Consider the following 57,671-nt stretch of genomic DNA (forward strand, 5'->3'; position numbering starts at 1 on the left):
AAAACGATACGACTATCGGCGCTACCGTCACCGTTACTGTCAAAGGTCAGAACAAAGTCATTGCCTTCCAGTACCGGGGTTGCTGCCGTCGCATCAAAATTCAGGGTTGCTGTTTGACCACGCTCCAAAGAAACGGTCTTGGTTTCACCACCGGCTGGCGCTGTAATTTCAATTGTAGAAGCTGCTTGACCAACAAGAAGGTCTTGGCCTTCTTCACCTAAAACGGTTTTGTTGCCTGTAGTTGTAAAACCTTCAGTCATAATATTAGGACCCCTTATCCTCGTTTTTAGCAAAACAGACTGGCAGCATTTATTCCGGTCAATCTGTTAAAAACAAAAAAATTATTAAAATTTATTGCCGCTAACTATACAGACTAGGAAAGTAATCGCAATTACGATTCATAAAAAAACTACATCAATATGTATGATTTATTGGCACAAGAAAACTTTTTGACTTATACACCTCATGATTCCATCACGATTATCTTACCAAGTATCTGATTCGCAATCATACCAGCGAACTTGCCATTACTGACAGTAAGACGCATGATCACCCAAATAATAACCTTTACCTTTGGGGATGTATAAACTGTGCACACAATCGACTACTACTATTCAACGCGTTCAAACTTCACTTATCTAGGTGCTGCCCGCCTGAATGCCCTGGCTCAAAAATATGACTGCAAAATTATACATCGCCCCATCGTGCTCTCTGTAACAATGCCAGCAATAGGTGGACTTCCCTTTGATAACCGCCCCACGATGCTAAGGAATTATGCCATGAACGACGCATTGCGGTGGGCAAAATATCTTGGTATTCCCCTACAGCGTGAACCTATCCATCACGATGGCCCCGTAGAATTACCTTCTGGAATTGTCATTGCCGCCCAGCGTGCAAAAGAGCGTGGGGAAAAAGGTGATCTGGATTTACTAAGCCTCAAGGTCGTAGAAGCTCTTTGGCGATATGATCGCGACATCGCGGATAAAGAAGTTATTACAGAGCTTTGCGAAAACGCGGGCTTTGGTAACGTGACAAGCCTTATCAATGAAGCACTTTCACCCGCAGTTCAGGCCGAACTGGAACGCAACTGTAGGGAAGCCATCATGCGCGGTGTCATTGGTGCACCAACTTATTTTGTCGATGGAGAGAGTTTCTACGGACAGGACCGTTTGGATTTTGTTGAACGTGCTTTATCTACGCAGCTCAAAACCGTGGAAAACTAGAAGAGGAAAAAATGCATATAGCGCCAGAGGATTCCTCGTAAAAAGATGCTTTGTAAAAGCCACCCAAAGCAATGAAATTTCGCATTGATTTCGACAGAGCACAGCTGGGTCTGCCGACAGGCTACAGTCACGCGGTTACGATTTAATCAGGCGTTTCTAATCTCCGGCTCCAGTCTTCAACTTCCAGACGGGATAAACGCTTTTGTACCAGTACATGCCAATTCTCAGCCAACTCTTTCAGTAACGCGAGTGCCTGTAAATCTCTCTTATTAAGAGTATCAACATAGAGAATTTTTTGAATACGCGCTAAAGTCCATTCTGGATTAGGACGCTCAATCAAGGTTAGTAGGTCTCCTTGCTGAACAGACCCTTCGTCCAGAACACGGTAATACCATCCGGTTCGCCCCGATTTTTGGACAGCAGCAGCCATTTTGGGATAAGAAAACCGCACATTAAGCTTCCAACATGGTTGACGCCCCTGCGAGATCTGAACCGTCGCTGTACCAAGCTTAAAAATATCCCCAATACAGACATCCTGCTCCTGCAATCCAGTAGTGGAAATATTCTCCCCAAACCCACCAACATTTAAAGAATTAGGATTAATATCCGGGCATTGATCAAGCCACGCCTGATAATGATCTCGCGCATAATGATGAAGTGCTTTTTCTGGCCCACCGTGATGTCTTGGGTCTGCTTGCTCATCATCGGCAAAACCAAGGCTGGTGATCTCCAGCTTGCCCGAGACAGGTATTTTTCCAATCGCACTGGGTTGCCCCTTCGGACCAAAAGGAACGGATTTCCCCGTCAAAATATTTTCGACAATAAAATTCGAATTGGCCATAGGCTTAGGTCTCAACTTTGAAAGTCAGCATTATAAGGCGGGTTAGAACTTAGCTAAAAGCACCCTATTAAAACAAAGTCATACAAAGGCCTGAAATCAATTCCAGGCTTTTGTAATAACAACGTTACGTCAACATCATTTTTAGTACTTTTGGGTCAAGCATTTTTGGCTGGTTCAGTATCGGTAAACCGAACAGGTTTCCCTTGAGGATCGCCAATCAACTCACCGTCTTTCATAACCACTGATCCACGGATAATGGTTGCCATTGGCCACCCCTTAACCGTTACGCCTTCAAAAGGCGACCAGCCACATTTGTATGCTAGCCAATCTTTGGTAATGGTTTCTTCCTTGTTCATATCAACAATCGTGAAATCAGCATCAAAACCACAGGCAATGCGTCCTTTACCCGCAATATTATAGATGCGGGCCGGACCAGATGCTGTCAGATCAACCAACCGTTCTAACGACAGGTTACCCTTGTTCACATGATCCAGCATCAAAGGCATCAGTGTCTGCACACCGGGCATACCGGACGGTGATGCAGGATACGGTTTTTGTTTTTCTTCCAGTGTATGCGGGGCATGGTCTGACCCAAGCACATCAACAATACCTGTGCGAATACCTTCCCACAGGCCTAGACGGTGTTCTTCATCCCGAATTGGCGGGTTCATCTGAGCAAAGGTACCAAGCCTTTCATAACACTCGGGTGCGCTGAGCGTCAGATGCTGCGGGGTGGTTTCAACCGTCACCAGATCTTTGTTTGCCGCAAGGATCGGCATTTCATCTTTACTGGTGATGTGTAGCACATGAACACGACGACCAGTCTGACGCGCAAGGCGACAGATGCGGGTTGTTGCCAGAACAGCCGCTTCCGGATCTCTCCAGATCGGGTGCATGGTCGGCTCGGCACCATCACGCACCAGCGCAAAACGCTCTCTTAAACGGTTTTCATCTTCGGCATGGACCGGACAGCGGCGGGTTCCGTTTTTCAGGACCTCAACCAACAGGCCTTCGTCTTCGACCAGAAGACTTCCCGTAGAGGAACCCATAAAAATCTTGATCCCGGCACAACCCGGAAGCTTTTCCAGCTCAGCAAGCTCATCCACATTCTCTTCGGCAGCCCCGATAAAGAAAGCATGATCCGTCCAAGCTCTGTTTTCACAACGGGCCAACTTGTCCGCAAGCTCCACAGGCCCAAGCGTATTGGGATTTGTATTTGGCATTTCAAAAATAGCAACGATACCACCCAATGCCGCAGCAGCCGTACCACAAGCCAAATCTTCTTTATGTTCAAGCCCAGGCTCGCGAAAGTGAACCTGGGTATCAATGGCACCAGGCAAAACATGTTGTCCAGTCGCGTCATATTCTTCCTTTGACGTCGCACCATCAAGATTACCGAGAGCAACAATGCGCCCACCCTTCACACCGACATCAATTTTCTCGGTCCCGTTGGGCGTGACAACATCACCGCCCTTAATGATCAGGTCGTAGCTTTTGCTCATGAAGCAATCCTTTTTTCTTGCGCTAATAGTTTGTCAAAGAGGCTTATGTAATTTTGCACACAAGCCTCTTCGGTATAATCTTTTTCATAGGTCTCAAAGCCTGCTGCTGTCAGGCGCTCGGCCAGACCTTTTTCATCCATCATCTGCGTGATAGCCGCTGCCATTCCTTTATAATCATCAACAGGTACCATAAGTGCATCACGATTGTCAGTGGCCATTTCTTCCGGTCCGGCTGTACGCGTTGTCACTAGGGGTGTCTTTGTAGCCCACGCTTCGATCATCACAGACCCAAAGGGCTCAAACCGCGAAGGGAAAACACATATATCAGCAGCAGCCAACAATGCACCACGGTCATTGCGCCACCCTAAAAAGCGAACCCGATCAGACACCCCAAGTTCTTTTGCAAGCGTTTCCAGTTCTTCTCGCAAGGGACCTTCACCAGCTATCCACACATAAGGGCGGGTTTCAATTTCCACAGCCCGCAGCAAGATATCAAAGGCCTTGTTTTCATGCAGCCGTCCCAAAGCCAACAACACAGTCGCATCATCAGGTGTGTTCAGGTCCGATCTGCTTACGGGTAAAGCATCAGCTTCTACCGAGGCAAAATTAGGGACATGATGAGATCGTTCAGCGGGCCATCCTACAGAGGTTAGATAGTCCACAATATCTTTCGTGTTACCAATCAAATGGTCACAATGCTTATAATTCTTGAGCTTGTAATAACCACCCAACCGGGCAATATGTAAAAAATCACCCTTGGGACAAAGGGACGTAGCCCGGTTCATAAAAGTCATAACCACATCTGGCTTGAATTCTTTGATTTTCTGCTTTAGCCCTTTTTTCGTTTTGAAATCAAAAAGCTTACCAAAGGGAAGAACCTGTGTCTCAATGCCGGCAGCTTTAAACAAATTAATACGATTATCGTTCTGTCTGAGAACAGCATGAGTTTCAATACCAGCACGATGAAAAGCAAGCGCCATATGAGTATAAAAGGTTTCTGCACCACCTTCCCCCCCGGCACCCAATACCAATAGGACCTTCACCTTGTTATCACTCCTTGCCACAATCTGCACATAAACCTGCCAGACCACTGATCAAAACATGTGTGCGTTCGTATTAAAAATAATCTCTATAGAAACTAAGGTTAAACTGCCTCCTGTTTAAAGGAATTCCCCCTAAAAACAAACTGTATCCCGGCAATAAATCAGAAATAATATATCGGACTATTAAAAAAGAATTTTTGTGACCAAATTGCGGCTTGGCCAAAAATATATATAACCAAACAACAATTTCAGCTAAGCTATTACACTATAAGGTTTTCATAATGTTATTTTCCGATTACACCCTTTATTCTAAATATATGTTATGGTTGATAGAATAATTTTTACCTCTGAAGAGAACTCGCGGCATAAAAACGGGCAAAGCCCTGCTGTTACGATAATATTTATACAAACCTGATTAACAGTGTGTTTGAACAAACAAACTTACATGGTAGAAGCGTGACTATTGAACGCCCTGAAATAACAACCGAAGACCCCGACCTTGTTGCTAATGACGACATGACAAGCGTCGGAGAAACAGTGCCAAAACCAGGAAGCCCCAAGCGTGTTTTGGTAATAAAGCTCTCTGCATTTGGTGATTTCATTCTCTCAATAAGGTCATTTCAAGCCATCAGGTCGCATCACCCTGATGCAGACATAACACTGCTCACAACAAAACCCTATGTCGCATTAGCCAAAGCCAGTGGCTGTTTTAATTCTGTATTGATGGACAGTAAGCCCAGAATATATGAAATCCCGTCTATTTTAAGACTTCGCAAAACCTTGCGTTCTTTCAAATTTGATCGTGTTTATGACCTGCAACGAAACGAACGAACGGGATTTTATTACAAGCTTTTCCCAACTAAAAAACCCGAATGGGTCGGCAACGTTCGGGGCTGTTCACACTATTACGAAAAGCCTGACAACGGTGTTTTCCACATCGCCGTTCGTGAAAAAGAACAGCTTAAAACGGCTGGCATTACAGATGTAAGACTACCTGATTTATCTTTCATCAAAGCTGATATCGAAGACTTGGCTCTGCCAAGATCCTACGCCTTACTTGTGCCCGGTGGTGCCCCACACCGACCAGAAAAACGATGGCCTGTAGCACGTTATGCCGAGTTGGCAGATCACATGACGCATTTAGGAATCACACCAGTTCTTATCGGAACGGAAGCAGAGCGCATAGAATGTGACCAGATTAAAGAGACTTGTTCTGCAACCCTTAATCTCTGTGGAAAAACCAGCCTTGAACAAATCGGCGTCATCGCCAGAAAAGCTCAATTTTCAGTCGGCAATGATACTGGCCCCATGCATCTGATTTCTGCTTCTGGCTGTCCCGTTATTGTTCTCTTCTCACATGCCTCGGATCCAGACAAAATTTCTCCCATCGGTCCCAATGTGCAGATAATTCAGGAAGATGACTTACAAGACCTTAAACTCGAAAAAGTAGCAGCTGCCCTTCCCGCGGCAAACACTGACTAAACTTATACAACGTCCAAAGACACCAACTGAATAAAATAATTCCCCAAATCACGACACTTAAAAGGACCATCATTGTGGCGTCAACAATTATGACTTTAAGCGATCAGCTTCGTATCGAGCTTTGATATGGGAAACCATGGGATAAAGCGCCGCAAAAGTTGCAATAAGAAAACCGTAGCCCCCTTCACGATACCCCTTTCGGCTAATAAAGCAGCGCCAAAACCGACTTACGATACGACGTGCATTATGAGGCATTGTTCCAATGTCACCATTATCCAGTAAATCTTTTGCTCTGGCCGTTGTATAGGAATCAAAACGCCGGATCATGTCAGATATGTTGTCATCGACATAGTGTACCAATCTGTTTTGTAACTTAATGCCCCGGCGCGCACCTTCTTTCCAGTGCAACTTAGGATGAACCCTATCACTTCCCCAGCGCTTAACGCCTTTTCGACATAAACAAGAAGCTGAAGCTTTGCCAAACTGTGCCCCCCATCCATACCTTACAAGATTACCACCGACATAATTATCCACAGGGATTAAAAAATAATCGGCATCGTTCTTTTGTATGGTAGATCTAATTTCTGTGGCCAATTCAGGGGTAATATGCTCATCCGCATCAATTTCGAGAACCCACTGCCCGCGGCATGTATCATTACCCATATTTCGCCGGTCACCTTCTATCGGCCAACCACCTTCAACAATACGATCTGTGTATTCCAGAACAATATCTTTTGATCCATCAGTACAGCGGTCAAGAACGACAACAATTTCGTCGCAGAACTTAACCCGTTCGAGACAATCACGAATACGCGCCTCTTCGTTATGAATAACCAGCAACGCAGATAATTGAATATCAACTTTATTATTTAGCGAAGAAGAAGCGACTGAAGACATCTATTTTCCGTTACTTAACTTGATTAAATCTCAAGAGTTATCCGCATTACCCTTACCACGGTTGTATAATTCAGCAGCGGCATTGACAACCATATCCAACGTTAACGTTTTCATATAACTTTCGACACCGTGGCTATAATCAAAATCGGGATGGTGCGTCATCTCGTAATATCCTTCAGGCGTTCGAATACACGCACAATCTGCCCCCCAGGGATGATAACGCCATTCAGGACTGGGGCCGAATAATCCCAGTGTTTTAACCCCTGCCGCCGCCGCAAGGTGCATAAGTCCGGAATCATTACCAACAAAAAGATCACTACGTTTCAAGCAAGCCGCAGCCGTCACCAAGTCATAGCCAATCAAGTCGACAACCCTCTCTGGCGGTAAAGCCGTCAACACAGATTTAATCTGTTCACGCTCGTGAGGTGCCGCCAAGACCATTAGCCGTGCGTCCGGAAGTACCCCTTCTGCACCTGTGAGGGCATCAATCAATTCAATGAAATTTTCCACAGGCCACTGTTTACCACTCCAGTTAGCAGCGGGACCTACGGCCAGAATTTTTGATCCATCAGGAACCAACTCTACAGCTTTTTGATTATGGCTGTCGTCAGTCCAAACCACAGGGGACGGTGGTTCAACACTATTCAGGACTTTAGAGAGCTCAACAATACGATGAACCTTGTCATCCTTGGCAGAGTTAACCAACCTGCGGCCGGTCCACAGGAAATAACTAATGCCAGTTCCCCGCATGTCCACGACAACGTCCCAACGCTTTTTCGCACAACGCGCCCATAGCTTTAACCAATGAGCATGGTATTTCTGTTTTTTAAACGCGATGATTTCTTCCAGTCCGGGCACAGCCTCGTACAAAGAGGCAGACGCTTGCCCAACGGCAACGGTCACCTTTGCCCCCGGATATTGATCCAACATCGCCTGTAAAACACCATTAGACAAAACGGCATCGCCAATCCGGTTAGACGTAATAAAAAGAATTCTCAACGCAGTCGTTCCAACAGTGAGTGAGTAAATCAAGTGTAGATGATTTATAGCAAGCTTACTCTTTCATCAACACTTCTAACACCTTATATATCATACTACATGACTCAAGTTAGGTGACGATCCTGACAAAACGTTCAGATGTTGTCTTCATCAGACAACTATTTACAGAGATTGAAGAAAAAATGAGTAACACTGCCGCGACAATACTTGAACACCGCACCGTCCTGAAACTGGATGGTGAAGACCTTGTCCCTTTTCTACAAGCAGTTGTTACTCAGGATATAAGCTTGGTAACGCCAGAAAAGTCGGTGTGGTCAGCGTTATTGACGCCACAGGGGAAATTTTTGCACGAATTTTTTGTGACAACATCCCCAGAAGGCGGGCTTCTGCTCGATTGTGAAAAAGATAGGGCGCCCGATCTGTTACGACGCCTCAAGATTTATAAGATGCGTTCAAAAGCTACACTTGAGCCAACAGACGATCAATATACGGTCCTTGCGCTACAAGGTTCTGATTTATCTGAGACGCTAGGACTTTCAAAAAACAAAGGCGCCAGTAAAGAAATTTTAGGTGGCTGTGTTTACATCGATCCTCGTCATCAAGCCATGGGCGCAAGAGCCTGTATTCCGACAGAAAACCTTTCAAAGTTTATAGAAAAATACGACCTTATAAAAAGCACTCTTGAGACGTATGACCAGACAAGGGTTACCCTTGGCGTTCCCGATGGTAGCCGCGACCTTGAAATCGAGAAATCAATCTTATTGGAAAACGGCTTTAATGAACTCGGTGCCATCGATTGGGACAAAGGGTGCTATATCGGGCAAGAGCTCACAGCCCGAACCAAATATCGTGCCCTTATAAAAAAACGCCTTGTACCTGTAAAGTTAACGGGCCCTATACCCGAGATAGGGACAGATATTACAATTGCGGGCAAAAATGTCGGTATCCTCAGGTCTGTCTACGGTAATCAGGGCTTGGCGACCCTAAAAATCGATGCTTTTGGCTCTGATCAGCTACTTTGCGACGCAGCAAATGTAACACCCCAGCTTCCGGAATGGATAGAAATCGACGCATGAGTAAGCTTGATCAAAAATTCAAGCAAAATACCCTAACCGATAATGAAGCCTCTTCTCTAATTGACTTGGTAAAGTCATGTTATGAAGAATACGCAGATCGTGGCGTTATATTTGATATCCGAGAAGAGTCAGATCTTTTAAAGCCTGCGTCTTACTTTAAGCTTCATAACGGTCAGATTTTTGGAGTTAGCACCTCAATAGAGCCTGATAGATTAATAGCAGTTTGCGGGTTCACACAATCAGATCCTGATTATTTAAAAACGCATTCTATGGAGTTAAAGAAACTTTATGTTTGCCCTGACTATCGAGGATGTGGCCTTGCACAACATCTTGTGAAAGAAGTTATTAAGGAAGCCAATATAAGAAAGGTCTCTGAACTCTTTCTTTGGACTGACACACGATTTACAAAAGCACATCAATTGTACAACAAGCTTGGCTTCATAAAGCAAAAAACGACCCGGAAATTATCAGATAAAAGTAATACAGAAGAATTCTGCTACCGCTTAGCTATCTACTGAACAAAGTTGTTTCAATGCCCTGAAGCGCTTGAAACTAAGTTAAGTATCAACACGCCACCAATGATCATGCCAATACCAAGCATGCCAGCAAGATCCATTTTTTCGCCATAGATCACCATGCCAAGACCCGCAGTTAGAACAATTCCTGCCCCAGACCATACTGCATAGGTAACCCCGATTGAAAGTTGCCGAGTGACAATAGACAACAGATATACTGCAATTAAATAACCAACAACAGAAACAGTTGTTGGCCAAGGCTTTGTGAAACCATCAGCAGCTTTTAATGAAAGTGTGGCAACGACTTCACTTGCAATGGCAATTGCCAAAAACCAGTAAACAGACATAAATTTCGCCTTGAGAAAAGAAAGAACGGCATAGGAATATAGAGAAGCAAAGAGCCCTCTGTATAGAACGGCACGGTAACTTAGATCACAAAACGGGATATAGAACTAGCTTGTTTGCGGCACTTCGATCCAGTTTTCCAAAAACGTTCTCAGCTTCATTATATCCGGCCACCCTGCGACAACATCGATTTTCATTTGCTCTGCCCGCTCCAGATCATGATCAGGTAAAGAACGATAACTGAAAATCGCTGTCTTACTTGCAGGCGCCCCCAAATCCTTTAACCAGTCAAGTTTGTAAAGCATGGTGCTTGAAGGTCCAGAAGGGTGAGATCGTGGATTAAAGTAACCCGTTTTACATTCAACGAGATAAAGCCGATTATTACAAAGAAATGCGATATCGATTTCGTTTCGCGAACCAGTTGGCGATTCAATATTCAGACCACAGGCAATGTCCCCGATCTGGACGGGATAGTTCTGTTCTGCCCAGTCTCGTTTCAGTTGATTGACAACACCATACCCGTATAATTCGAACCACCCTCCCCTAAGGAACCTTGCGGCCTCTAGCCCTCTGAAGACCAAGTGCTGCTTTTTCCATTCCACCAGTCCAGTCTCGCAGAAGTAATCAACCATTTGCTCAAAATCCGGGTTCTTCATCAACTTATGTGAAACAGGGCCAGCCCGATAATAGCCCTCGTTTCCTTTTGCCCGGCTCATATATCCATTAAACGCCCCAATGACCGACGAAAATTTCTTCACATTTTCCGCCATTTTACGACCAAGCACCATCTGACGTTTATCCAACGTATGCCGTATTGGTTTTGGCGCGACTACTTTAAAACCATTCCCAGACAGTACGTCTTCAAGTAAGGCATTATCGGGGATATCAACTGTATTCCCCACCTCACCATTTAGCCATACAATCCGGTCGTTACGCGCGTCCACCAAAAATGCAGGTAAGTGATTGCGCATAAATACGGACACCGCGGCCAAACTTAATGCTTTTCCCCCACCAGATGCGTTCAGAACCGTTGATCGTTTTTCTTCTGGCGAGAGCGTTTCAAAAACAACTGAAATTTGTCCAATAAGATATGACATATCAACGGGGTCAATGCCGTCATCGATCGTGTGTATATCCACAACAAGTCCATGCCCCACCAACGTTTCCTTAAGGTATCTCGCTTGATCAAGATGACGATTATCACACAATAACAAAACCCGTTTTGGTGGGAAAAAATCATTATCTGCGATGTCGGCAAGGGCCGGATTTAGGTTTGGTAAGCTGGTATCAGACACCAAACAGATGTGCACAGGCCCTGTTTGAGTAACCGTCATACGCTTAGAGCAAAATCGAGTTTTGTCCCCATTACACCCAACAAATCAAAGGGCGAAACGCCATCCAGCTGTTCCGGAAGGAGATCATTTTTTTGAATAAACTCTATTCCCTTAATCCCAAAATTATCCCTCAAGCCTTCAAACAACCATTCCTGCGCTTGTTTTTTGCGCCTTATTGAAAGTTCCCCCGTCTCAGTCATCCATTTATAGTGTTCATCCAGAAGAAATAACAACGCCTGTACATCATCCGCATTGGTAGATGATAGAGATAAAATCTTTACGTCCCACTGATCTTTGCGTTTTACAGCCAGCGATAAAGCACCACGCAAATCGGCCTTGGCTCTTTCTGCGACCTTTCCCAAATCAGCTTTGGTCACCAATGCAATATCAGGAATCTCTGCAATACCAGCTTTCATAAACTGTAGCGAATCACCCGATCCCGGCTGAACGCAAAACACAATTGTGTCCGCAACACTTGAAACATCGGTTTCAGACTGACCAACCCCGACAGTCTCTATCAAAACGATATCAAATACAGCACGCATTAAAACCATTGCAGCAACGGTATGGTCAGACAAACCGCCCAACCGTTGTCGCGCAGCCATTGATCGGACAAAGACGCCCTGATCATCCGGATCGGTAGAAAAGCGTACCCGATCCCCGAGGAAAGCCCCCCCGGACTGTTTAGAGGACGGATCAATCGCAATCACCCCGACGGTCCGATTGGTCTGACGATAGCGGGTAATCATTTCAGACAATAAAGTCGATTTCCCCACGCCCGGCGGCCCTGTCACGCCGATGACCTGAGCACGGGGTTGACCATAACATTCACTTAAAAGAGGCAACATCGTTTCATATGACTGTTCCAGTCCCGAAAGAGCACGAGAGAAAGCCAGCTTACCGCCGTCCTGCAAAGTTGTCAGATCCGGTATCACACACTCTTTCATGATCCAATTTGCCCTTTAGTCCTGATCCACAAAATACAATGCTAGCAAAACCACTTTGGGTGAGCATTAAATAACGACGCCCTTTGCTTATTTCATTATAAATTCCTAGAATAAAAAAACACCCCGAAAGAAAAATGACCAAGAAGGCTAGGGATGATAGACGAACAAGGGATACAATATGGTGACGAAAGTAATCTTGCCGAAAAGGTTGCAAGCTTGCTTCAAGTGGATATCGCTTCCGTAAACAGTGAAGAGAACAGTCCTCAAAAGCCACTCTTCAGTGCAAAAGATTTCTCTGTTTTCGACCACCTGCATTCCAGAGGCCGCGCCTCAACGCAGGAATTGAGTGAATATCTATCCGCACATCCCGGATCGAAACTTTTGGATATTGGTTGTGGCATCGGTGGCCCGGCCCGTTTCATTGCCGAAAGATTTGTTTGCAAGGTTCATGGCATTGATCTGACAAAAGATTTTTGCGAAACAGCCGTCTTGCTAAACCGCTTGTGTGGGCTTGATAGCCGCATCCAGATCACTCACGGTAATGCATGCCACATGCCCTATGATGACAATTATTTTGATACGGTCTGGACACAACACACATCCATGAATGTTGCTGATAAACAAGCCTTCTATTTAGAAATAAAACGCGTTCTCAAACCCGGTGGCACCTTTCTGTTTCACGATATATTTTCCAACGATAATCCAGAAACAGATGAAGACCGACAAATATATATGCCTGTTCCTTGGGCAAGCCAACCCGAACATAACCACCTCGTTGCCGGAGAAGTCATTCGGGACATCTTAAAGGATCTAGGGTTTCACCGGGAAATCTGGACGGATGTTACCGCAGAAACACACCTGTGGTTCCATAACTACAACGCTGCAACCAATGATCAAAACAAACTTTCAAAGGCGCTAAACCCGACACTCTTTATTGGTAAAAATTTCCCCGAACGCGCCAAAAATTTGAAAAAGAACCTGGCGTTAAATAAAATCTCTGTCATTCAGGGCGTCTTCAGAAAAGGGTGATTGACCCTTTGTATCACTTAAAACAACAGTAAAAGTACAACATCAAGATCTGGCATTTCTGCCACTGAATATTCTACAAGTTAAAAACCCACAATTTAAAACAAAGAAAAGGCATAAAAATGCTAACACCTTTCCATATTGCAGTTCCCGTTCGCGACATTGCCGAAGCCAGAGAATTTTATGGTTCAAAAATGGGATTTTCCGAAGGTCGTAGTAGCGACAAATGGATAGATTACAATATGTTCGGTCATCAGTTCGTTGTTCATTTGGACGAAACATTGGGTAAAGACGGATCAGTTGGGCAAATTCGCAATGCCGTTGATGGTCACGGTGTCCCCGTTCCCCACTGTGGTGTTGTCCTACAGATGCAAGACTGGCAAGCCCTCGCAGACCGTATGCGCGATATCATCGATGATTTTATTATCGAACCTTACATTCGTTTTGCAGGTGAAGCCGGAGAACAAGGCACTATGTTTTTTACGGACCCTTCGGGTAATGCACTGGAATTCAAGGGTTTCAAAAATATTGAAAAGGAACTTTTCGCAACCTGAGAATCTTATCTCAAAGCGAAACTTTATGTTTCTTCATCACATACAAAAAGGGCCGCACAAATGCGGCCCTTTCTTCTTTGCTTTCGAACGGAACCTATCGGGGAATAGAAATATCCGAAAGCGCAGAATGAACTCTAAATCTAAAAATAATAGCTTAGACGAACTTGCAGATGATCATCCCGGCGAACGTCATATTGAAGTTCTTTATCCGTTAGGCCATCTGTAATCCGTAACTCGGCTTCAATTGTCCATCTGTCGCTCAAACGACGATCAGCTTCGATGGAAAAACTACGCGCATGGCTTAGGCGATCAATAATCACCCCTGCAAGAAAGTCTGTATCTTCCACATCATTAAGGGTTATACGTGCGCCAACAAAGATATCATCGTCCAATACAGCACCCGGAGCTTCGTCCTGATCCCGTCCATCATAATGATATTCTGCCAGCAATCCTAAATCCCCAGAATCACCAATAATCCCAAAGAAAGTGTATTCAAGGCCACCAGAGAAAGCGACAAAGTCATCCCCCTGTCCCCGACGATAAATCCCTTCCCCCTTCCAGAGCCATTCATCAAAAGTAGCCTGAACATCAATCGAGCTTTGGTTAATAATATCGTAGAATGGGACCAGCTTTGGTTGGCCGTTGCCATCAGCACGCGCAACAAATCGCGGTTCACGGCTGGTGCCATAAAAATGAGCAAGCCCCAAATCCCAATCCCCGAGAACAGTCGAATAACGCAACGCAAAATCCGGATGGAATTCTTCCATATCAGATTCATATTCAGCATTATCAGTGTCTATGGTCATAGAAGACCTTAGCCTGCCTTTACGACCAGGGAATGTACGTTCCCGAAAATAAGGCATCGCAAAGATATTGAAATCACCCCAGTCATTCTGGATACCCAGATTAACCATTGGTTGACCAAGTTTATCTTCGCCATCAACGTCTTCAACTGCATCAGTTTGATTGATGATATCGACCAGATGACGGGATTCTGTGACCCCCCAAAAAACCTTATCGGCCCCGACTTTTAAATCCCAACCATCACCGATATGTTGATATTTCAACTCGCGAATATCACCATGCCTACGCTCACTGTCCTGAGCATCCAGTCGAAGGAACGGTTTGAAATCAATACGATCATCACCATCATTCCATTCCACCAGAAATTCAGGTTCAAGCGCAATAGATGGATTTAAATGCTGATCCCGTTGCCCACTATGCAAAGCGGAATCAGGAAACACTCTAAGATCCAAATTCGCGGCACCAGAATATTCCCAGTAAAAATCACTTTCTTCCTCATCAGCCTGTTCCTGAGCTTGAGCCTGACTGGCTGATACGGCAGAAAGAATTGACGCCCCCAATGCGACGGCCCCGGTTACAATAACCAGGGCTGCCAACTTGACCAGCTTCACTTTTTTAAAAAGTATGAAACGCGATCTCATCTCTGAACTTTCTTATCTCACACGCTTGAGCGTATTTTTGGTAAGCTCACTATCTTCAAGTCCTTTTTGGAACTCAATTTTAGAAAAGACGAGACGTGTCTTTTTACCTGTCTGGTGGTTTTCCATATACATGTCATATGGGCGCCAATACTTATCCAGATGCTGCTTAAAGTCAGACGACGTCAGCGTTTTAAGCAACTTACCTTTACGGTCATAGTAATCAATTTTCTGTTGGCGATATTCGGACAGATCATACCATGTGACCATTTTGGTATAGCCAGAATTTTCATAGGTTGGCGTTTGTTCAACCACGGCACATTGAAGTTCACCACATGGTTCGTCTCGTAACCATTTATAGGTATATTTTTTCAACTCCTGTGCAGACAAATCTTCATAAGCGAATTCCGACCCCAGGAAAGGCCCGGATTTATTCTTGGAAGAGATACGTTTCACACGTTTAACAGCTGGCAAGTACATCCACTGATCATCCGGGTCAAAGATCTTTGCAAAACTCAGGAAAGCAGTACCTTTAACATCCCGCGGCTTATCAAAAATCGTCAGACTTTTATCACCAACGTCATTGCCGGGTACTTCCAGCGTTTTTTGGCGCATTTCCCGGATAGATTTGTCACCATGCCGGTTCTCCAACTGCATTTCCATGTGGGATTCAGTATCACCAAATCCCCAATCGCGACGATCCCATTCCTCGGCAATCTCTGTTCCCTTTGCAATATCTGCCGCTTCATCAGCCAGTGCAGCGCCAGAAAGCGCTGTACCGGAAGTGAATGCCACAAGAGAAAGTGAGAAAACGGTCGATAATAATCTTTTACTCATAATAAAACTCCAACTTCTTATTCAGCAGGCGCAGCAGGTGCTGTGCTTGCGGCTGTTGCCTTTTCGCCGTCGAACAGCATCAATAATGGTGGCAGCAGAAGGAAATCAATGAACAGCGCGAGGGCAATTGTTATGGCTGTCAACAAGCCCATATCTGCATTCACAGAGAACGTTGACAGAGACAGGATTGCAAACCCAGCAACCAGTACAGCCGTTGTAATCCAAAGCGCACTACCAACTGTTCTGAAACCATAACGAACAGCATCCGCCGAGGATTCACCCCGTTCCTTACGGGCACGGTTGTATTTGCTGAGGAAGTGAACAGTCGCATCCACAATCAAACCAAGCGATGTCGCGGCAATCACAGACACAGCCAAACCGACCTGACCAACAAATAGTCCCCAGACACCAAAGGCCATGATAGCAGGAACCATATTCGGGATCAGACTGATTAGACCCAGTTTCAAACTGCGCAAGGCAAAAACCAATGACAGTGAAATCAAGACAAAAGCTAGCGCTGTACCGCTGAGCATGGATTTGATGTTACGATCAGCAAGGTGAGCAAACATCACAGCAGCGCCTGACCCATCAGCTTCCATATAACCTGGGGCATTATTCTGCAGCCACTGTGTTGATTCCAAAGCGATCGCGCGCATGTCATTGGACGAGACATTATCCAGAGTGACGGTTATACGAGACGCTGACTTGTCAATATTGATCTGGCTATTAAGATCCAGACCGTAAGGCAAAGACATTTCATATAACAACAAATACTGGGCTGCCAAATCACGCTCTTCCGGCAGTTTGTACCAAGTATCATCATCCCCGTGCATAGATTTATTCAACCGCTTCAGAATATCAGTGATTGAATTCACATGAACAACCTCTGGCTTGGCACGTAACCAATTTGCGAAGTCTTCCAGATGCGCCAAATAAACCGGGCTGGAAACGCCACCTGACTCTTCTGCGTTGATCGAAAATTCGACCTGATAAACCCCGGTCAGATTATCGCGGGTAAAGTCACTATCAACACGGAAAGGAACAGTCGTATCAAAGTATTCGATAAAACGGTCATCAAGCTCGATCTTTGAAATGAACGAAGACGTACCGACAACAATCAGCCCCATACCGAACAAAAGCTTGGTTCTGTGGCCAATAACAAATTCACCCAGACGTTCCATCACAGATGATTTGCCTGTCACGACAGGTTTAACCCGAACAGGCATCACCGCAATAAAGGCAGGCAAGAACGCAATAGAGATTAACCATGCCGCGATAACACCAACCGCCGCTATATTCCCAAGATCATGAAACGGTGGTGCTTCTGAGAAATTCAAGCTCAAGAAACCGATAACAGTTGTCAAAGACGTCAGGAACACAGGCTGCATGTTTACACGCAAGCTTTCAACGATCGCGTCCCGCTTTTCTTTACCGTGTCGCATTTCATGGAACATTGTCACCAGAATATGGACACAGTCAGCAATCGCAATTGTCAGAATAATTGTTGGCGCCATGGCTGATGGCGGCGTCATTTTAATACCGGCATACCCCGCAGCACCCATCGCGACCATCGTCGAGAAGATCGTTACCAACAGTGTTCCCAGAGTACCCGTAAAAGAACGTAAGAAAGCAACCAGGAAGATAATGATCACAAGGAACATCAAAGGCGTCAGCGTGCTCATATCCGCCATGGACGCTGCCGGGAATGCATTACTTAACGGTGCAAGACCCGTTATAGCCACTTCCAATTCGGGATTAGCTGCCTCTATATTCACAGCCATATTTTCGGCGTACTTCACCGCTTCATCAAGTGCCACGGCATCATCTGGCGGCAGTTGAAGGGTAATCTGCACGCCGGTCGTTGTGCTGTCTTCGGAAATGATACGCTTTGCCAAAGCAGGTTCGCTCAAGGCAATTTGTTCAATCCGATCCAAACCTGCCTGGCTAAGTCCACCCGTTTCTTCAACCAAATCAGCAACGGTCAGGTCATCTTCGACGGCCTCTGTATGTTGAAAATTGGTAATGGAATCCACACGTATAGAATAAGGAATTTGCCAGGATTCTTCGGTTAAATCCTGAACGACTTCCAACCACTGTGGTGTAAAGACTTTGCCGTTATTTGGTTTGAGGACAAAAAGAATATTATCTGTTTTTGTATAAACATCCTGCAAACTTTCGAATGCATTCAATTGGGGGTTATCGTCGCCAAAAAAGACGCGGTAATCACTTGTAAAGGAAAGAAAACGTCCACCCGACGCAACACCTAGTGTTGCTAGAATTGTGATCAGGAGGACGAGCCAGCGCCAGCGGATTATGCCTTTTGCATAATTGACTGACAGGCGGTCCATGAAATTGCTCATTTGCCAAGCTCCGAATAGATATTGTTTCCTTCAGCGCCTGTCATGGCCTTGTAATCCTAAACCGTAAAATAACGTCCAAAAACCACATTCATTTTACTGAATCCAAAATAAATCCAATAAAAAAGCAGCTTTGCTTTGGAAATCATACGTTCTTACGGTATTACCTTACTTGAAACATGGGTATCACTGAAGTAAACTAGTCGGTGTAGTTTACTTATTTACAATACAATGTAAACTACACGGTGTAGTTTATTTGGAGTCTGATTTGACAAAAGATAATTGTATCCTAGGCGCATTGGGGCGTAGAGCTTCAAAAAAAGAAATAAAAATGGATCAAGACTCGGTTCAAAAACCATCAGTTTGGGACCGCGATCAATGCCTTTTTGCTTCTTTAGGTCAAAAATTAACCCGCTCGGAACAGAAAAGAAATGACATCCGAAACGCCGCCAGTGAAATTTTTATCACCCAGGGTTTCGAAGCAGCGAGTATGGACAAAATCGCTGCCCTCGCAGGGGTTTCAAAGCGAACAGTGTACAGCCACTTTGGATCAAAAGAGGAACTCTTCGCGTATATCATCACCAATTTTTGTGACCTAAAGCGTGAAGAACTGGACGTAAAACCAGATCACAATCTTCCTTTGAAAGATTGCCTCATAAAGCTGGGAACCAAATTCCTGCATATGTTGCACTATCACGGCAGCGCTTCGCTTTTCCGAATTCTGATTTCACAAGCAGAAACAGATCCGTCCCATGGCATAGAGTTTATGAATACGGGCCCAAAAATCTCACGCGAGTTGCTTGCGACTTACTTAGAAGAAAAAATTGCTGCCGGGGAAATTGATGTCGATGACCCGCTCGAAGCTGCACAGAGTTTCTATTCTATGCTCTTCGGTGCCCGCTACCTCACTTGCCTTGTCACAGGGTCACCGCCTCCTTCCCCAGAAGAAATTGATGGAATTGTGGAAAGCACAGTAGAACGCTTTGTTCACGGACTAAAGGTAAAGACCTAATATCGTAAAAAAACAGGCCGCGCTCTGGCGACCTGTTGTTCTTTCAAATTATACAGACGAACCAACCAGCATTATCTGGTTAATCAATGTCAAACGTAATTCCCTGTGCCAGTGGCAATTCCCGTGAATAGTTCACTGTATTCGTCTGACGCCGCATATAAGCTTTCCAAGCATCTGAACCACTTTCACGGCCACCACCGGTTTCTTTCTCGCCGCCAAAAGCACCGCCAATTTCCGCGCCACTTGGGCCGATATTTACATTCGCAATGCCGCAGTCTGATCCGACATCAGAAAGAAATTGTTCAGCTTCGCGCACATCTGTTGTGAAAACACAGGACGAAAGACCTTGTGGAACATCATTCTGCATATCAATTGCCGCATCAAAATCATCATACTTCATGGCATAAAGTATAGGCGCAAAGGTTTCTGTTTTAACCACATCATTCTGTTCCGGCATTTCAACAACGGCCGGGCGTACATAAAAACCATTGGGGAAAGTATCTTCCAGTTCACGATCACCACCATGAACAACACCACCGGATTTTTTGGCGGCGGCCAAGGCGCCCTGCATGTTATCAAATGATCCCTGATCAACCAACGGACCAACCAAGGTACCTTGCGCCAAGGGATCACCGACATTGACTGTTTCATAGGCAGCAATAACACGAGGAATAAGTTGATCATAAATATCTTTGTGAACGATCAAACGGCGTAGGCTTGTACAGCGTTGTCCCGCCGTTCCCACAGCGGAAAACAGAATAGCGCGCACAGCCATATCCAGATCGGCACTAGGTGACACAATCATCGCATTATTACCGCCGAGTTCTAGAATAGAACGACCGAAACGTGCGGCAACTTTTGGCCCAACCTGACGCCCCATAGCCGTACTGCCAGTGGCAGAAATGATTGGAACGTCTTTACTTTCCACAAGAACATCACCCACGTCGCGACCACCAACAATAACATGATGCAAGTCTTTTGGCGCATCATCACCAAACCGAGCGACAGCGCGTTCAAAAATCTTTTGACAGGCTAAAGCAGTTAAAGGCGTTTTTTCTGATGGCTTCCAAATAACAGAGTTTCCACAAACAAGAGCAAGGGCTGTGTTCCATGACCAAACTGCAACCGGAAAATTAAAGGCCGAAATTACGCCGCAAACCCCTTCGGGATGCCAAGTTTCACGCATATGATGCCCCGGCCTTTCCGAAGCAATTGTCAGGCCATAAAGTTGTCGAGAAAGACCCACAGCAAAGTCACAGATATCAATCATCTCTTGAACTTCACCCAAACCTTCTTCGTAAATTTTCCCGCATTCAAGGGTGACCAATCGCCCAAGATCTTCTTTGGATGCCCTCAGTTCTTCACCAAGTAATCGGACCAACTCTCCACGTCTTGGTGCAGGCACCTGTCGCCAAGCTTTGAAAGCTGCTTTAGAGGCAGAGATGACGCCGTCAACCTTATCGGCGGAGATTTCCGGGATCACGCCGATTTTAGAACCGTCAATCGGTGAGGTAACGCATAAGGTACCACCGGACGTCATTTCCTTTGTTAATCCCAAACGCTCTAGAATATCTGTATAACTCATAACGGTCTCCGGCACATAAATAGCTTTAAGGCTCAATGATAAAATTGTATATTTTCTAAAATATTAAATTAATCATATCCCGTATTGACGCAATAGAGGAATAATCCTAACCCCATAACAAAAACTCATGAAGTGGATTACTATAAGACCAATTCAGACATAATTCAGGGGTAATATCATTCTATCTATATGATTTAGTATCTAATATATTTGGATAAAAATTCTACTATAGATATAAATATCTTTTTTTTAATTAGTTTTTTTGTATGTATTATGGCAGGATACTTCTTACTTGATTAGCAATTACAAAATCCTCCCTTCCCTTCTTTCCAAACACATAACACAACAGATTTTCTGTAAAACCTTGCGAGTGTCGACTTGACGATTTCAGGAAAAAAACCCGAAAATTCCACATCTTTGACGAACGATACTACTGCGTCCGTTCGCTCACTCAAGGCGAAAGAAATTGAGCTAAAATACGCAACACCGCTTTTTTACAGTTCAGACGATCCTCCCACACCAAAACCGCCCAGGGTAGAATGCTACCTGGATCGGGAAAACCACATCAGACACATGGTGTATATCGGCGCGTTACATCACGACCAGCTTGTCCGTGAAGTTCTTGAGATTTGGCAAAACATCAACCATCTCGATAAATATAATAACCTGATTGATCTCAGATTTCATAAAGGCGATGTCGGTTGGCACACGGTGAAAGAAATTGGACGACAATGGGATCTCTTTTTCGAAGGAAAAGCGCCGCCCGTACGCACGGCTTTTATTTCCCGACATATTGCTTTCAATCTTTTAATAAAAGCAATGCAAGCCCTCGCGCCCGAGCACACTTTTCAAGCCTTTAAAACCAAACAAAAAGCCATGGACTGGCTGGCAGAGGCCACGTAATTTCAGAATAATCAGGCTCTATTCACAGAATTTGAGATGAAAATCAACCCATCTTAACGCTCTTACGCAGACAAACGAGCATCGACATAAAGGGTATCACGGCTGGTCCGTTCCAGGTTAGTTCTCACACGATAGGTATCATCAATTGCATCTAGCGATAATACATCGGCTGGCTTACCGTCAGCCAAAACTTCCCCCTCTTTAATAAGAACCAGCCTGTCACAAAACTGCGCAGCCAAATTCAAATCATGAAGCGCCGCAACAACAATCATATTCTTGTCCTGCATAAAGCTGCGAATGGTCGAGAGAATAGAAAGTTGGTGATGTAGGTCCAACGCAGAAGTCGGTTCATCCAAAAGCACCAACCGAGGCTCTCTGACCAGTGTCTGGGCCACAGATACCATTTGGGCCTGACCACCACTCAGCTTTGAAATGCCTCGATCAGCAAGATGCGATAGCCCCAAGGCTTGCAGTACAGAAGAAACCTGTTGCAGATCACTGTCTTTCACCCGCCATCCTGTTGTCTGTTTTAAGGCAAGTAACACACATTCGAACACCGTTAAAACAGCGTTGCATCCATAAGATTGCGGCATATAAGCCACCACTTTGGACCGCTGTCCCCGACTAGCGTGCCTTAAATCCTGCCCATCAAGCATAATTGTTCCACCCGTTGATTTCACAGCCCCGGCGATTGATTTGAATAAAGTTGATTTACCCGATGCATTTGGACCAATAAGACCAACAAATTCGCCACCGTGAACAGTCGAAACAGAAACATCTTTTAGGATCTGTTTACGGCCATAACCGGCACAAAGTCCCGAGATCTCAAGTGTCATGATAACCGTTCCTTTCGGGTGCTGAGAATAAGAGAGATGAAGACAGGAACCCCAATCAGGGCCGTAATAATGCCTATCGGATAAATGATCCCCGGAGTAATCATTTTGCTTATGATAGATGTGAGAGAAAGTGTCAGCGCGCCAACAAGAGCAGATAAAGGTATAAAGAAACGTTGATCTTCGCCAACAATCAGGCGCGCAATATGGGGGCCAACCAAACCGACAAAACCCACCGTACCGACAAAGGCAACTGCCGTTGCTGCAAGCAGAGAAATTACGATCAACATTTCAACCCGTAATCGGGCGACATCAATGCCAAGACTGATCGCTGTATCATCCCCCATACGCAAAGCAGTTAGCTGCCAAGTTCGATAAAAGCTATAGGGCAGCGCAAAGCATAACAGGATCGCCCCCAAAGATATTTTTTCCCAACTAGCACGAGATAAAGACCCCATCATCCAGAATACAATCCGGGCAAGTTCATCTTCGGATGCCATGTACTGCATCATCGCAAGTGCAGCGTTAAAGGCAAAAAAGATGGCAATCCCGAATAGAATCATCGTCTCGGTCCCAACCCCTTTAATTCGGGTAGCAACCAGAATGAAGATGCAGGTCATTAAAGCAAAAACAAAGGCATTAAAGGTTACCAGTAATGGCCCGAGATTAGGAACAATGCTCCACCCAACAACAATGGCCAAGGCCGCACCAAACGATGCAGCAGATGACACCCCAAGTGTAAAGGGTTCAGCCAAGGGGTTATTCAATACCGTTTGCATCTGTGCACCTGCCAACGCAAGAATCGCACCGACCAATACTGCGGTAATGGCAACCGGTAAACGATAATCCCAGATGATAACCTCTAACTTGATCCCATGTGCCTGAGGGTCCATTAGCGTTTCAATAACAACAGAAAGTGGAAAGTTCCCCGGCCCGTTAGCCACGTCAAAGATAAAGCTGGCGAAGAGTAAAAAGGTCACACCCAACAGGATCAAATACCGATGTTTAAGCTGACGGCGATACCCCATCTGAGCAAGCGTAGAGCCTAAATTATTCGGAACGGCGCTAACTTGTCCATCCTCTTCGGGGTGATCCGTACCCACAACCTTATCCGTACTTAAGGACATTTCTGATCTTTCTGTGTCACATACCTGGAAATAAAAACGGAATAAGGAGCAGAGAAAAATATCCCTGCTCCAAAAAAAGAAAATGGCCCACGAGAAAAGTGAAAGGGCGTATCACAAATCTCGCGGGCTTCATTTCAGGTGTTACTGTGTTGCAGGTAATGAGCCCCAGAACACACCGCTATAGTCAATCGGGAGAAACTTGTCGTGTAACTCGACAAAGGTCGCTTCCGGATCGAGGTCCGAAAATCTCTCGGGATAGAACCATTTAGCGAATGTTTGTAACGCCACGAAATGATAGGGGCTGTTATAAAACTGGTGATAAATTGAATGGAACCGTCCTGTCTTCACAGCCTTTAGTTCGTTCCACCCTTTACGGCCAGCCAATGCAGCTAGTCTTTGATTAACTGCGTCTTTATCAGCCTCGTAACCAAACAGAACGGCCATTGTACCCGGCTGTGCTTTGGACCAGTTTGCACCAGTTCCCATGATAACATCGGGATCATCTGTAAAGATTACTTCTGGGTTTACTTTCCCGCGAAGGCCGGGGAACTTTTTGGTTCCCCAGTTCAAACCGCCAGCAAGATCAACCAGACGCCCGAGATTGGCACTACCAAATGTGCTACAGCATTTATCTGGGTTATAGCCAGCTGCATTTTCAATAAAGACAACGGGTTTATCTTCGTCTTTAATTGCTTCAATACGTGAAAACACAGTCATCATGTTTTTTTGATAATAATCAACGAATTCGTCGGCATTATCCCGTTCATCAAAGATACGACCCAGGATCTGCAAGCTCGGCACTGTGTGCTGCGTTGGGCGTTGTCGGAAATCCAAGAAAACAACCGGAATGCCAGCTTTATCAAGCTTGGTCAGGATGCCACTTTCCTGAGCCTTCAAAAGATTACCAAGATTGAGGAAGACCACATCCGTATCCAATGAAATTACAGTTTCCAGACTGTATTCAGCTGCATAGGGACTACCTAGGTTTTCAATTTCAGTAACCTCGGGAAACTTTGCCTTGTACTTATTATAAGCATCCGGATCATAATTGATCAGATCATCTTTCCAGCCGACAACACGCTTAAAGGGATTATCTCTGTCCAGAACAGCGATGGAGTAAATCATACGTCCTTCGCCCAGAACAACCTTTTTAGGGTTCTTTTCTACTTCAACTGTACGTCCCGCAATGTCCGTGATCGTCACTTTATCAGCCAAAGCAGCTTGTGGTGCAACAGCAAGACCAATAGTCATCGCCAAAGTCGCGGCAAAGCCAGTTGCTGCAACTTTCAAATTTGTGATCTTCATTTGATTTCCTCCAACGGGGTCAAACTCCGTGTTCAGTAGTGGGGAAAAATAATGCTTATTTTTCAACCCGAAGCATCGAATGAAGGCAGAGTACTTAAAATTAATGAGAATGCAAATGATTCGCATTGATTTATTTTTTAAATCAAATTCTGTTCCCGCTTTTTTTAAACACAGCTGATCAATTTACGTATATTGGCTATATCCAACTGCTTTCTTGCCTGATAGGGTGCACCTCAAAATCTCTTCACTGGATCACCCCGTCATGAATACAAGTCAGAAACCACTTTGGTTAATTCTCGCGCCTGTTGTCTTTACCATATTATGGGCCGGCGGCTATGGCATAGCCAAAGTCGGTTTGCAGTACGCCGAACCGATGACATTGCTTTCTTTGCGGTTTTCAACAGTGGTGATTTTACTGATACCTTTTTATTTCTTTTTCAAACCTGCGCTCCCCAAACGTTCTGCTGACTGGCTTCATTTGGTTGTTGTCGGCGTTCTGATGCAGGCTGTTTATTTTGGGTTTTGCTGGTGGGCTTTTAAAACTGGTGTATCAGCAGGCGTGCTCGCGATATTTATGTCGTTACAGCCTATACTCGTCGCTATTCTTGCCCCCAAGCTGGCTAAAGAAAAAGTCAGTTGGCTTCGCTGGCTTGGTTTATTATTGGGCCTTGCCGGGGTTCTTATCGTTATCATCGCCAGATCAAATATCGAACCACCAACCCTAATCGGCGTCAGCTTAAGTGTGCTTGGATTACTGGGAATCACCAGTGGTGTACTCTATGAAAAACGCTTTGGGGGCGGATATCATCCAATTGTCACCAATATGGTGCAATACGCCGCTGGTTTTGCAGTGGTTGCCCCTATCGCCCTAACTTTTGAAACAATGGAAGTTACGTGGACCCCTGAATTTTTTGCCGCGCTCGCTTATCTGGCAATCGGCAATTCAATTCTGGCAATCAGTTTGTTACTTGCCATGATCCGTGCAGGCGAAGTATCACGCGTATCATCCCTGATGTTTCTTGTTCCCCCACTTGCTGCAGTGTTCGGCTGGGTTCTCCTCGGCGAAGAAATGCCAATACTAGCTTGGGGCGGCATGGCTGTGGCGGCAATCGGAGTAATTATCGTTTCAAACAAGCAAAGGACTTAATCTTTACCCACCTTCACCCGGGTGTTTGCGTATCATATTAAATGCATCAACATACAACTTACCCAATTCTCCACTTTCACGAAGATACTTAATTTCCTTATTCAAAAGTGGAACTAGATCTGCATGACGCTTGTGAACATAATGAAACAAAGAAACAACCTTGAGTGCTGGACCATGTGTTCTGATCTTACGATTGGGAAAATTCTTGAGAACCTCAATACCACCTATCAGATCGGTTGCAATAATAACGTCAACATTCCCGGCATTTAGCTGTTCAAATAACTCCCTGACAGAATTAAAATAATAAGGGTTTAAGCCCTGTGTCAGTTCTTCGGAAATAAGAACACCTTTTTCGATACCAACTCTCTTTTCTTTCCAGCTCTCGACCGTCGGTAAAAAATCATCATCATGGTTCGTATAAATCCGAAAACGAAGATCAACATGCGGGGCGGACAACTGAATAAGATTTGGGTAATCCGGTGACAAACCCGGCCGGCGCATATTTTCCCCATCGGTAACCCCGGCATTCGCCTTTTCAAGTGACTCTCGCCCTTGATAGTCAGCAAAGGAAATTTGATACCCAATCCGTGCATATATTTTTTCCAGAACATAAGAAATGGCAAGGTCGCCATCCCCGTGCCCCAGGCGGGAAATAACCAGTTTTTGTTCTGTATCAGCAAAAGCACGGGTACTTAAATCAGTAGAGCTTAACAAAGAGACCACAGCAATCCCTAGCCACAAAAAACTGAAGCCTTGCACCACTCTACCATTCATTTTTTTTATGAACAGTTTGATATAGATTTCGTAGAATACCATCTTGACCTAAATACCATTACTCTAGCTAAGCTCTCTAGCTCCTCAGGCTAATGGTCAGAAGTTAATGTATCGTTGCCCTATCGCAATTTATTCAATGTATAATAGAAAAATAGTAGGCGACCTTATAGCCGCCTTTAATTAACAATCTGAATTACGAAGGAAAGAGAAAGTTTATTCATTCTTTTTTTGTGGCACGAAGGGCTTTAAACCCTTCGACATAAAGCTTTTTCAGCTCCCCGTTTTTCCTAAGACGTTCTATTTCTTTGTTCAGAGCAGGCACCAGACTGGCATTGCGTTTGTGCACGTAATGATACAAGGGGATTGTTTTGAGAACCCCACCCCACGTACGAATATTTGCATTTGGGTGGTTCATAAATACTTCCAGTCCACCAATTAAGTCTGTTGCAATTGCTACGTCTATATTGTCCTGATTTAGCTGATCAAAAAGCTCCCCAACAGAGCTATGTAAAACCGGATTTAATCCCTTGGTAATTTCGTTTGCGACAATCACACCACGAACAATCCCTACCCGAGATTTTTTCCAACTCTCAAACCCAGAAAAGAAACGATCCTCATGCTTTGTATAGATACGAAAATTAATATCAACATGCGGATAAGAGAGCTGGATCAGGTTTGGATAAACGGTTCCCAGTCCGGCCCGGCGCATATTTTCACCATCGGCTTCACCCGCATTTGCTTTCTCAACAGACTTTTTACCTGGGTAATCAGCAAAGGTAATTTCATACCCGACTTGTTTATAAATTTTCTCCAGGACATAGGAAATGACCTTGTCACCATCGGCATTTTTAAAGCGGGAAATAACCAGTTTATTGTCAGCCGCAAAGACAGAATCAGAAATAACAAATATCGCTGATAAACAGATTGCGACAATCCGAGCGTACCAAAAGTTATTGCGTTGCCGCATTCATACGATCCAATCTATCCAAATAATCTACCACTTTTAACTCATTAATTATTTGGCTTCTATTCTACTATTCCAGCTTTTAAGCGGTCATCTTTGATAACAGCCTCATCAATAATGAATAAGCTCTTTTCGTCGAGCATAACTTAAAGGTATTAAAATATCCTTTCGTTAGTTTGCGACATACTCCTGATAAAAAGGTCGAAAAAACAAATAAATCGTATAAAAAAACAACCGCTTAAATTATCTCAACAAACATTATCCTATCGGGACAATTGTTATTGCCTCAATAAAAAAGGGCGACCAAAGTCGCCCTTCTATTCACCTGTGCACCCATAAGGCAATATTACTTTTTGATCGCGGCCTGTGCTGCGGCAAGACGTGCGATTGGCACACGGAAAGGAGAACAGGATACGTAGTTCAGCCCAACCTTTTGACAAAAATTGATAGATGCCGGATCACCACCATGTTCACCACAGATACCAAGCTTGATATCACCACGGGTCTTCCGGCCACGTTCTGCAGCAATCTCAACCAGCTCGCCAACACCTTCCTGATCCAAAGAGATAAACGGGTCCTGTTCGATGATGCCATTACGCTCGTAAGCGCCAAGGAAGTTCCCCGCATCATCACGCGACAGACCAAAGGTTGTTTGAGTAAGATCATTGGTCCCGAAAGAGAAAAACTCTGCTTCTTCCGCAATATCTCCGGCACGAAGTGCTGCACGCGGCAGCTCAATCATCGTACCTACAAGATACTTCATCTCAACACCTTCGGCGGCCATCACTTCTTTGGCAACCCGGTCAACAAGTGCCTTGAGGATCTCGAGCTCTTTCTTCATACCAACCAGCGGGATCATGACCTCTGGCTCAACGGTCTGACCTTCGGATTTTGAAACCTGTGCAGCAGCTTCAAAAATGGCACGGGCCTGCATTTCATAGATTTCCGGATAGGAAATGCCCAAACGACACCCACGGTGCCCAAGCATCGGGTTTGTTTCCGACATCTTTGCTGCACGCGCATGCAGTTTTTCAATCGGCACACCCGCCGCATCGGCAACATCCTGCATTTCTTCCTCGCCATGCGGCAAGAACTCATGCAATGGTGGATCGAGCAACCGAATTGTCACAGGTAATCCGGCCATAATCTTGAAGATTTCAACAAAATCTTCGCGCTGCATCGGCAAGATTTTATCCAAGGCTTTACGACGTCCTGCTTCATCATCAGACAGGATCATTTCACGCACAGCAACAATGCGGTCTGCGTCAAAGAACATGTGCTCTGTACGGCAAAGCCCAATGCCTTCCGCGCCAAAACTGCGTGCGGTGCGACAATCATTTGGTGTTTCGGCGTTGGTCCGTACTTTCATGGTCCGGATTTTGTCTGCCCATTCCATAAGGGTAGAGAAATTACCAGACATTTCTGGCTGAATTGTTGGGATTTCGCCCAACATAACTTCGCCATTACTGCCGTCGATGGTAATGATGTCACCAGCTTTAAGTTCTTCACCGCGAACAATCATGGTTTCGTTTTTGTAATCCATGCGCAGATCACCCGCACCGGACACACACGGACGCCCCATGCCACGCGCAACCACAGCCGCGTGTGATGTCATTCCACCACGAGAGGTCAAAATACCTTTCGCAGCATGCATGCCATGAATATCTTCCGGTGATGTTTCCGTCCGGCAAAGAATAACGCCCTTACCGGATTGGGCCATTTTCTCTGCTTCATCGGCAGAGAACACAATTTGGCCAGATGCCGCGCCTGGTGATGCCGGCAAACCATGGCCAATAACATTACGGTCTGCTTTGGGATCAAGTGTCGGATGCAATAGTTGATCAAGCGCCGCCGGTTCAACACGACCAACGGCCTCTTCTTTTGTGATCAAGCCTTCGTCGACCATATCAACGGCAATCTGAAGCGCCGCAGCTGTCGTACGTTTCCCTGCGCGAGTCTGCAGCATAAAGAGCTTATTGGACTGAACGGTAAATTCAATGTCCTGCATATCGCGATAGTGCTTTTCAAGGATATGACGCGTTTCATCAAGCTGCTTGAACACCTCTGGCATTGTCTCTTCCATAGATGGAAGGTCAGAGTTTTGTTCTTCTTTCCCTTTGATGGTCAAGTTCTGCGGCGTACGGATACCCGCAACCACGTCTTCGCCCTGTGCATTGATCAGGTACTCACCATAGAAAGCATTTTCGCCTGTCGAAGGATTACGGGTAAAGGCAACACCTGTGGAACAGTCATCGCCCATGTTCCCAAAAACCATGGCCTGTACGTTGACCGCGGTTCCCCACGCTGCGGGGATATCATTGAGTTTACGATAGGTCGTTGCACGGGCGTTCATCCAAGACCCGAATACAGCGGATACTGCGCCCCAAAGCTGTTCTTTCGGGTCTTGCGGGAAAGGCTGTCCGTATTCTTCTTCAACAATTTTCTTGTACTGAACAATGATACCCTTCCAGTCTTCGGCGGAAAGTTCTGTATCAAGGATCAGACCATTATCTTCTTTGTGAAGCTCCAGAATTTCTTCGAAGAAGTGGTGATCAACTTCGAGTACCACATCACTGTACATCTGGATAAAGCGGCGATAGCTGTCATAGGCAAAGCGTTCGTCACCTGATACCTTGGCAAGGCCTTCGACCGTGATATCGTTAAGGCCAAGGTTAAGGACAGTGTCCATCATACCCGGCATAGAAGCCCGAGCACCGGAACGAACAGAAACAAGCAGAGGGTTCGCGTTGTCTCCGAACTTTACACCGACAATATTTTCAATTTGGCCAAGGGCTTCATCAACCTGACCAGACAGATCAGCCGGATAGTTTCGATCATTATCATAATAGGCCGTACAGACTTCGGTAGAGATGGTAAAACCGGGTGGGACCGGAAGTCCCAACGATGACATCTCGGCAAGGTTAGCCCCCTTGCCGCCGAGTAGTTCCTTCATGTCGGCTTTGCCGTCAGCCTTGCCATTCCCGAAACTGTAGACCCATTTGGTCATGTTCTCATCTATCCTTCTATTCGTGAGAAGTCTGCAACCTGCCCCAGGATCACACCAATCCGAGATAACAAGCACAGACGGTTTTTTCGCAAGGTCGGATCATCATCGTTCACCGTTACCTTATCAAAAAACGCGTCCATCGGAGGTCGAAGTCCGGCAAGTGCCGCCATCGCCCCGGTGAAATCTTCACGTTCCAGTGCCTTTGTGGCTTCCTGGGAGGCTTTTTCTAAAGCCCCGTGCAACGCCTGTTCTTCAGACTGTTGCAACAACACAGTATCGACTGTCGCATCGAATACCGCTTTATCTTTTTTCTCTTCGATCCGGACAATGTTCGCTGCCCGACGGTAAGCGGCCAGAAGGTTGACCCCATCATCGGTTTTCAGCAATCCGGCAAGTGCATCAACACGGGCCAGTAAACGAACCAGATCATCTTCGTCCCCAAGGGCAAAGACCGCTGTAATCAAATCGTGACGAACCCCTTTGTCTTTCAATGCGACCTTGAGACGGTCAGCAATAAAAGACATCAAACCATCGATGGTTTTATCTTCGGATTGCGTCAATTGGCCTGTGTAGGCCGAAAAGCTTGCCGCGAATGCTTGGCGCAAATTAATCTGCAAGCTGTTTTCTGTAATAAGGCGAATAATACTCAGCGCGGCACGGCGCAGCGCAAAGGGATCTTTTGACCCTGTTGGCAACTCATCAATACCGAAAAAGCCAACCAATGTGTCAATCTTATCTGCCAATGCTACTGCAACCGAAATTGGTGCAGAAGGACAGCGATCAGACGGACCAAGTGGTGAATAATGATCTGCGATCGCTTCCGCAACCAGTGGGCTTTCACCGTCATGCAGGGCATAATAACGCCCCATTATGCCCTGTAGTTCAGGGAATTCATAGACCATACCTGTGCTTAAATCTGCTTTGGCGAGTTCAGCAGCACGACGAGCATACGCAGGATTACATCCGGTTTGCTCGGCCAGATCACTGGCAAGAACAGAAACGCGCCCCATTTTATTGGCAACTGTTCCCAGCTTGGCTTGGAAGACAATTGTTTCCAACGCATCCACACGGCTTTCCAGCTTGTCTTTTCTATCCTGATCCCAGAAAAACTCTGCATCGGAAAGACGGGACGCCAGAACGCGCTCATTACCGGAAATGATCGTTTTACCGCCATCGACAGCTTCTGTGTTGGCTGCAAAAACAAAGCGGTTCGCAAGCTTCCCATCACCATCAAGAACAGAAAAATACTTCTGATGCTCTTTCATTGATGTGGATAGCACTTCATGCGGCACAGACATAAAGCGGTCGGCAATTTGGCCCATCAACAGAACAGGCCATTCAACCAGACCAGTCACTTCATTCAGAAGTCCCTGATCATCTTTCAGGCTCAGGCCCTCGGCAACACATAACTCTTTGGCTTGCGTTTCGATCAGGTCACGACGCTCGTTTTCATCTACAAGTACCTTGGCAAGGCGAAGCTTGTGCAGGTAATCATCCAGATTTTTAACCTCGAACCAATCCGGTGCCAAAAAGCGATGTCCCCGGGTTTGGTTGCCAAAATCCAGCGTCTGATTACCAAAATCAAAAGAACCTTTGAGGGTTTCGCCTTTGAAGATTGCCAAAATAGAATGCAGTGGACGGACCCATCGGAAAGAGTTTTTTGACCACTTCATGGACTTAGGCCATGGGAAATTCTTGATTGTTTCGACAACAATCTCTGAAAGAACTTCGGTGGTATTCCGTCCTTTGATTTCATTGACCACAAAGTAAAAATCACCTTTGGGCGTATTTCTTACTTCAGCCTGATCAATAGATGTCAGGCTATTGGCCTTCATAAAGCCTTCGAGTGCCTTTTCATGCGCACCGACCTTTGGGCCTTTTTTCTCTTCACTGACATCGGGCTGCTTTTCAGGCAAGCCATCAATAACCAGCGTCAGACGGCGCGGCGTTACAAAGGAACGCGCATCGGTAAAGGCCAGGCCAGCTGATTTCAGCTGATCGCACACATTCTTTTTCAGATCGGCCGCCGCCTTTGCCTGCATGCGCGCCGGGATTTCTTCTGAGTGAAGTTCAAGTAGAAATTCAGACATACCCTTAAGCCTCTTCCAACTGGGTTTTATTCCAGGCTTCGCAACATGCTTTTGCCAACTCACGCACACGGCCAATGTAGGCCTGGCGTTCCGTCACGGAGATCACACCGCGAGCATCGAGCAAGTTAAAGAGGTGACTGGCTTTCATACATTGATCATAGGCCGGCAGAGGCAAGAGATTGCCTTTTGCCTTACCGTTTTTCTCGGCATTGGCTTCACCGAACTTTAAAATTCGCGCACATTCAGCTTCGGAATCTTCAAAGTGTTTAAACAGCTCATCTGTCGAAGCAATTTCAAAGTTGAAGGTCGAAAACTCGACTTCGTTTTGATGGAAAACATCGCCATAGGTTTTTCCACCTTCTTCAGCAGGAACCCCGTCCCAATCAAGGTCGTAAACATTTTCAACGCCCTGAACATACATAAAGAGGCGCTCAAGACCATACGTCAGTTCCAAAGGAACCGGATTACATTCGATACCGCCAACCTGTTGAAAATAGGTAAATTGACTGACTTCCATGCCATCACACCAGACTTCCCAACCAAGTCCCCAGGCGCCCAATGTCGGGCTTTCCCAGTCATCTTCGACAAAACGAAGATCGTGTTTGGATGAATCAATGCCAATGGCATCCAGTGAACCCAGATAAAGCTCCTGCGAGTTTGCCGGGGACGGCTTCATAATAACCTGGAACTGGTAATAGTGCTGCAAGCGGTTTGGGTTATCCCCATAACGGCCATCAGCCGGACGACGACAGGGCTGCACATAGGCTGCGCGCCAGGTATCCGGGCCCAAAGACCGAAGCGTTGTCGCAGGGTGGAACGTCCCGGCCCCGACTTCCATATCATAGGGCTGAAGAATAACGCAGCCCTGACGCGCCCAGTAATCTTGTAACTTGAGAATAAGGCGTTGCACACACCTTTCAGGGTCAACAATGATCTTTGTTTTCGCCCGTGTTTTTACCGGGGAAGCCGAAGCTTGAACCGGGCTATTAAGGTCGTCGGACTTTTGTACGTCAGACTTTTTTGCGTCGGACTGGGACATATCGTTATTTGTCATTTTGCTGCAGTGCGAAATTTGAATGAACTTATAATGACCAGCATTTGGAATCAACAGCCACAATGCCGGAGTCGAGATATTTTTTGTCGCTTCTAGCCATTGCCCCCGCAAGAGCATTTGCTCTTGGCAGGAATATACGCTTTACACGCCGGACACTGGACCATATCCAGCGATCCGTTATCATCTTGATTTTCTTGGCTTTGACTTGGTGTACGTCCGGTATTTTGCCGCGCGTTTTTCTTGGCACCATTACCAAGCGATTGTTCCCGTCGGCCTTTGACTTTGAAAAACAGATAAACCCCGCCAATAACCAATCCGAGTACCAGCAACTTACCTATAGAGGGTATTCCGAACATACTATCCTAACCATACCGCGTATTGCGGTGTTTTTTATTGTTTGTCGTTCAGGGGAATCCAAGACCAGATTATCCCGGATTCCATTGTCTTCAAACCGTTCTGAACAAAAATTGACCAGAACCAAAACAGTTCTCTTGAACCACCCAAGCAGTTCTTATGAGCTACAGACCGTAACGGTCCCAATGAGCACGTTCTTCAACAGCGGCCATCACACCACCAGCAATATCAGCGGCGTTTACACCACTCAATCCTGCCAATCCGGCCCCTTTCATAAGGGCATCACCGCCACCAAGGCCCAATTTAGCCTTTAACCAGCTACGCTTGCCTTCGACTTTGATGAGTTTAACCTTTTCACCAAATTCAAAACGCATGATCTGATGCATTGATCCCAGACCATCGATCAAACCGTACTCTTTGGCTGTGACACCTGTCCAGAATTCACCAGAAAAGATTTCTTTTTCATCAGCCTTGAGCTTACCAGTCCGGCGTCCTCGTACCCAATCCATAAAGTTTTCATGGATCTGGGTCAGAATACCTTTCAGGCGCTTGACATCTCTGGGGCTTTCTTTTTCAAAAGGATCAAGCGTGGATTTAAGATCACCAGCGGTGCGTACGCGGCGTTCAATACCATGTTTCTTAATCAGTTCAGGAAAACCAAATCCCGAGGAAATCACCCCGATGGACCCAATCACAGATGATTCCATGGCATAAATTTCATCAGCGGCACAAGCCAGCCAATATCCACCCGAAGCAGCTACATCTTCACAAAAAGCATAGACTTTTACTTCATGTTTATCTGCCAAGTCCCGGATCAAGCGGCCGATCAGATCAGATTGAACAGGTGATCCCCCGGGTGAATTGATCGACAGTGCAACAGCCTTGATATCATCCATCTTAAAAGCTTCGGTCAATTGATCTTCGACAGAAGCAAGAGTAAGACCAGACCGCATTGGACCTGCGGCACCGATCACGCCATGAAGCGCAACAACAGCAACCTTAGCAGGGGGATTGCGAAAACATTCGATAGGAAGTTTAGCTAATAGCTTTTTAAGCTTCATAATGTGCCTTATTAAAATTGTTCCAAAAACTTGTAACCGTTGAAAAGAAATCCCACAACCGTGAACAGTCCGACTTTGTGGACCAAAAGCGAAAAATCTTTTCGCCCTTAAAGTGGGAGTGCCCCTCCCCTTCTTAAAGCCCCGTCAATTATATCTGTATAAGAGCCATCAGTTTTGTGCAGTTTATGTCCTGCGGAAATCATCATCGGCTTAGATATTCCTCGCCGCGCCCGTACGATAACACGCTTGGCGGGCTGTCCTTCGTAAGGCCACAGCGGACAGACTTCGATTGCCCCGGCTTTTTTTTCGCGAAACACAGACAGAATTTCATCCAGACGGTCCGCCCGATGAATAATTGTTACCGCACCTTTTTGCTTCACCAATTTCAAAGCCGCCAACATCCAGTCTCGCAATGTTGCTTCGCCTTCGTGGTTGGCAAGTAATTTTATTGGGTCAGGTGATGCATGTGACGATCCCTTGGGCATAAAGGGGGGGTTGCAAATAACCTGATCAAAAGACCCCAGAGCAAGATCATCCGGTAACCGCAACAAGTCACCGTTCACCAAAGACCAGCGATCGTGCAGATGATTTACGTCTTTGTTTTTTTGCGCAATTTGAAACAGAACGGGTTGCAATTCCAAAGCTGTGACCTTTGCCTGTGGCTCTCTCCCCATCAAGCATAATCCCGCGGTTCCAACGCCACTGCCAAGATCCAGTATTTTTGCACCTGATGCCATCTCAACCGTTGCCGCCAAAAGCACGGCGTCAATGCCCGCCCGATATCCCTTGGCAGGTTGGAAAACGGTCACTTTTCCACCAATAAACTCATCTTCGGTCAGGGCAAAATCCTTGAGAAGGTTTTCAGGTAACCTCTTGGGAAGATCCGGCATCAGATATCGCCCTCAATCTCACCTGCATCGTGTAAGATTCGACGTGCCCGCAAGGCATCTTCTTCTAACACCATGACCCTACGTTGAATCGCCCCAATGGACCCTTCGATAATAGATGCATGTTGATCCAAAACCGCGCACTCTATCCCCCCATCAGACAGCAATGCCTGAAGCCAGGAAATTTTAACAATGTCATTGGTACGATAGATTTCAATCACACTCGATAGCCCGTTAAGATCCAGTATAAAAACAACACACATCAGAACAGAACATCTTATGCAGAACCAAGGAAAGCCAGATCAGCAAAGGTCTTCTTATATTGTTCTTTGCAAGAACCTATCGTTCAAACAAGCAGGCGGCAAGAAAAGATGACAAACAACTTACCCCACCTTTTTTTAACCCCGTCGGTATTCGATCATTACACGACTAAAATTAAACATTGCTACTGAATAACCACTTCCCGTGAAAAAACTTGCCTGTTAAAAAATGTCGGTGAATAAGCCCTGTCGGAACATCCACTTCCGACCAATGTCAGAACTCACCCGCGAGAAGATGTTTCTTTTGGTCAATCGCCGAGGATAAAAAATCCATACAAGCCCGAATACGACCAACCTTCCGTAGATCAGGATGCGTCAAAAGCCAAAGTTCATTATCAAAGCCATCAAGCGGTGTCTTCAAAGCCACAAACTGGGGTCTATTGCCGCCATAAAACAAGGCAAAATAGCAACACCACCCCCATGACGCACCGCATCAGCCACAGCAAGTAAACTGTTGTATCGGGTTTTCACCTGCCCATAGAGACCATTGCGTTGCAGCTATTTATAGATCCTTAAATGCGCAAGACTTTCATCCGGGCCAATCCAATTCAGATCTCTTAAACCATCAAGACTCTCGATTTTCCCGTTGCTATCCAGAAAATATTCATGATCCCCAACGCGTCCATAAAACCTGTCGATACGTCCCTCTGTTATTCAGGCCGTGCCAGAAGATTACCAAAGCAAATTAATCGACTTCTTGCTCAAAAAAAGTTCCTATCTTTCCCGTATGATCAGTCAAAAAGCCGCCTGAAGAAAAAATTCACCCCCTAACTATTACGCAAGATAAAAAGCAGGCAATCAGATAAAAGAAGATTTTCAACAACTGATTGCCTGTCTTGATGACATCCCTGATTGGCAGCACCTGAGTATCTGTGGCCTGAACTTTGTCTTCACAATCCAGTTGCTTTACCTATCTGCCTGTTTCTTAATCGTCACACTGCTATAAAAATACCGTTATCTTCCCTATAAAAATGCTGTTATCCGGTTTACTCCCCCAGCCCCTTCCTATAAGAACGACCTATCGGGAATAACGGTTCCGGAATAGTAATTGAGGAATGACGGTCGGGGAATTCCGATCGGCGCACGAAATCCTTACTTGGCTTTTCTGGACCTTGGTAATTATTAGGGGAAGAACGTGGCCATTGCTGCGGATGTAAATTCTGATCAAAAAGATCCTAACGTCACCTCTGGCCCTGGATCAAAAAATAGCGGATCACCAAACGCCATGCAAAAAAACGGTATGCCCAAGAATGGCATGGACGTCCTGATGGACCTCGTTTCCGACGACTTGCAGGCTGTGAACGCCTTGATCATGAAACATATGCAATCCAATGTGGTTCTCATTCCACAGCTTGCCGGACATTTAATTGCTGCTGGTGGCAAAAGATTGCGTCCCTTGTTAACACTCGCATCAGCACGCCTTTGTGGTTACCAGGGTGACCGTCATTTTGGACTGGCTGCCTGTATTGAATTCATTCATACAGCGACGCTTTTACATGATGATGTTGTTGACGAAAGTGACCTTCGTCGCGGACGCGACACCGCAAACGCAATTTTCGGTAACAAGCCAAGCGTTCTTGTGGGTGACTTTCTTTTCAGCCGCGCTTTCCAGCTTATGTCCCGTGACAGTTCTTTGGAAGTCATACGCATTCTCTCAGATGCCTCTGCCATTATTGCCGAAGGTGAAGTGCAACAGCTAATGACAACAAACGATCTGGAAACAGATCGTGATGCCTATCTGGAAGTCATCAGTGGCAAAACGGCTGTTCTTTTTGCTGCATCCTGTCAGCTTGGTGCCGTGGTTGCAGAACGCCCGAAGACCGAAGAGCAGGCATTGGAAAACTATGGTCAGTATCTCGGTATTGCCTTCCAGCTTGTCGATGACATCCTTGATTATTCTGCCAAACAGGCTGCCTTGGGCAAAACTGTCGGGGACGATTTCCGCGAAGGTAAAATGACTCTCCCCATCATTCTCGCCTATGAACGGGCAAATGATGAAGAGAAAGCTTTCTGGAAGCGCGTCATTGAAAATCTTGACCAGAATGATGACGACTTGGACACAGCAATCGCCTTGTTGAACAAATACAACGCGCTTGAAGATAGCATGGCAACAGCCCGTGATTATGTTGAAAAAGCCATAGCAGAATTAGATATATTCCCGGATAGCCCCGAGAAATCTGCTCTTGTGGGTGCTGTTCAATTCTCAATTGCCAGAGAGTTTTAAGAAAGACTTTTAAAAGCACATAAATTCGATACACCCAAAACTATTCTGCTTTGAATATATCAATACCACTTAATGGTATATTGGGTGATATTAGGGGCTTATCTTTTTGGCGTCCTGTAAGATAGACAGCGCCCAAGAGGTATTGTTATTTCAAAAACATCACGATACCCTGTTTCCCGCGACATAACTCTCTTTTTAATTAGGCCACTTGTCGCAGCAGCTATCACAAAAGGTCGTCAAACTTCGGTTCATCTGGCCTTTCTGCAAAAGGAAAAGTTATGTCCGTTGAGTTTTTGATTACATCACTTGTCGTGATCCTTATACCCGGCACGGGTGCCATCTATACCGTCGCAATTGGCCTCTCCGCAGGGCGAAAAGCATGCCTTGCTGCTGCATTCGGATGCACCTTGAGTATTTTACCCAGTTTGACTGCAGCTGCTTTCGGCGTTGCTGCAATCCTTCATACAAGCGCGCTGCTCTTTCAACTTATTAAGTTTTGCGGCGTGGCATACCTTCTCTATCTTGCGTACCAAACGCTGATGGATAAAGGCTCGATAGCGCTTGATCAAAACAAGGATATTCCTGTCAGCAAACGAAAAATCATCTACACAGGCATATTAATCAACGCCCTCAACCCAAAACTATCCATTTTCTTCCTCGCCTTTTTACCACAGTTTGTCGATGCAAAGTCAGCAACCTGGATGATGGACACGATTACCCTTGGGCTGGCTTTCATGGGCATGACCTTTATGGTCTTTATCGTCTATGGCTTTTTTGCTGCTTTCATCGGGAATTTTGCCTTAAAGAGCGAACGCTTTATGCGTTGGTTCCGAAGAACAACAGCTGTTGCCTTTGCCGGATTTGGCATTAGGTTAGCCTTTGCTGACAACACCTAAGTTCTCTCCACCCTCCTGCGTTTTTTCATAAAAGTGGTTAATTTCAAAAGAGTAGTTAAAATCTGTTAACACTCTATCAATCAGGATGTTCTATTCTGCTGTCCATGAGTGTTCGGCCAAATGACCGTAGCGCCAAGGGGAGAGTTCGGTACGACAAGGGCATGAATAATTTAAGGCATGAATAAATTTAAAACGACGAAGGCGGTTAGCCGCCTAAGCATCATACTTGCTATTCTTGTTCCGCTGGTTTTCATTGGCATCGTTATGCTGAAAAACCAGAAAATTCCGGCGGGCTTTGAAATCGTAAAATTTGGCGGTATCATGCTTGGTATCGCCATCGCGGTATGGGTTGCAGTTCGCATGACAGCGATGCTAGCTACCATCCTTGGTGATTGGCTTGACCGTATTCTTTCAAAAGCGCTTGGCAACAAAAAATCGGATCAAGACGAAGACAAAACCGGGCCCCACGCCAACAACGTGATTGATGCCGAAATAGTGGACGAAGAGACATCTGACGGCGTTTGGCGGAGTAACGATACCAACGGCAAAGCAGAACCCGATTGGGCCAAAGCAACAATAGACCCGCATGCTGCCCTTTCATCACCCCAGAACATAGCGCAAAAACAAAAGCGCATTCTTGCACCACCTTCCAAAACAACAAAAACTATCATGGTTGTGATTGCCTTTCTTGTGATCTTTGGCTTAATTAGCAGTCTTTTTGATGATGAATGGCTCACCCTGTTGGCCCCCATCCCCGGATTATGGGCCATTATCAGTTTATGGTCGATCTGGGACCCCAAGAAAAAATCAGTCGCAGCTCAAGACTTGACTAAAAATCAAGATCATCGATAGGACTGTCTTACATCAAAGGCAGCCTCGCATATTTCCGATAATATAATCTTAATGGTCTGATTTCTTATGATATCAGCCTATCAATTAAAACCTTAAGGGCCTATTCTTGATCGATATTCAAAGCAATAGAACCAAAAACGATAAGAAACCACAATTACGACGCAGGTTAACTTTACCGCTTCTTATTTTGTATGGGCTTGGCGTAACCATCGGGGCCGGAATTTACGTTTTAGTGGGCGCGACAGCTTCTAAAGCGGGGATATACGCACCAATTTCATTCCTTATTGCAGCAATCGTTGTTGCATTTACGGGCTTCTCATACGCAGAATTGGGAACACGCTATCCTGTTAGTGCCGGAGAGGCAGCATATGTCAAAAAAGGATTTAATTCCAAAACATTACAACTACTAACAGGTTTCCTTGTCATAACATCGGGCGTCGTATCTTCTGCAACAGTTGCCATTGGTGCAGCTGCTTACCTAGAGAAATTACTGCCTATCCCAAGTGCGTATCTAATAATTCTAGTAATCGTCGTTATCGGCATTATCGCCGCATGGGGAATTCTAGAATCAGTTTTTCTTGCCGCTATCTTTACAGTACTTGAAATATGCGGGCTAAGCTTGGTGATATGGATTGGTGTAAATTCTAATTCTGATATTATCAGCAGATTGCCGTCGCTTCTCCCTCCATTAGAATTTTCAGTTTGGAGTGGCATTTTTTCTGCGGGTTTGCTCGCTTTTTTTGCTTTTGTAGGCTTTGAAGATATTGCGAATGTTGCAGAAGAAGTAAAAAATCCGCGAAAAACACTTCCGCTTGGAATAATTACTACTCTAGTCATTGCAACAATTATATATTTTGTTGTTGTATCTGTGGTTGTTCTCGCAGTGCCAATGGATACTTTAATAAAATCAAGTGCACCACTCGCTTTAATATTTGAAAATACCGATCTGAAAACACGCGGTTTTTTCAATATACTCGCAATCATCGCCACGATAAATGGAGCACTCATTCAAGTGATAATGGCATCCCGTGTTCTATACGGTTTATCATCACAACAAAGCCTGCCAAGTTTTTTATCCTATGTTAATCCTGTAACGAGAACACCTATAACAGCAACTTTTGTCATTATCATTCTTGTCATAATACTTGCCCTCTTCTTTCCCATAACAGAATTGGCAGAAATAACCTCACAAGTTGTCCTTATCGTCTTTGCCTTAGTGAACATGGCTTTAATTTTCATCAAAAAGCATGAAAAACCCACATTATTCCCTTCTTATTTTCAAGTCCCCAAATGGATACCTTATATGGGTTTCACTTCAAGTAGCTTATTATTTTTGGTAAGTTTTATACCTACCTGATATTCCCACAACAAAACCCCTAACTTTAGTTTCAAGCAAACACCATCAGTACAACATTTAATGAAATCGGAATTATTCTCGAGATTAGATTTTCTAATCCTGTTTAATAATTTTTATCGGCTTGCCAGATTTCATAATCTCTTTAAAGTCCCCAGAAACAATAACAGAGCTTTATAGAAACCAGATAAAGCCGAACCAAACAAACTATCTCGTTGTAACAGGACACCCTATGTTTCTCGTTGAAATCGCGGCTCTTTCTGCCGCCACCTGCTGGGCCGTTGGTAGCATTGTATCTGTAATGCCCGTAGAGCGCCTTGGGACCATTGGGTTTAATCGTGTTCGCATGCTTATTGTCTTTGCAATGCTTGGTAGTTACGTCACGATTTTTGGTGGCTGGGAAACAATCCAGCAAGACCAAATTGCGGAAATCATGCTATCAGGTTTCATTGGAATTTTGCTGGGTGATACCGCGCTTTTTGCAACAATGAACAGGCTTGGTCCCCGACGCACAGCCATTCTCTTTTCCACAAATGCCCCCATGAGTACTTTGTTGGGCTGGATATTTCTGGACGAAGCTTTGCCACCCATGGCGCTCATGGGGACAATCCTTGTTATTGCGGGGGTTATTCTTGCCATTGTCTATGGTAAACGCCGCGATCAACTTCATAAATGGGAAGCAATTAAAGGGCCGCTGGTTATCGGGGTTGGCATCGGTTTGATTGCTGCCCTAGGACAGTCTGTTGGCTCCCTCATCGCCAAACCCGTAATGGCATCGGGTGCAGATCCCTTTGCTGTATCAGCCATGCGTGTGGGTGTAACAGCTATTGGTTTGGTCATTTTATGCTCTGCGCCTGTTCAAGCGTTCAAACTAAAAACCAAACTAGATAGCCAGATCATTACCCACATTGTCATTTCTGGTTTTCTCGGCATGTTCGTCGGGATGACTTTGATCCTTTATGCACTGGCAAGGGGGGATGTTGGCATTGTGGCAACCTTATCTGCGACAACCCCCGTTATCATGCTTCCCCTGATGTGGTTCCGAACCAAAGAACGTCCGGCAATCGGCGCATGGATCGGGGCTATGATCGTTGTTATCGGGACTGGCCTTATCTTTATGGGTTAGACGACATCTGTATGGGTTAGACGACTCCCCACTTAAGTTGAATAAAACAAGACTAATTAATCTAAAAAGATATTTTTAATCTTTTCGTCATATCCTTGTATTCCTGACCTCATATGAACCAGGAAGACAAATGAATAAAATAAAAAAGGCGGGGTTCCGTATTGGGCACAGATTAATCGCATTGATTGTCTTTGCCTCGGTGGGCCTACTTATCGTCGGTGGCGTTTCTCTTAGCAGTTTACGAAGCGATCTTTTCCAGCAAAAACAGACCGAACTAAAACACATCATTGAATCTGCGATCAGTTTGTCCGACGGATATTATAAACGCGCCCAAGATGGGCAAATGTCAGAAGAAGAGGCAAAGCAAGCTGCTTTAACGGCTATCAACGGCATTCGTTACGGTGATGGTGATTATCTATGGGTCAATGACAAAGACTCAGTAATGATCATGCACCCGATCAAACCCGCTTTGGAGGGAAAAGACCTTAGCAAGCTAGAAGATCAAAACGGTAAACTAATCTTTCCCGCCTTTGTCGATGCTGTAAACAACTCGAAAACAGGCGGTGGTTTTGTTGATTATCTTTGGCCAAAGCCTGGATCTGAAAACCCGGTCGAAAAGCTGTCCTATGTCCAGAAATACACCAATTGGGGTTGGATAGTAGGCACTGGTGTTTACATGGATGACTTTGACGCTGCCCTATTGGAACGGACCCAACTCCTTATTGGTATCATACTTGCGGTCTTGTTGATAACAATTGCAATCTCCGTTGGTGTCACCCGGAGCATCACATCACCACTAGGCAAAATGACCCAAGCTATGATGGACCTTGCCCACGGCAAAACGGACACAGCTGTCCCTCAACCAAAATTTAACGATGAAATAAAAGACATGGCATCAGCGATGGAAGTCTTCCACGCCAACGCTCTTGAACGTGAACGCCTACAGAGTGAACACGAAGAACAGCAACGCCGGGCCAATGACGAAAAACGAGCAATGCTGGCTGAACTTGCCAATAACTTTGAACAGTCTGTTGGTGTCCTGACACAACAGGTCGCAAACAGTGCAGTGCAATCCAGCGCAGGCGCACAGGAAATGGCTGCTATTGCCGGCGCAACCAGCAGCGAAGCCAGCGCCATTGTCGAAGTTTGTCATGTTGCGTCAAAAAGCGTTAATGCAGTCACCAATGCATCTCAACTGTTAACAAGCTCTATTGAAGAGATCGACACACGAGTCCGCGAATCTTCGACGGTTGCAACCGAAGCTGTTAGTCAGATTAAGAAGACAAATGAAGAGGTCGAAGGCCTTTCCGAAGCAGCGCGTAAAATTGGCGATGTTGTCGGTTTGATTTCAGATATCGCAGAACAAACCAACCTGTTGGCGCTCAACGCAACAATCGAAGCAGCCCGTGCTGGTGAAGCAGGAAAAGGTTTTGCCGTTGTCGCGTCCGAGGTAAAATCTCTGGCGACACAAACGGCAAAAGCAACCGAGGAAATCTCGGAACAGATCACATCAATGCAGTCAGCCACGGGGACGGCTGTTGGGGCGATTAAAGGTATTCAAGATATTATTACCAAAATCGATGAAATATCTGGTACAATATCAGAATCAGTAGAACGCCAGAACCAAGCGACGCAAGATATTGCACAGAATGTACAAGAAGCGTCGTACAGCACAGGACAGGTTACGGATACTATCGATCGCGTTCGAAGTACTGCCGAAAATGCAAATGCTGCGGCACAGGCTGTGGAAGGTATGATTATCCAAATGACTGATAATGCAGACCAACTAGGTAAAGAAGTTGAAGCTTTTTTAAGCAAGGTTAGGGTCGCTTGATCTCCATCCCCTAACTTTTGTTTAATGAGCAGGCCCCGATAAATCCCCCCATCGGGGCCTGTTCTTTATCTAAAGCAAGCGTTCTGTAATCCACGACAGGCTTTTGTGATCCACGACAGGCACCGTAATCCCATCGCCCTTTTCATCAACGCCCTACAGACCTGTTTGCTGACATATGGGCGACAAAATCCTGTCCCCCCAACAACCCAACTAAATGCGGCACCATCAGAACAATAACAATCAACGCAGCAAACTGTACTGCCGTAGGAGAAACCCAACGGATCGTGCCCGGCACTCTGGGTCTTTTTTCCCACCAACCCGCCAAAAGGATCACCACCACCCCTATAAGCATTATGACAAGGGTTAGGGCTAAATCAGGTCCGGGCATCTCGAAATCTTTGAACAGCGTAAAATCATATCTGTTCGATTTATTCCTCCTACTCGGTGTTTACAAGACCTTACATCGCAAAGGGATCGAAAAGTCATTCACATAGCCAGGACCATAATGGAGATAATACACCCGAAACATTCATACCCCCCCAAAAAAAATGGGCCAGAAATGGACCAGAAACGGGCAAGAAAAAGGATAAAAAATACAAACAGACCGAATTAAGAACAAAAAAATAAGCAGCCCGGTTAAAGGCCACTTATCATCAATGGTTCATCATCTATAAAACTGATTCTAGCAGCCCGTTATTATACCGGCCCGTATCAGGCGGAATATTGCTGTAATTTTGTGACCAGATATTCAACTTCGTTTGGACTTAGCTCATCATCCGGTAACTCAAACACAGTCAACAAGCGTTCCAGCAAACGGCTGGCGAAAACCTCGCGATCATTGCCTTCGCCACTGTAATCCATATCCCGATAAAGCCTGATTGCCGCCGCGACAAAGGGGAAATAAGCCATCAACATACCAGCTTTTTTATAAAGAGACTTCAGACCAAGTTGCCCGTCATCATGGATAAGAGCCTGCGCATTGGTAAGGGTAATCCCCGCCAATTCAGCCATGGCGGTTTCAAAGAACATCATGTCACCAGAACAAAGTGCCCGTAAAACCAGCGAAGGTGTCAGTTTGCCACCTTTATGAAGCTGCTTAACAAGTTTTTCCAACTCTTCCTGACTTGATCCCTCTTTCAAAAGAGACACCGTCGCACGTTCCCGAACCTGCAGTATTAGATTAGCTGCCTGGTCATAATCCAGTTCGTGGCGACTGACGATGTAATGCCTCAGCCGATCAGAAAGTGAATTCATAAGACGTTCAGAAACAGAAGCTGGTAACGATGGCCGTCTGGAAAGAGAGCCCGCAACGATCTCACTTTCCTTATAATCGGTCATCACACGGCCATACCCTTGTTCGGTTATTGCCGCACCTTCATTTGCAACCAGCTTTGCAACTGCGTTCTCATTACCAGTGTCGATAACAGCATCAGAGACAGCCTCGGAAACACTTGGACGCAAGGCAATTGCTTCCTGTTTCGCCGCACTTTCTGATTTTAGGATGTTAATCAGATCTTCGTCAGAGAAAACATCCGAAAATTTAAGCACAGGCAAAGAAACCGATTCAACATCCGCAGCCATAGCTAGCGCGACATCTTTCGGAAGATCGTCAGCAACTTTAAGAGAATTTGCTAGGGCTTCCCTGACAACAATTTCAGCATCTTTCACCAATGCCCGAAAGATCTCTTCCGCGACAGATTTCTCTTCCTCGGTAAAATCCTTTGCTTCAAAATGCGAAGCAACTTTGATTGTGGTCTCTGCCCTCACCTCTGGTGAAGAATTTGCCAATAGTTTTGCTACATCTTGCTGCGTAAGACTCATGGTTCTCCAGCTTCTTTCAAACCGTTGGTTACTAATCCGGCATGGATTGATAACATTTCATGCATCATTATGGGCATAGCCAGTTAATTCATGCTTAATAAAAAAACAAAATACTGTTGATTTTTTAATTTTGCCATTATCACAAAAAACATCAAACAGAACAATTATTTGTTTAAAATCAATAGACTAAACAGATAATTCTAAAAATAAAAAATCATTGGGTACTTAAAATTAATTTAAACTGATAAAAAATATCTTAAAAAGCAGACGGCAGTGCATCGTTCCAATCGGGCAATCCATAGGATTTCATAATCTCTGGAACACGGCCTGCTTGCACCAATTTCCGCATTTTTTGATCAAAATATTCCATAGCTTTGAGAACAAAAGCCCGTTTCTCTAAATCAGGAGTGAAAGCCATATGAATAGACCGTGACCAAGGATAGGTCACAACCTCTAATTCAAAAGGACTATCTGCAAAAATTTCTTTAACGGTGTCCATGATATGCCCCTTTTGCTCACCCTCGGGGCAAAGCTGGAGACACCTGTCAACAAACGCAACAACCAGCTTTCTGGTTCATCATTTTCGGGGTCATTATCAACAGCGGCTAGAACAGGATAAAGTCCTGACAGAAATGTGAAGAGAAAAAACGTCGATATAAGTTTAAATATTGATCCAACATGCATCAGGTAAAGCCCCCCTAAAATGGGGGCCGAAGCCAATTCTCGCAAGAAAATAACAAGAAAATCTGTAGCCATATCATTGTCATACAATAATAAAGGGAAGTGGCTACGAAAAATTATCCCGATGCTTCAATTAATTGAAATATGCCAATTGAATGGGATGTGCTGCCTCAAGATAATTCCTACTTACCTCGTCATAAAAACATCATATCTCGTTGATTTTCCCATCAACTGATGCGATGGCTTTTTAATGCCCGGCAGAGGGTCTGCCTTAGCTGGCCATTTAAGAACCACGCGTTTCTCTGCGACATCCAAAGCCGCTTTCACAAGTTCTTCGGCATCGGGATCAGCACCGACAAATTGGCGAAGGACACGCATCTCTTTTTTGACAAGCGCCTTGGTTTTTCGGGGGGGATGCATGGGATCAACGACAACAACATCCGCAGACAACCCAGGAAGAAGTTCTTTCGCATCCCCAAAAAGCAAGGTCATTCTGGCAACAATATCCGCAACTTGCCCGCCAGCACAGCGCGCACGATCCAGACCGTCCTCTAACATTGCATGCACATCCACAGAGCGTTCAATCAGAGTCACCTCTGCCCCCAGAGAAGCCAGAAGGAAAGCATCGCGGCCAAATCCTGCTGTTGCATCGATGACAGAGGGTGTTCTGCCTTTGGTAAAGCCAGCAGCCTTGGGTAACGCCTGTCCTCTACCGCCGCCAAACTTCAGACGATGGCCAACCGCACCCCCAGTAAAATCGCAGACCAAGCAATCTTCAGAAAACCCATCGTTTTCTGTTTCAGGTGCAGTGTCTTTTGCGCGGCGTTTCATTAAAACCCTTTGGGAACCTATGGTGTAGAGAACAAATCAAGATATCTCTCTAACCCATCACTCAAAAAGGGTAAAGCCATAACAGAAGATCGCGCGAGCCCCGAAACTATATACTGCAACCTTCATATAACGACATGCTGGATAGCTGTATTAAAGGTTATTCGGCCCCACCCATCGTCCTGTTATGCAAAGAAAAACCTATTGTGTCGCACCCTTAGCAATCGCCTCAAAAATACCATCAAGTTCTTTTGCCATGACATCCAAGTCAGTAGAGTTATAAGGCGCAAAAACCGCTGTTGGCTTTCGGTAAGTTAAAACAGATGTTCCGTCGTTACTTTCTGTCAGGTAGAACCTGATCGGCGCCTCAATACCCGCGGGAATAGACGCACTCAGCATACGCCGAGCGAAATCATTTCGGTAAACACCAACAACCAAGTTCCCCGGAATAGTGATTCCCGCATTGGCTGCCCCACCAGAAGCACTGGCCCGGGTGACAAGTCCCATCTTATTATCTGTAATCGATGTCTTTAGGTCATCAGCAAGTTCATTGAAGGATTTCTCGCTCTTTACGACAACCATTCCATCATAGGGGTATCCCTGATCCGCTTGAGCTAGAGACACAACACTCCCGAACAGGACCATTGTCAAAAGAGGCAATGATTTTAAAATATATCCGATTAAACCGTAACGGCGTCTGATCAACTGACTTCTCCTACCCCAAAAAACTGTTTTTAAGACTCACCCTGATAACGATATTGAATGTTTCAGGTAAGGTTCGACATCTGTCACCACAAGACATGATTAGCAAATAATTATCTATTCGCCAGATAATGACTTATTCGATAGCAACATAAGCCTTTTCGCAAAACAACAGTCCTCACCTCTTTGTGATCATGTATCCCTTAAACTCATTGACTTATCGAATTTTGATTCGGGATCGGCAGTTTTTCTATACTGTAAGATGAAGCTCTTGTTGCAGAATCATTGCATGTCCCGTGTAAGTTCTGCATAAACATCCGTGTTATTATTAGGACATCGACCAAAGCCTTCCATTCGAAGCAACACAAGATCAGTGAATAAGGGAACCATAGAGACCATGAGCATCAATTTGAAAGATCACATCCGGGAAGTTCCTGATTATCCCAAACCCGGTATTCTTTTCTATGATATCTCTACCCTTTTGGCCCATGCAGAAGCTTGGCACGAAACCATCGAACGACTGGCCCTTGTGATTGAAAAGGAAAAGCCTGATGTTCTTGCTGGCATTGAATCTCGTGGCTTCCTGCTTGCTGCCCCACTGGCAATGCGTCTGGGCATGGGCTTTATGATGATTCGCAAGAAAGGTAAATTGCCGGGCAAAACCATTCCATATACCTACGATCTGGAATATGGCACGGATACAATCGAAATTCAGGAAGATGTCATCAAACCAGGTCAGCGTGTTGTAATGCTTGATGACCTATTGGCAACTGGCGGCACCATGGAAGCTGCTGTAGCCCTTATGCAACAAGCTGGTGCCGATGTCCGCAGAATTGCCTGTATTATCGAGCTGAACTTCCTCAAAGGTCGGGAAAAGCTTGGTGGGATACCTGTGACGTCTCTCATTCAATACGACGACTAAACAAGCGTAAAGAGATTAACTCTTCAGGCCCTATTATCCCTTTAGACTCCTGCCTGTGACCGATAAGGTAACGGGGGCAGTTCATAGATTATTCTGTCCCCTCGCAGACAATAGCTCCTTAGAGAACCACACGCTGAACAAAAAAACATACTCTTGTCTTTCAGTCACGAACGTCTGGTACATACTTCAAGCTTCACAAATCAGATTTTTGTTCGATCAAAAGGGTGAAAGACTTTGTTGTTCATCCTCAGTAGAACAAAAACTTTCAGCGAAAGCCAAAAGTTCCAAATCAGACCCATGCGTCCCCATCAGCGAGAGCCCAAGCGGGCAGCCATCGACTGTTGCCAATGGCATCGTAATCTGTGGATTGCCAGCTAAACCAGATGCAGAGGTCAGCGACAAGATCTTGGATCTATGTGCATTTAACACATCTGGATCTTCCTTAATCAGTGGGGCAATGCCCGGGGCAGACGGCAAACATACAACAGTCTTTGCCGGAATAAGCGCTTTCATACGCGCCTTGAACAGTGACCTTTTCTCAAGCGCATCACTAACCTGTTCATCGGTGATTGTTTTGCGCCAATCCATCCGCTGTTGAATGTCCGGTCCCATCTTGGGCTTTACACGGTCAAACCATTCCCCATGGGTGTCCATGACTTCACGACCCTGAGTGATCTGGAAAAGAGTTGCGAGTCCCTGTAGTCCTTTTGAGAGCTGTTCATCAAAACCGATTGCGTGAAAATTATCAGGGTTGAGCGAAACATATTCTGCTTTGCCCAAGCGCTGTTCAAGCCGTTCCAAATGCGGTTTGAGTGCAGCACGTGACTTTTCATCCAGCATGTCAAAGGCATCAACAGCAACCAAAAGCTTATCCGGCATTGCATCCTGACCGACCTTGGCTTCCATCAGAACTTCGCCCACTAGATTAAGCAACCAAGCATCACGGGCGAACCAACCGACGGTATCAAAGCTATCAGCCAAGGGCAGAACACCCTCTTTGCTTATTCGGTCATGTGTCGGGCGCAAGCCAAACAACCCACAATAGCTGCCCGGTATGCGAATAGAGCCCCCTGTATCTGATCCCAGCGCAAAATCAACCAATCCCCCTGCCACCGCAGAGGCTGAACCACTTGATGACCCACCAGGAATACGGCCGGGTGCTTCGGGATTTGCAGGCGTTCCATAGTGATAGTTCTGTCCATCGAGACTACTGGCGAACTCATCAGTAATGGTCTTACCAATGACCATGGCCCCGGCATCCAGCAGTTTTTGTACCACAAAAGCATGCTTTTTCGACGGACGTCGGCGGCTTTGCCAATCTGGGTTGCCATAGCCGGTCACATAGCCTTCGAGGTCATAGATATCCTTGACCGCATAACCAAACCCTTTCAAAGGTCCCTTATCGGCCCCTTCAAAAGTCATATTGCCACCGGGAACAAAAGCACCAAGGCTATCGAACATTCCAACCGTTCCTTCTATACACATCTCTGCTTAAATGAGTTACCTTTGAAAAGGCGAGACTGCAAGTTGTGTCTAGCAGAAGGAAGCTTTATATTTTTTTGGAATCTTCGGTCTCTTCGAGTTCCGGTGTTTCGTCCAAGTCTTCCCAGTCGCCTTTTTGTTTCCGACGGATAATGATATCGCCGTTTTCTGTAATAACAGGCATTTCGTATTGGGGAATGGAATCAATGACAAGACTTAAAGATTTCATCATCAGCTCAAGGCTTTCCCGGGCCAATTCGCCGGGGTTGTCTTCTTCCTGTGCCCAGCTTTGTTGGGGCAAAGCAGCTGAAAGCACAAAACCACCTGTGATGGCCCCACCTGCGACAACCAAAGACAGAGAAAGCTTTTTAAGCTTTACCTTAAAATCAGTGTTCGACTTTTGAATATTCTTTGTCACAAGATCATCCTTTGTATGCTGCATCATCTTTGATAAAGGCCCAGATAAATAACCTGTGGCTCTCTTTCGTAAAAAGCCACATCCTGAAAATTTCAGAGCAAAATCCTATCCGCAAAACTCAACAGGCCTCTAATTCACCTATATAAACATATAATTCTGGCGAAAGTCTGACAGTATTAGGATTTTTACGTATCCCCAACAAGCGGCCTACCGCTTAATCTAGAATGTCTGTCAACTCGGCATCCAGCCGTTTTATATCATCATCCATTTTGACCATGATATCTGTACGAGCATCCTCTGCCGCTAAAGCCATATTTTTAATCGCATTTTTTGCCAAGGCATTTGACTGCCGTTGCTGGAAAAGAACCGTTTTGTGCTTCTCGACAGCGCTATAAAAACGCCGAATAGAAGTCAAAGTTTCCGGATTAAGCTCAAACGTTGTCGACGAATTACGCATCGTCAACCAGATAACATCGTCCAGCTTATAACTTTCGCGCGGGGCAAATCGGCTGTCATGCCACAGCATAGGGCCATCTTTATAAGAACTGGCCCAGTCTTCGACCTTACTGATATTATCAGAAACTTCTGCACGAAGCGATATTTCCAAATTCCGGGCGTCCGACAATCTTTGGTATCGATCAAAATTGACCGCGATTTCAAACCCAGCGAAGCTCGCCAGATACACACCCAACATCGTGGACAAAAGAATAACAGTCTGTGTAAACCAAAATTCCAGATTAGGCTTACCGCCAATACTCAAAACCCGAAATGGTTTTGCAATCGAACGAGCCGACATAAAACGCATCACTTCACAACCTGATTACAGTACTTAATATAAAGATGAACGCTCATGAAAAAAGAGCGCATTAAGGAAATAAAAAATCACCATAAAAAAGGGTGCCAAAGGCACCCTTTCACATCACACAACGAAAATAGTCTTAAGCTGGTTTACCACCGGCTTCATTTGACTTGGCTGCTTCGCCTTCTTTCGCTTTATCATTCTCATTGCTGGAATTATTGTTGTTATTGTTGTTATTGCTGCTATTACGGCTGCTTTTGGTAATGTAAGCGCGCGCACAGTGTTCAGCACAATAAGGTTTACCAGCAATCGCAGGAGCACCACAGAAATGGAAATCCGCATCCCCTGGATCGCCATGAGGCCAAAGGCACTTTGGTCCTTTGCGTTTTTCCATGGCACCGCTAAACAGCTTGCGATCAGCAGCATCCATACTTGCTTTACGACGCGCTTTAGCAGGCAGCGAAGCCGCTTTAATCTCTGCAGCAGTTGGCTGCTTGGCAGCAGGTGCAGGCCTTGGGGCCGCAACACGGGCAGCTGGAGCAATTGGCGCCTTTGGCTTAGGCGGGACAGGTGCAGCTACGGGCTTTGCAGCCGCAGGGGCCGCAGGTTTGGCAGCCGGCTTTGGTGCAGCAGGTGCAGCTGGCTTCGCAGCTTTAGGGGCCGCTTTTTTAGCCGGAGCATCTTTTTTGGTGCCGTCGCTTTTTGCGCTTCGTTTGATAGGGGAAGGTCTCGCAGCCAGTTTCATCCGGTGCGCCTTACCAACTACAGCGTTTTTGGAAACGCCCAGCATTTTTCCTATTTGTGAAGCACTATGGCCTTCTGCCCATAGTTTTTTCAGAAGCTCGATACGCTCTTCTGTCCAGTTCATCTAGACTGCCTTAAAGTGTAAATTAAAATAAATATGAAGCGAAAACCTAGGACACTTATCAGCATACACAGTTATCGCGAATGACGGGCTACCTTATAGATTTAGACAACCTGAGTCGAGTCTCTGATTTGAAATATCTTTCGATAAATCGCCAATAACACCAAAAACCAGGTAAATTCTCTCAAACTTCCCACATTTCTTAGTGCCGTTATGTCTTGCCGCTTCAAACGGTGTGAGGAGCTAACCATTTAAGCAGATCTTGTCAATAAAAGAGTTAGCTATTCCTATGAAAACAACACCTAAAATCCTGCTGATTTAAGCATAAAAAAATCCATTTTTACCCAAGAAACCTAGGCTAGTTTTCGATATAAATTATTAGTTAGAGATTGACGCAGCTTCAAAGGGGCTATCTGTTTCTTCGGCCTGAAGCGAAGGTTCATTGGAAACTTTGTCTTCAAGGCTGTCTAACAATAGCTTGCGAACCAGCCCGGTCTGTTTTTGCCCGGTGTCTTTTTGGAACTTTTTCACAGCCTCTGATGTTTTAGGTCCTGTCTTTCCATCCGCGCTTCCCTCTAGATACCCAAGAGCGATCAAAAGCTGCTGTGCTTCTTTGATCTTCTCTTCCGGCAATTCAAGCGTCGAGAAATAGCGTGCAATCGTGACGTGTCCAGCCTGTTCAGCCATATATTCTGCCGTTTCACCAACGGTATCTTCTTGTTCAATATGGGCCCCAGATTTAACCATCAGTTCAACCAATGGCTTGTTTCCAGCAACAGATGCCGCCATCAAGGCCGTCATCCCCAACCGATCAGCAACGTTGATCTCGGCCCCCGCCTTTATCAAAGCCGTTGCTGTCACCCGATGATTGTTAAGGGAGGCAAGCATCAAAGCCGTCCAGCCATCCTTGTCCTTTTTGTTAAGGTCAAAGCCGGCCTCAATCATTTCCTTGATCGTGTTTACAGACCCCTTCTCGGCTGCTTTGAACCAACGAAGTGCCTTTTTTTCCAAAACTGTCAGTTCTGTTTTTTCAGGGCCGATTTTCACGTCAATCGGCTCCCAACTCGCCACAAGTTTTTGTGCCAGCGTCAGCTCTTCTTTGGAGAAATCTTCGACAAGGTCCTGTTGTTCTTCTGCTGCGACTTTGATCTGTTGCTGTGCAGCTAAGGTAAAATAAAGCGAGGCGACGATTTTATCTTTATTGGTTCCTTTACCATCACGATACAGACGGGCCAGTTCCAGCTGAGATTTTGCTTCGCCCCGGTCTGCACTGGTGTGCCAATAGCGAAAAGCCGTTGAATAATCTTCAGCATCATAGGCTTTTTTGCCTTCTGCAAAATCAGCAAAAGCAGCTTTTGGATTTATCCCCCCCAGGACAATCACAAAAACAATTATAAAAGCAATCGTACCGACAAACGACAATAGGCCGAAAATAGGCTTTCGCATTAACAACACCGTGATATATTCCGCAAACAACATCCCAGTAACAGGCCAGTAACAGAGATGTCACCGGGATCCCCCAACTCAGGTCGCACACTATCCCGAAAAAAAATGGCCCTCGGGATAACTAGGCCTATATAGTACAGCAGTACATAGAAAGTATATAACCAAACACTTCTATTTTTTACACAGGAATTGAGTTCAAAGCAACCATGCGAACAAACAAATGGATCATCAGCGGCTTAGCCCTTATCGCGGTCGTTTCACTGTCATTATTTTTTATATTGCCCCAAGAAAAGCCCGTCCCTGATCAGCGACAGTTTATCCGCGCAGCAGTTGGTAATTACGGGTCCCTAAAAAACAAAGGAATTGGCCAAGTCGAAATTCTTTCCAACACAGAAGTACGTTTTCTCATTACCGGTGCCTCAGATGACAATGCTCTCTCGCAAGAAGTGCTGGATGAAAACCTGAAAAGCTTTTGTACTCTCTTACTTCAAGAAGCGACTAAAAGTCCTGTTGAAATGGCGCCAGACACAGAATTCACCCTTAGTTACCATCATCGCCAAATTGCTGCCATAAGTGGTGTCTATAACTGTAAAAATGCACAAAGCTGATACCCACAGACCAAAAGTGTCTTCGCCCATTGGCGTCTTTGATTCTGGGTCCGGAGGCTTAACCGTTTTACAAGCCCTTCAGACCGCTCTGCCTCAACAAGACTTTCTCTATTTTGGGGATCATCAGCGAGCCCCCTATGGCGAGAAAGCAGGGCCTGAAGTTTATGAAATGACCCGGCAAGCCGTACAGTTCCTCTTTGATCAAGGCTGTACCCTTGTCATTCTGGCCTGCAATACAGCGTCGGCCATTGCCTTGCGCAAACTGCAACAAGAATGGCTACCTTTGTACGCCCCAGAAAAGCGTATTCTCGGCGTTCTTGTCCCCATGGTCGAAACCATTACGGATCGACCATGGATAAAATGGGAACAGCATCCACAACAATATCTAAAGGGAACCGTCGGCATCTTTGCAACCGAGGCCACGGTTAAAAGTAAAACCTATCTTGTCGAAATTGGAAAACGAGCACCGCAACTTGATGTCATTCAACTGGCGTGCCCGGCACTTGTTCCTGCGTTAGAGGCTAAAAAAGATACGGCAACAACAGATGCTTTGGTCGAGGGTTATGTTGGCCAGCTCGTAGAAGAAAACAATAAAGTTCCCAACTGGATCATGTTGGGTTGTACCCACTACCCCTTGTTGAAGAAAGCCTTTGAAAAGGCAGCTGCAAAAATCATCGGAAACATTATGGGGCAAGGGGTTCCCATCCTCTGCCAGCCCTCTATCTGTGCCGACAGCCTAATAGATTACCTTAAAAGACACCCTGAACTGGTACAAAAAACACCGGAACTCATGGGAAGAACAAAGTACTTCACCTCTGGCTGCCCGGATTACGTTGAAAAAACAACGGCTATTTTCAATCCCATTCCCCCAAGCAAACCAGCAAGTAAGACCACGTGGATCAAACAGGTCATTTCTGAGTACTGATCCAGAGAACAACCTCATTCGAAGACCATGATCTTATCTTATTTGAGATAACATACAGGGCTTTTACGGGGCATAGCCCATGCGCAAATTGCCCCATTGCTGCCCCTTGACCATAATCGGCGTGCTCAGGTCTTTCATTAAGACAAACTTGCCGCCGCCCATATCCCGCAGATAACTTTGCAACAGATAATCTTTGGTATTTGCCCCGGCAGAGGCACCCGTTCTATCCGTAAAAATACGTCGGTTTCGGCAATTCCCTGCATTCCAGATCGGGTCATCAGTTTTCTGCGGATTGTTATAGATCAGATTATGCGTTGGTAAATATCCATTCACATCAACCGCGGCACAAAAAGCAACCTTGTCATGGACATCAAGCACAGGTTCTTGTGCTTCAGGAAGGACACGATCGGTAAAGTCCAGATATTTTGTTGTGTGTTGTTGCGGATCGCTGTTCTCAACAGGTTGGTATTTTCTGTCGAATAAGTCTTCCAACGATATCTCACCCGCATCGATGGCTGCATCGAAACGCAAACCAATTTCCTTTGCCGTACTGATACCCTTGGCGATAAAGGGTTGATCTATAGCGATCACACTCTCTAGGCACGTCTGGGCTAATTTTTGGGAATTCTGATCAAAAACCACCATAACACCCGATAGAAGAACCGCCTCTACGGTTCCTTTCAGGCAACCATAGGGATGAACCTCAATCTCGACGGCGGCGCCTTGCTCTATAGGGTCATTAAGCTTGCAAAGAAGCGTACCTTTATTCGTGAAATCGCGCAGGCTAACCGGCTCTCTGTTTCCCTGAAAGGACAAGATGCCGTCCAGATCATATGGAATACGTAGTAGCTTTTCACCATCGCCAGCGTGCGTTTCCTTAACAGCCGTTTCTAAACGCAGATTGAGCGCTTCGAGAAGATCGCGCATCTTGTTTGCATTGGTTTCTTGGGTTTCCGTTAGACCGCGCACATCGTTCACTTCTGAAACGACTGTCGCCATGGAATCTGTTACCTGCCGTGTACTGACGGCAGCCTGTTGCGCATTT

Annotated in this window: 55 protein-coding genes (1 of these 55 running past the window's edge); 18 read left to right on the forward strand and 37 right to left on the reverse strand. The window is 45.5% G+C overall.

Translation table 11 applies throughout. From position 1 onward, the window contains the following. The coding region (locus tag ACN0W5_RS07810; RefSeq protein WP_417453590.1) for a hypothetical protein at positions 1 to 260 on the reverse strand (260 nt) is incomplete at its 3' end. A gap of 330 nt (positions 261 to 590) precedes the next feature. Here ACN0W5_RS07810 and ACN0W5_RS07815 point away from each other — a divergent pair. Beyond that, a complete protein-coding gene (locus ACN0W5_RS07815; protein WP_417453591.1) occupies positions 591 to 1,223 on the forward strand; it encodes a 2-hydroxychromene-2-carboxylate isomerase in 633 nt (210 codons plus the stop codon). Positions 1,224 to 1,365: 142 nt separating this feature from the next. Here ACN0W5_RS07815 and ACN0W5_RS07820 read toward each other — a convergent pair whose 3' ends face one another. The 3 genes from ACN0W5_RS07820 to ACN0W5_RS07830 form a co-directional block, all read right to left on the reverse strand. Further along, the gene (locus ACN0W5_RS07820) at positions 1,366 to 2,064 is read right to left on the reverse strand and encodes an MOSC domain-containing protein (RefSeq protein WP_417453592.1); all 699 of its coding nucleotides are present in this window, start codon (positions 2,062 to 2,064) and stop codon (positions 1,366 to 1,368) included. A gap of 155 nt (positions 2,065 to 2,219) precedes the next feature. After that, entirely contained in the window at positions 2,220 to 3,566 is a 1,347-nt protein-coding gene (locus ACN0W5_RS07825) for a dihydroorotase (protein WP_417453593.1), read from the reverse strand. Continuing rightward, entirely contained in the window at positions 3,563 to 4,609 is a 1,047-nt protein-coding gene (locus tag ACN0W5_RS07830) for a glycosyltransferase (RefSeq protein ID WP_417453594.1), read from the reverse strand. The genes ACN0W5_RS07825 and ACN0W5_RS07830 overlap by 4 nt, the downstream gene beginning before the upstream one ends. 456 nt (positions 4,610 to 5,065) lie before the next feature. Here ACN0W5_RS07830 and ACN0W5_RS07835 point away from each other — a divergent pair, with 456 nt between their 5' ends. Further along, on the forward strand, positions 5,066 to 6,091 hold the full coding sequence (locus ACN0W5_RS07835) for a glycosyltransferase family 9 protein (RefSeq protein ID WP_417453595.1): 1,026 nt from the start codon (positions 5,066 to 5,068) through the stop codon (positions 6,089 to 6,091). An 87-nt stretch (positions 6,092 to 6,178) separates the two neighbouring features. Here ACN0W5_RS07835 and ACN0W5_RS07840 read toward each other — a convergent pair whose 3' ends face one another. Together ACN0W5_RS07840 and ACN0W5_RS07845 are read right to left on the reverse strand one after the other, a co-directional pair. After that, positions 6,179 to 6,988, reverse strand: a complete 810-nt coding sequence (locus tag ACN0W5_RS07840; RefSeq protein WP_417453596.1) for a glycosyltransferase family 2 protein — start codon at positions 6,986 to 6,988, stop codon at positions 6,179 to 6,181. Between the two features lie 30 nt (positions 6,989 to 7,018). After that, complete coding sequence (locus ACN0W5_RS07845) at positions 7,019 to 7,987, reverse strand: glycosyltransferase family 9 protein (protein ID WP_417453597.1); 969 nt, start codon at positions 7,985 to 7,987, stop codon at positions 7,019 to 7,021. A 182-nt stretch (positions 7,988 to 8,169) separates the two neighbouring features. Here ACN0W5_RS07845 and ACN0W5_RS07850 point away from each other — a divergent pair, with 182 nt between their 5' ends. Both ACN0W5_RS07850 and ACN0W5_RS07855 read left to right on the forward strand, forming a co-directional pair. After that, positions 8,170 to 9,063 (forward strand): YgfZ/GcvT domain-containing protein, encoded by an 894-nt coding sequence (locus ACN0W5_RS07850; protein WP_417453598.1) that lies wholly within the window; start codon positions 8,170 to 8,172, stop codon positions 9,061 to 9,063. Next, entirely contained in the window at positions 9,060 to 9,581 is a 522-nt protein-coding gene (locus ACN0W5_RS07855) for a GNAT family N-acetyltransferase (protein ID WP_417453599.1), read from the forward strand. Before ACN0W5_RS07850 ends, ACN0W5_RS07855 begins: the two co-directional genes overlap by 4 nt. 11 nt (positions 9,582 to 9,592) lie before the next feature. On the opposite strand, the gene ACN0W5_RS07860 is transcribed toward ACN0W5_RS07855, so the two are convergent. From ACN0W5_RS07860 to ACN0W5_RS07870, 3 genes are all read right to left on the reverse strand, one after another. Continuing rightward, positions 9,593 to 9,925: a DMT family transporter gene (locus ACN0W5_RS07860; protein WP_417453600.1), complete on the reverse strand. Its 333-nt coding sequence runs from the start codon at positions 9,923 to 9,925 to the stop codon at positions 9,593 to 9,595. Between the two features lie 105 nt (positions 9,926 to 10,030). Further along, a complete protein-coding gene (locus tag ACN0W5_RS07865; protein ID WP_417453601.1) occupies positions 10,031 to 11,257 on the reverse strand; it encodes a Card1-like endonuclease domain-containing protein in 1,227 nt (408 codons plus the stop codon). Next, on the reverse strand, positions 11,254 to 12,204 hold the full coding sequence (locus ACN0W5_RS07870; protein ID WP_417453602.1) for an ArgK/MeaB family GTPase: 951 nt from the start codon (positions 12,202 to 12,204) through the stop codon (positions 11,254 to 11,256). The genes ACN0W5_RS07865 and ACN0W5_RS07870 overlap by 4 nt, the downstream gene beginning before the upstream one ends. Before the next feature lie 153 nt (positions 12,205 to 12,357). Between ACN0W5_RS07870 and ACN0W5_RS07875 the strand changes: the two genes are divergently transcribed. After that, positions 12,358 to 13,233: a class I SAM-dependent methyltransferase gene (locus ACN0W5_RS07875; RefSeq protein WP_417453603.1), complete on the forward strand. Its 876-nt coding sequence runs from the start codon at positions 12,358 to 12,360 to the stop codon at positions 13,231 to 13,233. A 119-nt stretch (positions 13,234 to 13,352) separates the two neighbouring features. Continuing rightward, positions 13,353 to 13,784, forward strand: coding sequence for a VOC family protein (locus ACN0W5_RS07880; RefSeq protein WP_417453604.1), 432 nt, complete (start codon positions 13,353 to 13,355; stop codon positions 13,782 to 13,784). Positions 13,785 to 13,924: 140 nt separating this feature from the next. Here the strand turns inward: ACN0W5_RS07880 and ACN0W5_RS07885 are convergent, their stop codons facing one another. Genes ACN0W5_RS07885 through ACN0W5_RS07895 form a run of 3 tightly spaced genes read right to left on the reverse strand, consistent with a single transcriptional unit; the run spans position 13,925 to position 18,423 of the window. Then, positions 13,925 to 15,229 carry a hypothetical protein gene (locus ACN0W5_RS07885; RefSeq protein ID WP_417453605.1) on the reverse strand — a complete coding sequence of 435 codons (1,305 nt, stop codon included), beginning with the start codon at positions 15,227 to 15,229 and terminating at the stop codon, positions 13,925 to 13,927. Positions 15,230 to 15,241: 12 nt separating this feature from the next. Next, positions 15,242 to 16,063 (reverse strand): outer membrane lipoprotein-sorting protein, encoded by an 822-nt coding sequence (locus ACN0W5_RS07890; RefSeq protein ID WP_417453606.1) that lies wholly within the window; start codon positions 16,061 to 16,063, stop codon positions 15,242 to 15,244. Positions 16,064 to 16,080: 17 nt separating this feature from the next. Beyond that, positions 16,081 to 18,423 carry an efflux RND transporter permease subunit gene (locus ACN0W5_RS07895; protein WP_417453607.1) on the reverse strand — a complete coding sequence of 781 codons (2,343 nt, stop codon included), beginning with the start codon at positions 18,421 to 18,423 and terminating at the stop codon, positions 16,081 to 16,083. Positions 18,424 to 18,688: 265 nt separating this feature from the next. On the opposite strand from ACN0W5_RS07895, the gene ACN0W5_RS07900 reads away from it, so the two are divergent. After that, positions 18,689 to 19,432 (forward strand): TetR/AcrR family transcriptional regulator, encoded by a 744-nt coding sequence (locus ACN0W5_RS07900; protein WP_417453608.1) that lies wholly within the window; start codon positions 18,689 to 18,691, stop codon positions 19,430 to 19,432. A 79-nt stretch (positions 19,433 to 19,511) separates the two neighbouring features. Here ACN0W5_RS07900 and ACN0W5_RS07905 read toward each other — a convergent pair whose 3' ends face one another. Continuing rightward, on the reverse strand, positions 19,512 to 21,017 hold the full coding sequence (locus ACN0W5_RS07905) for an aldehyde dehydrogenase family protein (RefSeq protein ID WP_417453609.1): 1,506 nt from the start codon (positions 21,015 to 21,017) through the stop codon (positions 19,512 to 19,514). 378 nt (positions 21,018 to 21,395) lie between these two features. On the opposite strand from ACN0W5_RS07905, the gene ACN0W5_RS07910 reads away from it, so the two are divergent. Next, positions 21,396 to 21,920 carry a hypothetical protein gene (locus tag ACN0W5_RS07910; protein ID WP_417453610.1) on the forward strand — a complete coding sequence of 175 codons (525 nt, stop codon included), beginning with the start codon at positions 21,396 to 21,398 and terminating at the stop codon, positions 21,918 to 21,920. Positions 21,921 to 21,982: 62 nt separating this feature from the next. On the opposite strand, the gene ACN0W5_RS07915 is transcribed toward ACN0W5_RS07910, so the two are convergent. The 3 genes from ACN0W5_RS07915 to ACN0W5_RS07925 all read right to left on the reverse strand — a co-directional run bounded on the left by ACN0W5_RS07915 (position 21,983) and on the right by ACN0W5_RS07925 (position 25,185). After that, positions 21,983 to 22,756, reverse strand: coding sequence for an ABC transporter ATP-binding protein (locus tag ACN0W5_RS07915; RefSeq protein ID WP_417453611.1), 774 nt, complete (start codon positions 22,754 to 22,756; stop codon positions 21,983 to 21,985). Next, positions 22,753 to 23,880, reverse strand: coding sequence for a FecCD family ABC transporter permease (locus tag ACN0W5_RS07920; protein WP_417453612.1), 1,128 nt, complete (start codon positions 23,878 to 23,880; stop codon positions 22,753 to 22,755). Before ACN0W5_RS07920 ends, ACN0W5_RS07915 begins: the two co-directional genes overlap by 4 nt. A 141-nt stretch (positions 23,881 to 24,021) precedes the next feature. Then, a complete protein-coding gene (locus ACN0W5_RS07925) occupies positions 24,022 to 25,185 on the reverse strand; it encodes an ABC transporter substrate-binding protein (protein WP_417453613.1) in 1,164 nt (387 codons plus the stop codon). 262 nt (positions 25,186 to 25,447) lie between these two features. On the opposite strand from ACN0W5_RS07925, the gene ACN0W5_RS07930 reads away from it, so the two are divergent. Further along, a complete protein-coding gene (locus ACN0W5_RS07930; RefSeq protein ID WP_417453614.1) occupies positions 25,448 to 26,332 on the forward strand; it encodes a DMT family transporter in 885 nt (294 codons plus the stop codon). A 3-nt stretch (positions 26,333 to 26,335) separates the two neighbouring features. Here ACN0W5_RS07930 and ACN0W5_RS07935 read toward each other — a convergent pair whose 3' ends face one another. From ACN0W5_RS07935 to ACN0W5_RS07980, 10 genes are all read right to left on the reverse strand, one after another. Beyond that, on the reverse strand, positions 26,336 to 27,073 hold the full coding sequence (locus ACN0W5_RS07935) for a substrate-binding periplasmic protein (protein ID WP_417453615.1): 738 nt from the start codon (positions 27,071 to 27,073) through the stop codon (positions 26,336 to 26,338). Positions 27,074 to 27,323: 250 nt separating this feature from the next. Next, a complete protein-coding gene (locus ACN0W5_RS07940; protein WP_417453616.1) occupies positions 27,324 to 28,073 on the reverse strand; it encodes a substrate-binding periplasmic protein in 750 nt (249 codons plus the stop codon). 343 nt (positions 28,074 to 28,416) lie between these two features. Then, positions 28,417 to 31,077, reverse strand: a complete 2,661-nt coding sequence (gene ppdK / locus ACN0W5_RS07945; protein ID WP_417453617.1) for a pyruvate, phosphate dikinase — start codon at positions 31,075 to 31,077, stop codon at positions 28,417 to 28,419. 8 nt (positions 31,078 to 31,085) lie between these two features. Continuing rightward, positions 31,086 to 33,167: a glycine--tRNA ligase subunit beta gene (glyS, locus tag ACN0W5_RS07950; protein WP_417453618.1), complete on the reverse strand. Its 2,082-nt coding sequence runs from the start codon at positions 33,165 to 33,167 to the stop codon at positions 31,086 to 31,088. A 4-nt stretch (positions 33,168 to 33,171) separates the two neighbouring features. Next, complete coding sequence (locus ACN0W5_RS07955; protein ID WP_417453619.1) at positions 33,172 to 34,206, reverse strand: glycine--tRNA ligase subunit alpha; 1,035 nt, start codon at positions 34,204 to 34,206, stop codon at positions 33,172 to 33,174. A 107-nt stretch (positions 34,207 to 34,313) separates the two neighbouring features. Further along, entirely contained in the window at positions 34,314 to 34,577 is a 264-nt protein-coding gene (locus tag ACN0W5_RS07960) for a hypothetical protein (protein ID WP_299379368.1), read from the reverse strand. A 162-nt stretch (positions 34,578 to 34,739) separates the two neighbouring features. Continuing rightward, positions 34,740 to 35,636, reverse strand: a complete 897-nt coding sequence (locus tag ACN0W5_RS07965) for a S49 family peptidase (RefSeq protein WP_417453620.1) — start codon at positions 35,634 to 35,636, stop codon at positions 34,740 to 34,742. A 107-nt stretch (positions 35,637 to 35,743) separates the two neighbouring features. Continuing rightward, complete coding sequence (locus tag ACN0W5_RS07970) at positions 35,744 to 36,526, reverse strand: tRNA1(Val) (adenine(37)-N6)-methyltransferase (RefSeq protein ID WP_417453621.1); 783 nt, start codon at positions 36,524 to 36,526, stop codon at positions 35,744 to 35,746. After that, on the reverse strand, positions 36,526 to 36,786 hold the full coding sequence (locus ACN0W5_RS07975) for a DUF2007 domain-containing protein (protein WP_417453622.1): 261 nt from the start codon (positions 36,784 to 36,786) through the stop codon (positions 36,526 to 36,528). Before ACN0W5_RS07975 ends, ACN0W5_RS07970 begins: the two co-directional genes overlap by 1 nt. Positions 36,787 to 37,057: 271 nt before the next feature. Continuing rightward, entirely contained in the window at positions 37,058 to 37,210 is a 153-nt protein-coding gene (locus ACN0W5_RS07980) for a hypothetical protein (protein ID WP_417453623.1), read from the reverse strand. 858 nt (positions 37,211 to 38,068) lie between these two features. On the opposite strand from ACN0W5_RS07980, the gene ACN0W5_RS07985 reads away from it, so the two are divergent. From ACN0W5_RS07985 to ACN0W5_RS08010, 6 genes are all read left to right on the forward strand, one after another. Next, positions 38,069 to 39,067: a polyprenyl synthetase family protein gene (locus ACN0W5_RS07985; protein ID WP_417454026.1), complete on the forward strand. Its 999-nt coding sequence runs from the start codon at positions 38,069 to 38,071 to the stop codon at positions 39,065 to 39,067. 278 nt (positions 39,068 to 39,345) lie between these two features. Then, positions 39,346 to 39,963 carry a LysE family translocator gene (locus ACN0W5_RS07990; protein WP_417453624.1) on the forward strand — a complete coding sequence of 206 codons (618 nt, stop codon included), beginning with the start codon at positions 39,346 to 39,348 and terminating at the stop codon, positions 39,961 to 39,963. Positions 39,964 to 40,140: 177 nt separating this feature from the next. Beyond that, the gene (locus tag ACN0W5_RS07995; protein ID WP_417453625.1) at positions 40,141 to 40,815 is read left to right on the forward strand and encodes a hypothetical protein; all 675 of its coding nucleotides are present in this window, start codon (positions 40,141 to 40,143) and stop codon (positions 40,813 to 40,815) included. Positions 40,816 to 40,921: 106 nt separating this feature from the next. Next, complete coding sequence (locus ACN0W5_RS08000; protein WP_417453626.1) at positions 40,922 to 42,172, forward strand: APC family permease; 1,251 nt, start codon at positions 40,922 to 40,924, stop codon at positions 42,170 to 42,172. A 229-nt stretch (positions 42,173 to 42,401) separates the two neighbouring features. Continuing rightward, positions 42,402 to 43,295, forward strand: coding sequence for a DMT family transporter (locus ACN0W5_RS08005; RefSeq protein WP_417453627.1), 894 nt, complete (start codon positions 42,402 to 42,404; stop codon positions 43,293 to 43,295). 130 nt (positions 43,296 to 43,425) lie between these two features. After that, on the forward strand, positions 43,426 to 45,129 hold the full coding sequence (locus tag ACN0W5_RS08010) for a methyl-accepting chemotaxis protein (RefSeq protein ID WP_417453628.1): 1,704 nt from the start codon (positions 43,426 to 43,428) through the stop codon (positions 45,127 to 45,129). A gap of 145 nt (positions 45,130 to 45,274) precedes the next feature. Here ACN0W5_RS08010 and ACN0W5_RS08015 read toward each other — a convergent pair whose 3' ends face one another. From ACN0W5_RS08015 to ACN0W5_RS08035, 5 genes are all read right to left on the reverse strand, one after another. Further along, complete coding sequence (locus ACN0W5_RS08015) at positions 45,275 to 45,517, reverse strand: hypothetical protein (protein WP_417453629.1); 243 nt, start codon at positions 45,515 to 45,517, stop codon at positions 45,275 to 45,277. Positions 45,518 to 45,840: 323 nt separating this feature from the next. Then, a complete protein-coding gene (locus ACN0W5_RS08020; RefSeq protein ID WP_417453630.1) occupies positions 45,841 to 46,950 on the reverse strand; it encodes a DUF2336 domain-containing protein in 1,110 nt (369 codons plus the stop codon). A 256-nt stretch (positions 46,951 to 47,206) separates the two neighbouring features. Then, a complete protein-coding gene (locus tag ACN0W5_RS08025; protein WP_417453631.1) occupies positions 47,207 to 47,449 on the reverse strand; it encodes a hypothetical protein in 243 nt (80 codons plus the stop codon). Between the two features lie 368 nt (positions 47,450 to 47,817). Next, on the reverse strand, positions 47,818 to 48,462 hold the full coding sequence (locus ACN0W5_RS08030) for a class I SAM-dependent methyltransferase (protein ID WP_417453632.1): 645 nt from the start codon (positions 48,460 to 48,462) through the stop codon (positions 47,818 to 47,820). 198 nt (positions 48,463 to 48,660) lie between these two features. Continuing rightward, positions 48,661 to 49,164, reverse strand: coding sequence for a DUF302 domain-containing protein (locus ACN0W5_RS08035; protein WP_417453633.1), 504 nt, complete (start codon positions 49,162 to 49,164; stop codon positions 48,661 to 48,663). Positions 49,165 to 49,564: 400 nt separating this feature from the next. Between ACN0W5_RS08035 and ACN0W5_RS08040 the strand changes: the two genes are divergently transcribed. Beyond that, a complete protein-coding gene (locus ACN0W5_RS08040) occupies positions 49,565 to 50,083 on the forward strand; it encodes an adenine phosphoribosyltransferase (RefSeq protein ID WP_299375408.1) in 519 nt (172 codons plus the stop codon). A gap of 216 nt (positions 50,084 to 50,299) precedes the next feature. Here the strand turns inward: ACN0W5_RS08040 and ACN0W5_RS08045 are convergent, their stop codons facing one another. The 5 genes from ACN0W5_RS08045 to ACN0W5_RS08065 all read right to left on the reverse strand — a co-directional run bounded on the left by ACN0W5_RS08045 (position 50,300) and on the right by ACN0W5_RS08065 (position 55,093). Further along, positions 50,300 to 51,544 (reverse strand): amidase, encoded by a 1,245-nt coding sequence (locus ACN0W5_RS08045; protein WP_417453634.1) that lies wholly within the window; start codon positions 51,542 to 51,544, stop codon positions 50,300 to 50,302. An 88-nt stretch (positions 51,545 to 51,632) separates the two neighbouring features. After that, positions 51,633 to 52,010 carry a hypothetical protein gene (locus ACN0W5_RS08050; protein ID WP_417453635.1) on the reverse strand — a complete coding sequence of 126 codons (378 nt, stop codon included), beginning with the start codon at positions 52,008 to 52,010 and terminating at the stop codon, positions 51,633 to 51,635. Between the two features lie 187 nt (positions 52,011 to 52,197). After that, positions 52,198 to 52,779 carry a hypothetical protein gene (locus tag ACN0W5_RS08055; protein ID WP_417453636.1) on the reverse strand — a complete coding sequence of 194 codons (582 nt, stop codon included), beginning with the start codon at positions 52,777 to 52,779 and terminating at the stop codon, positions 52,198 to 52,200. A 142-nt stretch (positions 52,780 to 52,921) separates the two neighbouring features. After that, positions 52,922 to 53,650, reverse strand: a complete 729-nt coding sequence (locus ACN0W5_RS08060; protein WP_417453637.1) for a GcrA family cell cycle regulator — start codon at positions 53,648 to 53,650, stop codon at positions 52,922 to 52,924. A 375-nt stretch (positions 53,651 to 54,025) separates the two neighbouring features. Then, positions 54,026 to 55,093, reverse strand: a complete 1,068-nt coding sequence (locus tag ACN0W5_RS08065; RefSeq protein ID WP_417453638.1) for an ankyrin repeat domain-containing protein — start codon at positions 55,091 to 55,093, stop codon at positions 54,026 to 54,028. A gap of 206 nt (positions 55,094 to 55,299) precedes the next feature. On the opposite strand from ACN0W5_RS08065, the gene ACN0W5_RS08070 reads away from it, so the two are divergent. Both ACN0W5_RS08070 and murI read left to right on the forward strand, forming a co-directional pair. Then, complete coding sequence (locus ACN0W5_RS08070; protein ID WP_417453639.1) at positions 55,300 to 55,701, forward strand: hypothetical protein; 402 nt, start codon at positions 55,300 to 55,302, stop codon at positions 55,699 to 55,701. Positions 55,702 to 55,717: 16 nt separating this feature from the next. Next, on the forward strand, positions 55,718 to 56,626 hold the full coding sequence (gene murI, locus ACN0W5_RS08075; RefSeq protein WP_417453640.1) for a glutamate racemase: 909 nt from the start codon (positions 55,718 to 55,720) through the stop codon (positions 56,624 to 56,626). A gap of 63 nt (positions 56,627 to 56,689) precedes the next feature. Here murI and ACN0W5_RS08080 read toward each other — a convergent pair whose 3' ends face one another. After that, positions 56,690 to 57,671: the 3' portion of a methyl-accepting chemotaxis protein gene (locus ACN0W5_RS08080; RefSeq protein ID WP_417453641.1), read on the reverse strand. It continues 743 nt past the right edge of the window; 982 of the gene's 1,725 nt are visible here — the last part of the coding sequence; its start codon lies off the right edge, out of view; it ends in the stop codon at positions 56,690 to 56,692.

It is taken from the genome of Kiloniella sp. (assembly GCF_048270245.1).
GTDB lineage: Bacteria > Pseudomonadota > Alphaproteobacteria > Kiloniellales > Kiloniellaceae > Kiloniella.

What these genes read in the sequence shown, in the direction of transcription:
- ACN0W5_RS08050 (WP_417453635.1), bottom strand. Translation starts at nt 52,010, where the DNA reads ATGATGCAGCATACAAAGGATGATCTTGTGACAAAGAATATTCAAAAG.
- ACN0W5_RS07915 (WP_417453611.1), bottom strand. Translation starts at nt 22,756, where the DNA reads ATGACACTTGAGATCTCGGGACTTTGTGCCGGTTATGGCCGTAAACAG.
- ACN0W5_RS07840 (WP_417453596.1), bottom strand. Translation starts at nt 6,988, where the DNA reads ATGTCTTCAGTCGCTTCTTCTTCGCTAAATAATAAAGTTGATATTCAA.
- ACN0W5_RS07985 (WP_417454026.1), top strand. Translation starts at nt 38,069, where the DNA reads ATGCAAAAAAACGGTATGCCCAAGAATGGCATGGACGTCCTGATGGAC.
- ACN0W5_RS07920 (WP_417453612.1), bottom strand. Translation starts at nt 23,880, where the DNA reads ATGTCCTTAAGTACGGATAAGGTTGTGGGTACGGATCACCCCGAAGAG.
- ACN0W5_RS08005 (WP_417453627.1), top strand. Translation starts at nt 42,402, where the DNA reads ATGTTTCTCGTTGAAATCGCGGCTCTTTCTGCCGCCACCTGCTGGGCC.
- ACN0W5_RS08065 (WP_417453638.1), bottom strand. Translation starts at nt 55,093, where the DNA reads ATGCGAAAGCCTATTTTCGGCCTATTGTCGTTTGTCGGTACGATTGCT.
- ACN0W5_RS07970 (WP_417453621.1), bottom strand. Translation starts at nt 36,526, where the DNA reads ATGCCGGATCTTCCCAAGAGGTTACCTGAAAACCTTCTCAAGGATTTT.
- ACN0W5_RS07890 (WP_417453606.1), bottom strand. Translation starts at nt 16,063, where the DNA reads ATGAGTAAAAGATTATTATCGACCGTTTTCTCACTTTCTCTTGTGGCA.
- ACN0W5_RS07940 (WP_417453616.1), bottom strand. Translation starts at nt 28,073, where the DNA reads ATGCGGCAACGCAATAACTTTTGGTACGCTCGGATTGTCGCAATCTGT.
- ACN0W5_RS08025 (WP_417453631.1), bottom strand. Translation starts at nt 47,449, where the DNA reads ATGGACACCGTTAAAGAAATTTTTGCAGATAGTCCTTTTGAATTAGAG.
- ACN0W5_RS07850 (WP_417453598.1), top strand. Translation starts at nt 8,170, where the DNA reads ATGAGTAACACTGCCGCGACAATACTTGAACACCGCACCGTCCTGAAA.
- ACN0W5_RS08020 (WP_417453630.1), bottom strand. Translation starts at nt 46,950, where the DNA reads ATGAGTCTTACGCAGCAAGATGTAGCAAAACTATTGGCAAATTCTTCA.
- glyS (WP_417453618.1), bottom strand. Translation starts at nt 33,167, where the DNA reads ATGTCTGAATTTCTACTTGAACTTCACTCAGAAGAAATCCCGGCGCGC.
- ACN0W5_RS07865 (WP_417453601.1), bottom strand. Translation starts at nt 11,257, where the DNA reads ATGACGGTTACTCAAACAGGGCCTGTGCACATCTGTTTGGTGTCTGAT.
- ACN0W5_RS07955 (WP_417453619.1), bottom strand. Translation starts at nt 34,206, where the DNA reads ATGTCCCAGTCCGACGCAAAAAAGTCTGACGTACAAAAGTCCGACGAC.
- ACN0W5_RS07925 (WP_417453613.1), bottom strand. Translation starts at nt 25,185, where the DNA reads ATGAAGATCACAAATTTGAAAGTTGCAGCAACTGGCTTTGCCGCGACT.
- ACN0W5_RS07860 (WP_417453600.1), bottom strand. Translation starts at nt 9,925, where the DNA reads ATGTCTGTTTACTGGTTTTTGGCAATTGCCATTGCAAGTGAAGTCGTT.
- ACN0W5_RS07855 (WP_417453599.1), top strand. Translation starts at nt 9,060, where the DNA reads ATGAGTAAGCTTGATCAAAAATTCAAGCAAAATACCCTAACCGATAAT.
- ACN0W5_RS08015 (WP_417453629.1), bottom strand. Translation starts at nt 45,517, where the DNA reads ATGCCCGGACCTGATTTAGCCCTAACCCTTGTCATAATGCTTATAGGG.
- ACN0W5_RS07875 (WP_417453603.1), top strand. Translation starts at nt 12,358, where the DNA reads ATGATAGACGAACAAGGGATACAATATGGTGACGAAAGTAATCTTGCC.
- ACN0W5_RS07895 (WP_417453607.1), bottom strand. Translation starts at nt 18,423, where the DNA reads ATGAGCAATTTCATGGACCGCCTGTCAGTCAATTATGCAAAAGGCATA.
- ACN0W5_RS07885 (WP_417453605.1), bottom strand. Translation starts at nt 15,229, where the DNA reads ATGAGATCGCGTTTCATACTTTTTAAAAAAGTGAAGCTGGTCAAGTTG.
- ACN0W5_RS07930 (WP_417453614.1), top strand. Translation starts at nt 25,448, where the DNA reads ATGAATACAAGTCAGAAACCACTTTGGTTAATTCTCGCGCCTGTTGTC.
- ACN0W5_RS07825 (WP_417453593.1), bottom strand. Translation starts at nt 3,566, where the DNA reads ATGAGCAAAAGCTACGACCTGATCATTAAGGGCGGTGATGTTGTCACG.
- ACN0W5_RS08060 (WP_417453637.1), bottom strand. Translation starts at nt 53,650, where the DNA reads ATGAACTGGACAGAAGAGCGTATCGAGCTTCTGAAAAAACTATGGGCA.
- ACN0W5_RS07960 (WP_299379368.1), bottom strand. Translation starts at nt 34,577, where the DNA reads ATGTTCGGAATACCCTCTATAGGTAAGTTGCTGGTACTCGGATTGGTT.
- ACN0W5_RS08070 (WP_417453639.1), top strand. Translation starts at nt 55,300, where the DNA reads ATGCGAACAAACAAATGGATCATCAGCGGCTTAGCCCTTATCGCGGTC.
- ACN0W5_RS07880 (WP_417453604.1), top strand. Translation starts at nt 13,353, where the DNA reads ATGCTAACACCTTTCCATATTGCAGTTCCCGTTCGCGACATTGCCGAA.
- ACN0W5_RS08045 (WP_417453634.1), bottom strand. Translation starts at nt 51,544, where the DNA reads ATGTTCGATAGCCTTGGTGCTTTTGTTCCCGGTGGCAATATGACTTTT.
- ACN0W5_RS07995 (WP_417453625.1), top strand. Translation starts at nt 40,141, where the DNA reads ATGAATAAATTTAAAACGACGAAGGCGGTTAGCCGCCTAAGCATCATA.
- ACN0W5_RS07965 (WP_417453620.1), bottom strand. Translation starts at nt 35,636, where the DNA reads ATGAAGCTTAAAAAGCTATTAGCTAAACTTCCTATCGAATGTTTTCGC.
- ACN0W5_RS07870 (WP_417453602.1), bottom strand. Translation starts at nt 12,204, where the DNA reads ATGAAAGAGTGTGTGATACCGGATCTGACAACTTTGCAGGACGGCGGT.
- ACN0W5_RS07905 (WP_417453609.1), bottom strand. Translation starts at nt 21,017, where the DNA reads ATGAGTTATACAGATATTCTAGAGCGTTTGGGATTAACAAAGGAAATG.
- ACN0W5_RS07990 (WP_417453624.1), top strand. Translation starts at nt 39,346, where the DNA reads ATGTCCGTTGAGTTTTTGATTACATCACTTGTCGTGATCCTTATACCC.
- ACN0W5_RS08010 (WP_417453628.1), top strand. Translation starts at nt 43,426, where the DNA reads ATGAATAAAATAAAAAAGGCGGGGTTCCGTATTGGGCACAGATTAATC.
- ACN0W5_RS07975 (WP_417453622.1), bottom strand. Translation starts at nt 36,786, where the DNA reads ATGTGTGTTGTTTTTATACTGGATCTTAACGGGCTATCGAGTGTGATT.
- ppdK (WP_417453617.1), bottom strand. Translation starts at nt 31,077, where the DNA reads ATGACCAAATGGGTCTACAGTTTCGGGAATGGCAAGGCTGACGGCAAA.
- ACN0W5_RS08055 (WP_417453636.1), bottom strand. Translation starts at nt 52,779, where the DNA reads ATGTCGGCTCGTTCGATTGCAAAACCATTTCGGGTTTTGAGTATTGGC.
- ACN0W5_RS08030 (WP_417453632.1), bottom strand. Translation starts at nt 48,462, where the DNA reads ATGAAACGCCGCGCAAAAGACACTGCACCTGAAACAGAAAACGATGGG.
- ACN0W5_RS07820 (WP_417453592.1), bottom strand. Translation starts at nt 2,064, where the DNA reads ATGGCCAATTCGAATTTTATTGTCGAAAATATTTTGACGGGGAAATCC.